A 57,390-nucleotide genomic window follows, 5' to 3' on the forward strand; every position below is an offset into this window, starting at 1 on the left:
CCGAACTCAGAAGTGAAACGCAACTGCGCCGATGATAGTGTGGGGTTTCCCCATGTGAAAGTAGGTCACCGCCAGGCTCTTATTAGATGACCCCATTGTCGCAAGACAGTGGGGTTTTTTATTGTCTGCGATTTATCACGTGAGGCAATTAGGCTGATTCGAACTGCCGACCTCACCCTTACCAAGGGTGCGCTCTACTAACTGAGCTATATCAGCGAAATAAAAATCCAGCCTATAGTTGGTTTTTGTCTTATTACTCAGTGTTTCTACAAGAGGTTTATTCTACCCTTTCCCGCTTATTACTCTCTTGAACATACAAGGTAGACCAATGGTTTTTTGGGCTTGCTTCTTAGCAAGGCTGGCACCCTCACTTGTACCCACTGAGCCTATTCGCTATTTTCTGATGATGGACTACACGGGTTGTGTGCTTCCTTTCTAGCGTAGCTAGCCGCTTACTTAGGGAGTTGTTTTGTGAGATATAGAAAGCGATTAGTAAAATAAGATAATTACTAGTAGAGAGTACGTTCTTATAGAAAGGAATGGGTATTCATGATTTAAGTTGTGGTATGGCTAAATGTTGGGGAGGGCTTTCAAAGCGCTAGTTAAGCGCTTTGAAGTGTTGAAGCTTAAAGCTTAAGTTCAGATAGGTATTTAGTGAATCTATCCTTTAGTTCAGGGTGGCGTAATCCGAACTCAACGATGGCTTTCATATAGCCAAACTTGCTACCACAGTCATGGCTTTTTCCTACCATGTAATAGGCTTGGGTAGCTTCTTTAGTCATTAGGCTGTCGATTGCATCGGTAAGTTGAATCTCATCGCCAGCGCCTGGAGCGGTTCTTTCTAGTTCATTCCAGATTTGTGCAGAAAGCACATAGCGACCAACAACCGCTAAGTTTGAAGGTGCGTCCTCAATAGCTGGTTTTTCCACAGAGCCTATCATGTCTGCTGATTCACCTGGCGTAAGCTTCTTGCCGTCAATATCGACAATACCAAACTTACTTACATCCTCTTTAGCAACAGCTTCAACCATTACTTGGCTAGAACCCGTTTGATTAAACTTAGCAACCATATCCGCCAAGTTTTCAGTACGAAGATCTGAAGTGGAGTCATCAAGTACAACGTCTGGTAGTAACACGGCAAATGGTTCATCGCCAATAAGGGGGTGAGCACAGAGAATGGCATGCCCCAGTCCTTTTGCGACACCTTGACGTATGTGCATGATGGTTACGTCTTTAGGGCAAATCGAACGCACTTCTTCAAGCAATTGGCGTTTGACGCGTTTTTCAAGTGTGGCTTCTAACTCAAAGCTGGTATCGAAATGGTTTTCGATTGAATTTTTACTAGAGTGGGTCACTAAGATGATTTCTTTGATGCCAGCGGCGATTGCCTCTTGAACCACATACTGAATCAACGGTTTGTCTACTATCGGCAACATTTCTTTGGGAATAGCTTTAGTTGCTGGCAACATCCTTGTGCCAAGTCCAGCCACTGGCAGTACAGCTTTTCGTACTCTTAGGGTCATTTTCAGTCTCTTGAAAAGTAATGGTAAATGCTGGGCTAATGTAACATGTGAAAGTGACATTTTAAATTGTGATAAATCAGATCTGTGGGGATATATAATTAAAGACTTACGAGAAGAAGAGCAGTCGCCCTAGTTTATGAAACTAGCTGCGGACGATGCTTGTTTAGGAGTTAGTCGACATACATTCGATCTTTATTATCTAGGTAAATTTTCTCTCCTATGCCTGGAACTAATACAATTTGCTCTACGTTTTTGAAGTTTCCATTTTGCTGACGATATTTAACAATTGCCGCTGATTTTGATATTCCTACTCCTTTTAGCTCATCAAGCTGCTCAGCGCTGGCGGTATTTAGGTTAAGTTGGGCAGTGGGTTCATTAGCGAAAGCATTGCCTAGGCCAATTGCACTGAATACTATAGCGATGAGTAGTTGTTTGAAATTCATGGTTATTCTCCTTTTTGATAAAACCATGAATAAATGTAGGGCAACAGCCAAATAGGTGAATCACTCATTTGAGTGAAATTGCTAGAAAATCGAAGTGAAAGTGAAGAAAAGGCGAGAGACTCGCCTTTTAATAGACTAGGGAAGTACTTTTTTGAAGGGTTTAACAGTTACTTTGGCATAAACCCCTGCATCAACATATGGGTCTGCATCTGCCCAGCTCTGTGCCTCTTCGAGACTGCCAAATTCGGCGATCACTGTTGAGCCAGTAAAGCCAGCTTCAGCTGGGTCTTCAGCGTCAATCGCTGGCATTGGTCCTGCGACTAACAAGCGCCCTTCATTAAGCAAACTATTCAGTCTTTCTAAGTGAGCCGGACGAGCTTGTTTGCGCATCTCTAAACTGTTATCAACGTCTTGGGCATAAATTACGTACCACATGCTAACTATCCTTTTTCTGAGATAAAGACTCTTGCTGATCTTTAGGTAAGTGTTTATACAAATAAACCACTGTTCCTACGGTAAATACTAGTGTTAACCCGAGTAAACCAAACACCTTGAAGTTTACCCAAAACTCTTCTGAATAAGTAAATGCAATATAGAGGTTCAAGGTACCGCAGGCGATAAAAAACAATGCCCAGGCAACGTTTACTTTCGACCAAACTTGATCGGGAAGGGTCATCTCTTTACCCAACATTTTTTTAATCAATGGGCTGCCGAAAGCAAATTGACTCACTAATAAAACCAGTCCAAAAATCCAGTTGATGACCGTTGGTTTCCACTTGATAAAGTCGTCATCGCGTAAAATTAGGGTTAAGCCACCAAAAACCAAAATCAGAATAAAAGAGATGAGATGCATTTTCTCAACTTTCTTATTTTTAATGTAAGAAATAGCCAGCAATATCGCAGTTGAAATTATTAGTGCCAGGGTAGCGGCATAAATGTCCTGCATTTTGTAGACAGCAAAAAAGATAATTAGGGGAATAAACTCGAAAAACTGTTTCATAATTCCTCAGTAGTCGCGGTTAATAAAAAAGCCGCTAAAAAGCGGCTTTTGATAGTATCAAGAAGCGTGCTTAAACGGTAGCCGCTTTCATTGAGCTAGCGAAACCACGCAGGGTTTCTAGCATTAGGGGTTTGTTATCTAGGTTATTCTCGATAATTTTTACCACTGCCGAACCAGAGATTGCTCCCGCAGCGCCTGCTTCTATCGTTTCAGCAACCTGCTCGGGTGTAGCGATACCAAACCCAAGTAAGGCTGGGGGGGCATTGAATTGCTTCAATTTACTAAGCAGTTTGCCAACAGGCACGCCAGCTTTGGTTTCTGCACCAGTGACACCAGCACGACTAACTAGATAAGTATAACCTTGGCCGTACTCAGCTACTTTCGCTAAGGTTTCATCATCAGCATTTGGCGGTGCAATAAAAATGCTTTGTAAACCGTGTTTGTTAGCTGCTTCTCTAAATGGCGCCGATTCACGTATTGGTACATCGGCGACTAACACAGAATCTACGCCAGCTGCGGCTAATTTTTGGTAAAAGGTTTCAATACCGGTTGAATAGACTAGGTTCGCGTAAAGCAGCAGGCCAATAGGTACTTCTGGGTATTTTGCACGAATTGCTGTGAGCATTTCTAGGCACTTTGGCGGGGTAACATTCGAGGCTAAAGCGCGTACGTTTGCACCTTGAATGGTTGGTCCATCAGCTACTGGGTCTGAAAAGGGAATACCGAGTTCGAGCGCGTCAGCACCGCCTTCCATCAGAGCATCAACAATCGCTAGGGATTGTTCCACATCAGGGTCGCCCAAAGTAACAAAAGGAACAAAGGCACCTTGTTTTTCAGCGCTTAAACGCTGGAATAGATTAGCGTAACGTTGAGTCATTATAGGCTTCCTCGTTCTTCGAAAATTTCAGCCACCGTGAAAATGTCTTTATCGCCACGACCCGATAAGTTCACCAGTAGAATCTGTTCTTTGTCTTTATCTTGCTCTGCCAATTTAAGGGCATAAGCTAACGCGTGGGCAGACTCTAGGGCTGGGATAATACCTTCGCTCTCTGCTAAGGCTTGAAAGGCTGCTAACGCTTCTTCGTCGGTGGCTGACTCATAACTTGCACGACCAATCGCATTAAGGTGAGCATGTTGAGGACCAACTGATGGGAAATCTAAACCTGCTGAAATTGAATATGACTCTTCAATTTGGCCGTTAGGATCTTGCATCAATAACGAGTGCATTCCAAAGAACATGCCTTTGCGACCATGTTTAAGTGGTGCTCCATGCTGGTCGGTATCAATACCTTTGCCGGCAGGCTCTACACCAATCAATTGAACGTCATCCTCTTTAATAAAGTCGGCAAACATACCAATAGCATTGGAACCACCCCCTACGCAGGCGATAACTGCATCGGGTAAACGACCTTCTGCTTTAATGATCTGCTGTTTGGCTTCTTCGCCAATCATCTTTTGAAATTCGCGTACAATGGTTGGGAAAGGGTGAGGCCCTGCCGCAGTGCCTAATAAATAGTGGGCAGTGTCGTAACTGCCTGCCCAGTCTCGCAGGGCTTCGTTACAGGCATCTTTAAGCGTAGAAGAGCCGCTATGAACGGGAATAACTTCTGCGCCCATGAGTTTCATGCGAAACACATTGGGTTTTTGGCGCTCACAGTCAATCGCACCCATGTAAACGCGGCATTTTAACCCCAGTAAAGCACAGGCTAACGCTGTAGCAACGCCATGCTGGCCAGCGCCAGTCTCAGCAATAATTTCTTTTTTACCCATGCGTTTTGCGAGTAGAGCTTGGCCCAATACTTGGTTGGTTTTATGGGCACCACCGTGAAGTAAGTCTTCACGTTTAAGGTAAATTTTGGTTTTTGTTCCGGCAGCTAAGTTGCGACATAGCGTTAACGGGGTAGGTCGGCCAGCATATTCACTGAGCAAACCATTAAACTCTTCCAAAAACTCTGGGTCTTGCTGGGCATCAATAAATGCTTGCTCTAATTGATCGAGAGCAGGCACTAAAATTTGTGGCACAAACTGGCCACCAAATTCGCCAAAATAGGGATCTAATTTATTCATTGTTGACTCTTACTCTTAATAATTGGCTAACGTGTCCTAATCTTTGGCAGATTAGTACTGTCTAATTTTCTCAAATGCCGCTTCAATTTTTGCAGGGTCTTTTATTCCCGGAGATTGCTCTACTCCTGAGTTTAAATCTAACCCGCCGGCAGCAAACGCTAATGCGTCTTGAATGTTTGCTGGGCTTATACCGCCAGCTAACATCGCACCTTGACTGTGCTCACCTAATAATTGCCAATCAAAGGTTTGGCCTGTGCCGCCACTTTGGCCAGCGACCTTACTGTCGAACAGTATTTTGTCGGCGTTACTTGGGGCACTTGGTAAGGCTTCACTCACGCCTAGGGCTTTCCAAACTAAGCTGTCATTAAGCTCGGCTTTTAACTGCTCTATATAGCTTTCATCTTCATCGCCGTGTAATTGCACCGCGTGAAGTTGTAACTGATTGGCTATCTTTGCTACGTTATCTACTGAGCTATTTACAAACACACCCACAAAATTAAGCGGAGCGGTTTTCACTAGCTGTTCGGCTTGCGCTAAATCTACACAGCGTGGAGATTTTTCGGCAAAAATTAAACCTCCGTATACCGCACCCGCTTGGTAAACCGCTTGTACATCTTGCTCTCGGGTTAAACCACATACTTTGTTTTCGCCTAAAATGAGCTTACGACAGGCCATATCAACATCATCTTTGCTCATTAGTGAACTACCCACTAAAAAGCCGTTAGCATATTTAGCCAACTCGCGAACTTGTTGATGTTGGTAGATACCTGATTCTGAAATAATGATTCTATCTTCAGGGATCTGCTTCGCTAGTTCAGGAGTACGGTCTAAAGTAATCGAAAGATCGCGCAAATTACGATTATTTATTCCAATCACTTTGGCATTTAACTCTATGGCACGCTCTAGCTCTTGTTGGTTACTCACTTCTGTGAGTACACCTAAGTTGAGTTTATGGGCCACGTTAGCCAATAGGCGATATTCGTTGTCATCCAATACCGACAACATCAGCAAAATGGCATCAGCTTTGTAGTAACGCGCAAGGTAAATTTGGTACTCGTCAATGAAGAAGTCTTTACACAATACCGGTTGCTCAACCTGCTCACGAACTTGCGTAACGTAGTCAAATTCTCCTTGAAAATACTTGGTATCGGTAAGCACTGAAATGGCCGTGGCGTAGTTTTTGTATACCCCAGCAATTAAATCCAAATCAAACTCAGGGCGAATCAAACCTTTCGAAGGAGAGGCTTTTTTACATTCCAAAATAAACTTAGCTGGGCTGCCGCTCAAGGCTTGATAAAAGTTGCGCTCGGTAGGCTCAACTTGGTCAATAAAGCTGGCTAAAGGTTGCTGTTGCATACGCTCGGCTAACCAAATTTCTTTATCTGCCACAATCTTATCGAGAATGGTGGCTTGTTTTTCTAGTTGTTGGCTCACTGGCTCATCTCCGCCAATTGGTTTGCTAGGGTCAATGGTCGGCCAGAGGCCATTTCATCTATGGCCATTTGAACGCCTTGGGCGACGCTATCAGCTTTACCCGCTAGTTTTAGAAGCATTGCCACGTTTACTGCTACAGCGGCTTGCTGAGCGGCGGTGGCTTTACCTTGCAATAGGTCTAGGGTAATCGCTTTGTTTTCTTCTGGGGTTCCGCCTTTAATCGCCGCTAAGTCTGCTTGCTCAACCCCAAAGTCAGCAGGGTTTAAGGTATATTGGCTAATCTCACTACCATTAATCTCTGCAATTTGAGTGGGGCCGTGTATTGCCACCTCATCTAGGCCAGCGCCATGAACCACCATGGCTTTTTTCATGCCCAGCTGTTGCAGGGTTAGAGCAATAGGTGAAACAAGCGCTGGATCATACACGCCCATGACTTCCATAGTAGGGTGAGCTGGATTAATTAGCGGGCCAAGCACGTTAAAAATGGTTCGCGTTTTTAGGGTTTGGCGAACCGGCATGGCATGGCGTACCCCTGCGTGGTATTGCGGCGCAAACAAGAAACACAAACCTAATTCGTCTAAACAGCGGCGTGCTGTTTCTGGTGTCATCTGAATATTGATACCCAGTGCGGCTAATAAATCAGACGAACCTGATTTACTGGATACACTGCGGTTACCATGTTTTGCCACTTTTACCCCAAGGCTGGCTGCCACAAATGCTGAGGTGGTGGATATGTTAATGGTGTTATGGCCATCACCGCCAGTGCCTACAATATCGGCAAAGTCGTAATCAGGGCTAGGAAACGGCGCTGCATTATCTAATAAGGCTTTTGCTGCACCGGCAATCTCTTGTGGTTGCTCGCCTTTAATTTTTAAAGCGGTAAGTAGCGATGACAATACAATAGGGTCTACTTCACCTTGAATCACTTGACTAAACACTTGCTGTGCTTGCTCGGTGCTAAGGTTTTGTCCTTGATATAGCTGCTCTAAAATAGCCTGCATTACGTTTGCTCCTGCTGTGTTGCCCAGTCTAGGCTGCGGGCTAACAACGTTGCCCCTTCGCTGGTTAAAATGGATTCTGGGTGGAACTGAAAGCCCACGACTTTATCGGCTTCATTAATAATTGCCATTGGCATCTTTTGGTGATGCGCGCTCACTGTTAAACCCTCTGGCATAGAGGTGGCGACGAGAGAGTGATAACGTGCCACCGGCAGTGGGTTGGTAAGCCCTTCAAACATGAGTTTGTTGTCGTGGTCAATGGCCGACGATTTACCGTGAACAATTTCATCGGCTTTACCTACCACGCCGCCGTAGCTTTCTACTAGCGCTTGATGACCCAAGCAAATGCCAATAATGGGCACTTGGCCTTTACACAAATCAATCAGCTCTAACATGCAGCCAGCTTGTTGCGGGTTACCGGGGCCTGGAGAAAGCACTAATACCGGTGGAGTCGGGCTGTCGTCTATATGCTGTTTGATTTCACTGGCGCTCAAATGATTACGGTAAATTCGCACATCTAAACCTTGGCTACGAAACTGATCCACTAAGTTGTAAGTGAATGAGTCAAAGTTATCGAGTAAAAATACACTATGAGTCATGGCTAACGTCCTTCAAAGTAGAGCCGTGGGCGCGGGCAATGGCATTTAATACAGCAGCGGCTTTACTGCGGGTTTCGTCTGCTTCTGCTTGTGGCAATGAATCATACACGACACCTGCGCCAGCTTGAACATGGGCGACCTGATCTTTTACAAAGGCTGAACGAATAACAATACAACTATCCATGTCACCATTACCTGCAAGGTAACCTACCGCGCCACCATAACTGCCTCGGCGTTGCTGTTCTACCGAGCGAATCAGCTCAGCTGCTCTAATTTTTGGCGCACCCACTAAGGTACCCATATTCATACATGCTTGATAAGCATGCAGTGCATCTAAATCGCTGCGTAAAGTACCAATGACTCGTGATACTAAGTGCATAACGTGGCTATAGCGGTCTACCTTTAGCAAATCGGCTACATGGCGAGTACCTGGCTCACTGATTCTGGCTACGTCGTTGCGTGCTAAATCAACCAGCATGATGTGTTCAGCGGTTTCTTTTTTGTCTAAGCGCAGCTCTAGCTCCAAGCGGCCATCTAAATCACGGTTAATTGAACCATCGTCGTTAAAACCGCGTTTGCGGGTGCCGGCAATGGGGTAAATTTCTACATCGCGGCTGTTTGCAGAATATTTAATGGCGCTTTCTGGGGAAGCGCCAAACAATACAAATTCGCTATCTTGCAAATAGAACATGTATGGGCTGGGATTAGTGATTTTAAGTTCTCTATAAGCCGCTAAGCTATCTGGGCAAGAGAGTTTGAAGCTGCGAGAGGGAACCACTTGAAAGATGTCGCCTTGGCGAATGTAGTCTTTCATGGTTTCAACATTTTGGCAGAAATCACGGTCACTAATATCTGCTTCTATTTTACCTTGGTAGCCACTAAAGTCGGGCTCAGCTTGTTGGTGATTCTCGTGTTCACAGAGCTCAACCAAATGCGCTAAGCGTTGGTTGATACGCGTTTGTTCATCGTCATGATAGAGCGAACCAATCAAATGGGTTACTTGTTCTTGATGATCAATGAGCAATAAGGTTTCAGCTAGATAAAATTGGTAATCTGGGCAGATGTTAGTGCTTTCGGCTACGTCTTGAAGTTGCTCGAAGCTGGCAATAAAGTCATAGGCAAATACCCCACCAATAAATACACCCTTGTCGTGCTCGGTAAGATCGCCATAAAGGGCAATTATTAATCGCAAAGCATCGACCGGAGAATTTGCCTTTAAGCGAGAATCTTCATCTAGGTTAGTGGCTGGGATAGGGTAGTGTAGAACCAGTTGAGTGGCAGATTGTTGGGTAATAAGAGAAGCGTCAGTTTGGTTCGCTATTGCGGCTATTACCGCTTCACCATTCAGCGAAATAGCAGAGAAGTTTACCTGCCGCCCGGTGCACGTTATTTTTAGCGCCGCATCGGCCAAAATCAAACTCTGTAAATTCTCTTTACTGTCAATTTCTGAAGACTCTAGCAATACGTTGTGCTGGCTTTCTTTACACAATTCTTGATAGAGGCTTAGCGGATCGTGCACATAGCTCGCATCTATCACTTGGTTGTTTAGCTGCACCCTAGGGTGATTACTCATGGTTCGTTACTCCTGGATAAGGCCGTAGCGTAAATATAAAAAAAGCCCGCGTTAAGCGGGCTTTTTGTTGTTCTGTAAAATGTATTGGAAATACAACAACTCACACCCGTTTATTTCGGAGTGCGCCACCACCAAGATTTGTTGGTAAGAAGAAAAGTTGTCATGTTTATCCTAAGTCATTCTGATAAACTAAGTTAACTGTAAATGACATAACCAAGTCAAGAAAAATATTAGGAAATTTAATGCGATTTGATTTGCATTGCCATACTACTGCCTCCGACGGCGGCTTAACGCCAACGGAAATAGTAATGCGTGCTGAAAACATGCAAGTCGACGTTTTGGCTATTACTGACCACGATACAACCGATGGCGTGGCCGAAGCAAAAGCGAGCGCAAAACACCTACAAATTATTGCCGGTACTGAAATCTCTACTGCTTGGCATGCCTTTGACATTCACGTAGTAGGTTTAAATCTTGATACCTCAAATTCACTACTTCAACAGCATTTGCTTGAGCAAAGAGATAAGCGTGAAATAAGGGCTCAAGAGATGAGTCGCCGTTTAGAAAAGGCCGGTATCGATGATGTTTATAGTGAGGCTAAAAGCTTGGCAGGTACTGCGCCTATCACTCGCTCACATTTTGCTAAAGTATTGATAGAGCGGGGCATAGCCAGCAGTTTCAATAAGGTATTCGATAAGTATTTAAGCCGCGGTAATACCGGCTATGTGCCGAATAATTGGATGAGCATTGCCGAGGCAGTAGCGGTTATTCATCAGGCGGGTGGAGTGGCTGTATTAGCTCATCCTACTCATTATGACTTATCGAATAAGTGGATCCGTAAACTGGTTGCCGAGTTTGCTGATGCAGGCGGAGACGGTATGGAAATAGCCATGCCGCAAATCTCCAAAGACCAGTTGAAGTGGCTTGCCGAATTAGCGGAACAACATGGCCTAAGTGCCTCGCAGGGTTCAGATTTTCATCATCCTTCTCCTTGGCGAGAACTGGGTAGAGGTTTACACTTACCCGAGAAGTGTCAGCCTATTTGGCTGCGCTGGCAAAATCAATAATCTGCAAATGCCAATGGGGCATTCGTAATAGCAGGGATCGTTATGAGTCAATTTTTCTATGTGCATCCAGACAACCCTCAGCAGCGTTTAATGAAACAAGCTGCTAGCCTTATTAAGCAGGGTGGTGTGGTGATTTATCCTACGGATTCAGGCTATGCCATTGGTTGCCATATTGGTGACAAGGCTGCGTTAGAGCGAATTTGTCGAATTCGTCAGTTAGATAAAAGCCACCATTTCACTTTAATGTGCCGCGATTTGTCAGAATTATCGGAATACGCGCGAGTGGGCAATCAGGCTTACCGCTTATTGCGTAATAATACTCCTGGGCCATACACCTTTATTTTTAAAGGAACCAAAGAAGTACCGCGCCGTTTACTAAACCCTAAACGTAAAACTATCGGTATTCGAGTGCCCGACAACAAAATTGCCTTAGCCATGCTAGAAGAGCTTGGCGAGCCGTTAATGTCTTCGAGCTTAATTCTTCCGGGTAATGACTTGACTGAGTCTGATCCGGAGCAAATCCGTGATGACTTAGAACACCAAGTTGATCTCATTATTAATGGCGGCTATCTAGGAGAGCAACCTACAACGGTGGTTGATTTATCGGAAGATGAACCTGAAGTGCTTCGCAGCGGCGCGGGCGACACCAGCCCCTTCGAATAAATGCAAGATAAGCTTTCGCCTACTCAACAGCTAACGCTTGCCAGTGTAAATGGCGAGCCTTGGCTGGATATTCCCGATGACTTGTTTATCCCACCCGATGCTATGGAAGTTATTCTTGAGCAGTTTGAAGGGCCTCTAGATTTATTGCTGTACCTTATTCGCAAGCAAAAACTCGATATAGAACGCTTGCCAGTATTGGCCATTACCCAACAATACATGGAATACATTGAAGCCATGCGTATGCTGAAACTAGAGCTGGCGGCAGAGTACTTGGTAATGGCAGCTTTACTGACAGAAATAAAATCGCGTACTTTGTTGCCGGTTCAAGAGCATGAACAAGAAGAGCTTGATCCGCGTGCTGAGTTAATTAGGCGCTTGCAAGAATACGAACTGTACAAAGACGCGACCGAAAAGCTAGACACACTGCCGCGGCAACAACGTGATACTTTTGATGCTTTGGTGGCTAAACCTGATGAGCTACCGGTGAATATTATCTACCCAGAAGTAACCATGGATGAATTGCTGCAAGCTATGCGAGGGATTGCTCAGCGAGTGGTTAATTTTGAGCACCACGAGATAAAGCGTGAGAAATTGTCTACACGACAACGTATGAGTGACATTCTTGCTAAATTACAAGCGCATCAATTTGTTGAATTTACTCAACTGTTCTTTTTAGATGAAGGGCGTAGCGGTTTAGTAGTGAGTTTCCTGGCGATTCTTGAGTTAATTAAGGAAGGCTATATTAAGTGCGTACAAAGCCAGCCATTGATGGCGATTCAAGTCATACTCGTTAGTGCGGAAGAAGTATAGATGACAGTAAAACCCAACTTAGTGAAACTAGTCGAAGCTGCTTTGTTTGTTGCTGGCCGACCACTTAGTGTTAAGGAGCTACAAGCAACAGTATTGGCCGAGGTGGGGTTAGCTCGTTCGCAGGTTAATATGATTTTGGACGAACTAGTGCAACGTTACCAAGATTCTGGCATTGAGTTAGTGGAAACGGCTTCCGGGTTTCAGTTTAAAGCTCGGCAACAGTATGCTCCGCATTTGGCTAATTTATGGGCCGAAAAAGCCCCCAAATTTAGCCGCGCCATGTTAGAAACACTGACCTTAATTGCTTATCGGCAACCTATTACTCGCGGTGAGATTGAAGCTATTCGTGGGGTTGCGGTTAGTAGCCATATCATTAGCGTGCTTAAAGAACGTCATTGGATCCGCAGTGTTGGCCATAAAGAAATACCCGGCAGACCTACCTTGTTTGCTACCACTAACAACTTCTTAGATTACTTTGGTTTGAAAGATCTGGCTGATTTGCCAGAATTAGATCAATCTTTACTTGAAAAACTGCCGCAAGACTTTCAGACTTAGCGCACTTTATCATTCGGATAAGAAAAATGAGTGAAAAACTTCAAAAAGTCCTGGCCCGTAGCGGTTTAGGCTCACGTCGTGAGATGGAAGCTGTAATAGACGCAGGGAGAGTTAGCGTAGATGGGGCTATCGCCAAGTTAGGCGACCGCATCGAAGAAGGGGCAGAAGTTAGAGTGGATGGTCGAGTTATCGACATTCAGAAAGTGGAAGATACTATTTGTCGAGTACTGGCTTACCACAAATCAGAAGGTGAGATCTGTTCTCGAAGCGACCCAGAAGGTCGTGAAACGGTATTTGACCGCTTGCCACGCTTACAACATGGTCGCTGGATTGCCGTAGGTCGTTTAGATATTAATACCTCTGGTCTGTTGTTGTTTACAACCGATGGTGAATTAGCTAACCGCTTAATGCACCCAAGCTTTGAAGTTGAGCGTGAATATGCCGTGCGTGTATTTGGTGATGTAAATGACGAAGTCATTCAAACGTTACGCAGTGGTGTGGAGCTAGAAGATGGTCGTGCTGCATTTACCACGGTAAGGCGTCAAGGCGGTGAAGGTATCAATCAGTGGTACTCAGTAACCTTAAGTGAAGGCCGAAACCGCGAAGTGCGTAGAATGTGGGAATCACAAGGCATGCAGGTTAGCCGTTTGATTCGCGTACGCTATGGTTTAATTCCATTACCTAAAGGTTTGCCTCGCAGCGGCTGGCAGGAAATGCCATTAGAGCAAGTTAACTACTTGCGTGGTTTGGTGCAGTTAAGCAAAGAAGAGAATACTGTTATTAAGATTGATGACAGAGTGCGTAGTAGCCAACGTATTAGAAAGTCAGTACGAAAGCATCGCTCACGTACCCAAAGCCAAGCGGCAAAAAGAAGACGATTAAAATAACAGCATATGTAAAAAAGCTCGCTAATTAGCGAGCTTTTTTATTGCAGAAGGAGTTAGTTAGCAAATATGGGCCCAGCCCCGCTAGACCACAGAATTACCGTTGAGATAAGTACTGTCACTAACATCACTAAGCCTACGGTAACTAAACTACTGGCGAAGATGAATCCACGCTCTTCAGGGATATGCATAATAATTGGTACTCCCGTGTAGAGTAAGTAGATAGCGTAAGTAACGCCTACTAAGCCTGCCACCATAACAAACCAAGGTTCAGGATAGAGCGCTGCAAAGCCCACCATATACACTGGTGTAGCAACGTAAGCTGATAGTTCTAGAGTTTGTTGGTAAGTGGTATCAGTATTAAAGGTTTTTGCCATCCATAACGCGGCGTAGGCTAAGCACAATACCACCGTAACCAATGCTGCATACATCGCAACAGACATAAACACCGCACTTTCACTGGTGAGAGAGAAGCTATTTGCTCCTACTTTCCAGCCAATATGTACCGTAGAAAAGTAACCACAAATGGCAGGAATTAATGCCATTAATAATAAGTGAGATAAGCTCGCTCCGATCCCTTCGTGGTGCTTATCAATGTCTTGCCATTCTTCTTTTGTATGTGAAGCTAGTCCCCAAACATGACTAAATAACATAGGCGCATCCTCGCAAAATTAACATTAGTGCAACATTAATAATTAAGTTATGCGTGATGACTGCTAAGTCGTCAAGTAGTTTATAAAATAAACAAATCGGCATTGGCGGTGCTTAATGATTGATTAGGCTAGGTTTTGCGCTATTTTTATAACAAATGGCAATAGCAAAGCGCGAATGCTTAATGTTGATTTTATTGACCAAGCTCAAGCTTCTGAGCCTGACCATTCGCCGTTAAAACTAAACCGTTGTTATCAACGCTTAATATGCTCATTTGTTGATACCAATCGCCTAATACTACACGGTATTTGGTACCGCTTAATGCTAGCTGGTGGATCTCTGGGCGGTGGGTATGCCCATGAATCATGTAGTCAATTGGCTGCTCGGCAAAACGTTGCTCAACGGCTTGTTGGTTAACATCCATAATACCCAATGATTTACTGGTATTCGCTTGCTTACTTTTACTGCGAATTTTATTGGCAATGCGTTGCCGAACAAACAAGGGTAGTAGTAAAAACAGTCTTCTTAACCAAAGCTTTTGAGTGACTTCGCGGTATTCTTGATAACCTACATCGTCTGTACACAGGGTATCACCGTGAAGAATGAGCACTTTTTTGCCGTATAAATCAACAAGCTTCTCTTCTTCGAGTAAGGTCATGCCACAGCGTTTAGCGTAGGCTTTGCCAACCATAAAGTCTCGATTACCATGAATAAAGTAGCTAGGTACGCCTGAATCGCATAGGGCTTTTAAGGCTAATTCTACTTGTTTAGCAACGGGCGTTTTATCATCGTCGCCAATCCAAAACTCAAACAAGTCGCCTAGTATGTATAGCGCGTCAGCTTTTGGGGCTTGTTGCTCAATAAAGTCTAGAAAGGCCCGAATAATATCGGGCCGATCGTCACTAAGATGTAAATCCGCAATAAAATAGGTTAGCACCTAGGCTTATTCCGCAACACTTACAGATTTAATAACCACTTCTTCTAGTGGTACATCAGAGTGAACGTAACCAAAGTTGCCAGTATCTACACCTTTAATTTTGTTTACTACGTCCATGCCTTCAACCACTTCTGCAAATACGCAGTAACCCCAACCTTCGGTAGTTTCTGCTTTAAAGTCCAAAAAGGTATTGTCATTCACGTTAATGAAAAACTGAGCAGAAGCCGAATGAGGATCCATGGTGCGTGCCATTGCTAAAGTACCGGTTTTGTTTGATAAACCATTGTTCGCTTCGTTTTTAATTGGCGCATTGGTTTCTTTTTCTTCCATGCCAGCAGCAAAACCACCGCCCTGAACCATGAAACCGTCAATAACGCGGTGGAAGATAGTGTCAGTGTAAAAACCGTCGTTTGCATAAGCTAAGAAGTTTTTAGATGTTTCAGGCGCTTCTGCAGTGTTTAATTTAACAACGATATCGCCAAAGTTTGTGTGTAAAGTAACCATTTTTTCAGCCTTTTTTGGTAAGTGAACCGATTCTAAACTTTCCCATGCGCAGTGACTAGTCACAGTGCTTAAATCGGCTGTTTTTCCTTATCGGCGATGGTAGAATAGCCAGCTTAAGAATTTACCCGTAGATGGAACAGGAAAACAATTAGATGTTACAGATATACAATACCTTAACCCGCAAGAAACAAGCTTTTAGACCTTTAGAAGAAGGGAAAGTGGGTATGTATGTTTGTGGAGTGACCATTTACGATTACTGCCATATTGGCCATGCTCGCACCTTCGCCGCTTTCGATACCGTAGCTCGTTACTTACGTTGGTCAGGCTATGAATTAAATTTTGTACGTAATATCACTGATGTTGACGACAAGATTATCAAGCGTGCGGCTGAAAATGGCGAAAGTTGTGAAGCGCTGACTGAGCGTTTTACCGATGCTATGCATGCCGACTTTGATGCTCTAAATATGCTACGCCCAGATATAGAGCCAAGGGTAACCACCCACATGCCTGAGATCATTGAGGTAATCGAGAAGCTGATAGCTAATGGTCACGCATATGTAGCGGATAGTGGTGACGTATTGTTCGAAGTGAATACTTTTGCTGACTATGGAAAGCTGAGCTTGCAGAACCTTGAAATGCTGCAAGCCGGCGCGCGGGTAGAAGTAGAAGAAGATAAACGTAACCCCTTAGACTTTGTGTTGTGGAAAAGCGCTAAGCCGGGCGAACCAATGTGGGAATCGCCTTGGGGAAACGGTCGTCCAGGTTGGCACATTGAATGTTCTGCAATGAACATGAAGCACCTTGGTGATGTTTTCGATATTCATGGCGGAGGCTCCGATCTGGCTTTTCCTCATCATGAAAATGAAATAGCCCAGTCTTGCTGTGCCCATAAAACCAATTATGTGAACTATTGGATGCACTCGGGTATGGTGCAAGTAGACAAAGAAAAAATGTCGAAATCTTTGGGGAACTTCTTCACCATTAAAGATGTGCTAGAAGTGTACGACCCTGAGACGGTGCGTTACTTCTTATTGTCTGGTCACTACCGCAGCCAGTTGAACTATTCAGAAGATAATCTTAAGCAATCTCGTTCAGCACTAGAGCGTTTATATACCGCTTTACGCGGAGTTGAACTACAAGATATTGCGGGAGAAAAGGCCGAAGTTTACCGAGCGCAATTTAAAGCGGCGATGGACGATGACTTTAATACGCCAGAAGCCTTACCGGTATTGTTTGAGTTAGCCAAAGAGATTAACCGTGTTAAAGAAAGCGATGTGAAGTTGGCTGGGCAATATGCCAGTTTGTTACTTGAGTTAAGCAGTGTACTAGGTGTTCTTAACCAAGACGTAGATAGCTTTTTACAAGGTGAACATGATAGCGAAGTAGCTGAGATTGAAGCACTGATTGTTGCTCGTAATGAAGCCCGAGCAAACAAAGATTGGGCCGCTGCAGACATTGCGCGTAATCGTTTAAGTGAAATGGGCATTGTGCTAGAAGATGGAGCGGGCGGAACTACTTGGCGTAAGGCTTAAATAAAGTACACAAACTAACAAAAGGGCAGCTTAGGCTGCCTTTTTTTACATCTGGTATTTGTCTAGCAGGCGTTGATACTGCTCGGTGGCTGTGACTTTTGACAGTGCTTGGCGAAATCGTTCTAAATACTCAGGGTCTGTGCCTTGGCTAAAGGCGTAACAACCTTCAAGTTTTCCAAGTGGATAAACTGATTCAAACAACTCTTCTTCAAAACCTAAAGCCGCAGCGGTTTGGTTAATTACTTCTGGTTCAGACGCTATCACGTCAACTCGCTCACGCTTTAACATTCGTAGAGCTTTCTCAAGATCATCAGTTAACGATATCTGTTCAAACTCTACACCTTTATAAAGCAACAACTGTTCACCAACACCGGCTTTCATTGCGCCATATAAAATCTTTGAGTCAGAGCCAACTTCGTCTATTTCTATGGCACGTGACTTTAAGGCAATTAACTCGATATCAGAAGTGGTGATTGGGCAGGCCCAATGAAACATGTGTTCTCTACGCGGGCTACGCATAGTCAAAAACAAGGCCATATTAGGCCGATGTTGCAGTAAGTAGTAGGCTTTTTCCCAGGTTTTTACTTTAATTGGTTGCGGGTCTTCGCCCATTTCTTGCCAAACTAAGCGCAGTAATTCAACCGAAATACCGGTTAGGTGAGCGTCCTCAACGTAGTTAAAAGGGCGGAGGTTTTCCGTTACAAAATTAATTGTGGTCGCCTTAGAGGCTAAGGGCAGTAACAAGCAAATTGCCAATAAGTAACGGCCGAACATAAGCTATCCTAGTCAAGTTCCTTGTTTAAAATTAGCTTACTTTTGACTAAGTTGCATTAGAAAAGGCGAATACTTTGAGTAAAGTACTCGCCAGTTTTAACTATTGGTCGTGGAACTCTTCGCAGGCTTCTAAGGTATTTTGAATCAAGGTGGCTACAGTCATTGGGCCAACGCCGCCCGGTACAGGCGTAATAAACGCTGCGTTTTGACGCGCTACTTCGTACTCAACATCGCCGGCTAGTTTTCCGCTATCTAAGCGATTAATACCCACATCTATCACCATTGCACCGGGCTTAATCCACTCACCAGGAATAAATTGAGGTTTGCCAACGGCAACTACCACTAAATCAGCGCGGCGAACGTGTGCTTCTAAGTCTTTAGTGAAGCGGTGACATGTAGTGGTGGTACAACCTGCGAGTAATAGCTCTAAGGTCATTGGGCGACCCACAATGTTCGATGCACCAACCACTACGGCTTCTAAGCCATAAGGGCTTACACCGGTAGATTCGATTAGCGTGATAATGCCTTTAGGGGTGCATGGGCGCAAAGCGGGAATGCGCTGGGCTAAGCGGCCAATATTGTAGGGGTGAAAGCCATCAACGTCCTTATCTGGGCGGATACGTTCAACCACTTTGGTTTCATCGATGCCTTTTGGTAGCGGTAGTTGAACTAATATACCGTCTATTAGTGGGTCATCGTTTAGTTTGTCAATCTCTGCTAATAGCGTTAGCTCATCAGTATTGTCATCTAAATCGATTGATTTAGAAATAAAGCCAACGGCTTCACATACTCGGCGCTTACTGCCTACATATACTTGAGAGGCGGGGTTATCACCCACCAAAATTACCGCGAGTCCAGGAGCACGTTTTCCTTCAGCGACTCTTTGCTTTACCCGTTCAGCAACCTTATCTTGAACTTGCTGGGCTATTTTTTTTCCATCAATTATTTGTGCAGACATTGATTCTTCTTTAACGAATGATTGGCGATGTTAGAGGGCGCTATTTTGGCATGATAGGCGAAAAAATGTCAGATTTTTTTGAAGAGAATTGTGGCTTTATTAGTCACGGAATGAAAAAGCCCGCATTAAGCGGGCCTTTAAGATTACGCTGCTACCCAAAGCAACACGGCAATAACCTGGGGAGATAAGATGCGTAAACACATCACCAAGGGGTAAACGGTGGCATAAGCAAGCGCAGAAGCGCCTGAAGTGCTGTGAATTGAGTTAGCAAAAGCTAAGGCTGGTGGATCGGTCATCGATCCTGCCATTAAGCCACATAAACTGAGATAGTTAACTTTAAGTATGTAACGACCAATAAACCCAATGATTAACAATGGGATTAAGGTGATAAACGCGCCGTAGAACATCCAACTTAAGCCGTCACCCTCTACTAAGGTTTCAATAAAGTTAGCGCCTGAGTTAATTCCTACCACCGCTAAGAACAACACAATACCTATTTCTCGTAAGGCCAAGTTGGCACTCGGTGGCATAAACCAATATAAGCGACCTATGCTACCGATTCGGGCTAATATAATGGCTACAATTAGCGGCCCACCGGCTAAACCGAGTTTAAGAGGGGCTGGCAAACTTGGAATAGCCAAAGGCATAGAGCCTAACAATACACCCAAACCAATACCGATAAAGATAGGTAGCATTTGCACGTGTTGTAGCTTACTGCGCACATTACCAAGGCTTTTTGCCACTTTTTCGATGTCTTCACTGGGGCCGACAATATTTAGAATGTCACCAAACTGTAAGATGGTGTCTTTGTTGGCAACTAGCTCCACACCGGCACGGTTTAGCCGAGAAATGATAACGTCAAAACTGTGTTTTAAATCGAGTTCACTAAGCTTTTTACCAAGAATACGTTCTTCAGTAACCACCACCCGTTCACTTCGAAGTAGTGTACCTTTGGTGGATAATGACTCGCTAATTTCCTGGCCAATAATCAATGTGGCCTGGTCTAATTTAATCCGGCTGGGCCCAACTAAATGCAGGTAGTCGCCTTTGTGCATTAGCATGTCGGGACTAGGGACTTTAAGCTCGCCATCAGATTTAACTCGCGAGCAAATAACATCTTCACCAATAAGCTTACTTAAATCAGCAAATGCTAAGCCATTCAAATTGGGGTTTTCAATGATGACATTGATGTCTAATAGGCTTTGCTTCTTTTTACCTTTAGCGTTGTCAAATTCTTCAGCTTCTTTATCTATATCTATTCTAAAGGCTAAGCGAATAATCCACATCGTTAGTAAGATGCCTAGAATGCCGAAGGGGTAAGCCATGGCGTAACCCAAACCAAGCACAGTGGTGTCCTCGGTTGCCATGCCTAGCTCTTGCAGTATTTGCTGTCCGGCCGCTAAAGAGGGGGTATTGGTTACTGCGCCACTATATATACCTAAAAAGACATTTAAAGGAAGATCGAAGATATAATGCAAGGCTACGGCGGTCACACCGCCAAGCAATACAATGCCAACGGCGAGCAAATTAAGCCTTAGTCCACTGGCTTTTAAGGAAGCAAAGAAACCAGGGCCTACTTGAATACCAATGGTGTAAACAAACAGAATAAGGCCAAATTCTTTAATAAAGTGCAGGGCATGGGGGTCGAGGTGCCAACCAAATTGCTTAATAAAGTGGCCAACAAATAAGCCGCCAAATAATACGCCGCCAATGCCTAAGCCAACACCGCGAATTTTTAAGCCACCAAACCAAAGGCCAATAACAGCCACGGCCGACAAGACCAAGATGGATAACGCTACATCACTCATGAGATTCCATTCCAACTGTAACAATTGAGTTGTATTTAATGTGTGTTTTATAAAACAGCCAAAGACTACTACTTTAGTCGTATTAGCCTTTTGATTTGGATTAACAAATAACAATGATCTTAATAATCACTTGTTGCGTTTAGAATGAGGAGAGTGCTGTAAGCTCATCTAACCTTTATAGAAGGTAAGTTGATGATAAATGGAGCGCGATACTGTCGAAAACTACTCAATTTGGCTATGCTGTAACCAATCGGTAAATAAGCGTTAAAAACTGTTTGACGCTGACCATCCAAGTGGGTAGTATTCGCCTCCGTTGAAGGGCACAAAGCAGTGCTTTAAACAAATCGGTGATTAGCGCAGCTTGGTAGCGCATCTGGTTTGGGACCAGAGGGTCGGGAGTTCGAATCTCTCATCACCGACCAAATTTTAAAGCCTAGTGTTTACACTGGGTTATTTGACGCTAAAGATGCGCCCTTAGCTCATCTGGATAGAGCAACGGCCTTCTAAGCCGTAGGTAGTAGGTTCGAGTCCTACAGGGTGCGCCAAATATGTGCTTTAATTAGCACGAAAAGTTTGTGGTGGGTATAGCTCAGTTGGTAGAGCCCCGGATTGTGATTCCGGTTGTCGTGGGTTCAAGCCCCATTACTCACCCCATTATTCGACTACATTGCCATAGCAATGTTGCCAAAATAGTTTTGCGGAAGTGGCGGAATTGGTAGACGCGCTAGATTTAGGTTCTAGTATCGCAAGGTGTGAGAGTTCAAGTCTCTCCTTCCGCACCATTATTGGTGTAAGCGTAGGTAACGCTTAAAACATACCAACAAGTTTTCGGTGATTAGCGCAGCTTGGTAGCGCATCTGGTTTGGGACCAGAGGGTCGGGAGTTCGAATCTCTCATCACCGACCACTACATGAAGCCTCGTCAGCAATGACGAGGCTTTTTTGTATCTATAAGCTGCGATGGCGAGGATTCAGGCATAAAGTCGGGCGTTCGCTTTTAAACTTTGCTCATCACAGATCACTAGATAAAGCCTTGTCAGTAATGACGGGGCTTTTTTGTATTTGTTACTCAGTATTTACCACTCATAACTCTCATCATGTGTTATCAGTTAACTCTCAGTAAATAAACTTGTTCCGGTAAAGCGTTCTTAATATTCGATCCGTCTATCTAGACGTATTTCATCTACTCCATTGAGGTTTATGTATTATTTGTGGGCTTAGTGTAAAAAGCTAAATCAGCCCTTAGGCTGATTTAGTGACAAATTGTGTTAAACAAATCGTTTACGATTAACACTGCTTAATAGTATTAAACCAATACCAAATATTGCCAGTGTAGCGGGCTCATCTACAGCGTATATTTGCATTTCGCCGGTGATGCTGACATCTCGAAACGCTGCCGTTGAATCACCTGTATAAAGGATCTCTTCCCCTCCGGCGATATTAAAATCCCAGCGCCAAGCTACGTCGCGACCTTGCTCCCACAAGTCATATATAGAAGTGATAGTATCGTTTGCTTTAATATTGAAAAAGCTTGTGGCTAAGTCGCTATCAACAGTGTCGTCATACCAGTCATAGTTGAATAAACCATCTATATGGCTATTACCTACTTCTAGGTGGCCACCGGTGACCAGAAGCTCAGCAATTTTGTGGGTTTCTCCGTTTAACTTATTGTGAAGGTGGAAACCAAAGGTTTTATAGTCGTCGTAATATGATACGCCGTTAGCATAGCCTCCTGAAACACCTTCGTATTCGAGGTCTAGCACCCAATCAGTGCCTAAGCCTTGTGTATCCAGACTAGCCGTATAGGGTAATAAGCCCATTAGACCGCCCGTGCCATCATTGCTAAATTGAGAGTTGTCATTGTGCTTACAAATCGTACCTACACAGCTACCCCCTGTTAAAGTGGATTTCGATTCGCTAACAACGCTAAGCGCTGATGCGCCATCAGTTAATCGCGAGTTATCAGCAAATGGGTCTAGGTAGATAGTTGCAGCAAAGCTAGTAAATGATGTGCTAGCAAACAATGCAGTAGCGATTATCTTTTTGTACGTTTCCATGGTCTATATCCTTTTAATTTTTCAGTTGTTTTATATCCTTACAAATACTGCGTGATTACAAGTGCATTAAGCGCGCCAAACCCACAAGTGATTGATTTGTCACTAGTGGCATGACCTTTTGATGATTGTTTTGTGATTAGTGTATAAGATGCTGACATTAAAAATGGTTTGATGTTTCTTGTGTGTTGCGGTGGTGTTAACTGATATGGTTTTTAGTTGAGCTGTTTGGCTGTTGAATTAGTGAGAATATTTAGGCCTTTAAGGAAGCCGTTTAAGGCAACTAACAGCCGTTAGTGATTAAATCGTATTGCGGAGGTGTAGTATCACTACTGGCTTGAGTATATTGAAAATAGCAATTGTCGTCGGTGACTTGGCCGTTATCGTTTCTATCGTAACCTAGGTAAGTAAAAGCAATCCCTTGTTCCTGTAGTACAAAGGTATCGTCAATATCAATACGCTTAGTAATGTCGGTATTGTCTAAATAGCGCCATTTTAAGCGCACGTCTGGGCTATCGGGGTTAAACACATCAAAGTTACCATCACCATCCATATCAACGTCGATTAAATCTTCACGGTTGGCGACTTGCTGGGCAACATAGCTGGGCATATAAGATTTTAGTGTGAGTAGGTCGTTAGCGGCCTTAACGCTTACCTTGATCTGTTCGATAGTTTTAATCCGCGCGTCGCTGGAAAGGTTTAAGTACTTGGGGGCAGCGGTAACCGCAAGAATGCCAAGAACAATAATCACCACAACTAACTCGATTAACGTAAAACCTTGGTTCTTCATCTATCCCTAATAATTGCACTTGGTTTATTGGGGGAGAGTATAAAAGCTAGTAATCGCCTTGCCTAGTCTTCTAGAGTCGTTGGTCTATTTTTGTGCGGCTGAGCTAACAATAAGCAAGCAATCTATCATTTAGCGCCAAAGGTTTATTTTACGCGTTTTGGGGTTTGTGCGTTTAAAATCGCCAAACGGGTATGCGTAGCAGCAAATATTTACGCGATATCTGTGATTATCGAGCAAACAGCCTCGACCTTGACTGAAACCATGGCTATAATGCGGCGTTTTGAAATTATGGGCCCTTATTCAAGGACAGCTAGTTCGCAGTAGTGAACAGCTAAACTCCCATTGTTTACGTAAGTAAATTGTCAGCAGGGTGCTGACTATAGCCGAGGTAATAAAATGCAGGTTTCAGTAGAAACAACTCAGGGCTTGGAGCGTCGTGTTACGATTTCGATTGACGCTGCGCAAATCGAACAGCAAATTGAGCAAGCGCTTAGTCAAGAATCACGTCGTGCTCGCATCGACGGTTTCCGCCCTGGTAAAGTGCCAGTAAGCGTAATTAAGAAGCGTTACGGTGCTGCGATTCGTCACGATGTGACTGGTCAAGCTATGCAACGTTCATTCTACGAAGCAATCATTCAAGAAAAACTAAACCCAGCAGGTGCACCAGCACTTCAGCCTGGCGACACCAAAGATGGTGAGTTTAGTTTTAGCGCTACGTTTGAAATCTTCCCAGAAGTTGAAGTTTCTGGACTAGATGCAATCGCAGTTGAGAAACAAGTTGCTACAGTAAACGAAAAAGATGTTGATGCAATGATCGACACTTTACGTAAGCAACAAGCTACTTGGAAAGAAACCAAGGGCATGATTAAAAACGAATTCCGCGTAAACCTAGACTTCTTAGGTAAAATTGACGGTGAAGAATTCGAAGGCGGTAAAGCAGAAGGTTTTGACCTAGCTATGGGCGCTGGTCGTATGATTCCAGGTTTTGAAGATGGAATCATGGGTAAGAAAACTGGCGAAGAATTCACTATCGAAGTGAACTTCCCTGAAGATTACCACGCTGAAAACCTAAAAGGTAAAGCGGCTACTTTCGATATTAAATTAAACAAAGTAGAGAAGCCTGAACTTGCAGAAGTTAACGAAGAATTCGTTAAACTATTCGGTATTGAGTCTGGTGAACTAGACGCACTTAAAGCTGAAATCCGCAAGAACATGGAGCGCGAGCTAGAGCAAACGCTGAAAGCGGGTGTTAAAGAGCAAGTGTTAGCTGGCCTTATCGAGCAAAACGAAATTGACGTGCCTGCGGCACTAGTATCTCAAGAAATTGAGCAGCTACGTAAGCAAGCTATGCAACGTTTTGGTGAAAATGCACAAAATGCTCCTGAGCTTCCTGATGAGTTATTCACAGAGCAAGCGCAACGTCGCGTACGCACTGGTTTGCTACTAGGTGAGTTAATTAAAGTTAACGAACTGAAAGCTGACGATGAAAAAGTTAAGCAACATATTGCTTCTTTCGCATCTGCTTACGAAGATCCAACAGAAGTTTTAGAGCACTATGCTAAAAACGAAGAGTTGATGAACAACGTTCGTAACGTAGTGTTAGAAGAACAAGCGATTGAATTTGTACTTGATAAAGCAAAAGTAACTGAAAAAGAAGTCGCTTTTGACGAAATTATGAACAAGCAAGGTGCAAACTAAGGTCTAATTTGACTTAGCCACCTTTATCTCGCATATAATGGCTCGTATGTACTACATACGAGCCATTTTTTTAAGGAAGAGCGCATCAATGTCTAAAGAAGTTAATCAGTCTGCATTCGACCCCATGGCGGCTTTGGTGCCAATGGTTATTGAGCAAACCTCTAAAGGGGAGCGCTCTTTTGATATTTATTCTCGACTACTAAAAGATCGAGTTATCTTTTTAACTGGCCAAGTGGAAGACCACATGGCTAACCTCGTGGTTGCTCAGTTGCTATTTTTGGAATCAGAGAGCCCAGAGAAAGATATCTTTATCTATATTAATTCGCCGGGCGGCTCTATTAGCGCTGGCATGGCAATTTACGACACTATGCAGTTTATCAAACCAAATATTAGTACGGTTTGTATGGGAATGGCGGCCAGCATGGGCGCATTCTTACTGGCTGGTGGCGCAAAAGGTAAACGTTACTGTTTGCCAAATGCTAAAGTAATGATTCACCAACCTTTGGGTGGTTATCAAGGTCAGGCATCTGATATTGAAATTCACGCAAATGAGATCATTAAAACAAAACGTCGTATGAACGAGTTGTTAGCCGAGCATACCGGACAAAGTTTTGATACTATCGCTGCAGACACCGATCGCGATAACTATATGACGGCTGAACAAGCCAAGGAATATGGTATCGTCGACGATATTTTTGCACGTCGTGAATAATTAGTATTGTTTCACGGTCTGTACAGATAGAGCATAGTGAAAATAGCATTCTTAGCGGATTGATTTACACTGTAGATAAGAGCTAAGAGTGCTACATAGTTTGAGGTTAACGAATGACAGATAAGCGCAAGGGTGATGGAGATAGCAGCAAGCTGTTGTATTGCTCCTTCTGCGGTAAAAGCCAGCATGAAGTGAGAAAGCTGATTGCCGGTCCCTCCGTCTATATTTGTGACGAATGTGTTGAGTTATGTAACGACATTATTCGAGAAGAAATAAAAGAAATATCGCCGAAAAAAGAAGGCAATGCCTTACCTGTTCCTAAAGAAATTAGGGAACACCTTGATGACTACGTTATTGGCCAAGACCATGCTAAAAAAGTATTAGCGGTAGCGGTGTATAACCACTACAAGCGCTTGCGTAATGGTGATGTAGCCGACGGTATCGAGTTAGGTAAGAGTAATATCTTACTGATTGGTCCAACAGGTAGTGGTAAAACACTGCTAGCTGAAACGCTGGCTCGCCTGTTAGATGTGCCATTTACAATGGCCGACGCCACCACATTGACCGAAGCAGGTTACGTGGGCGAAGACGTAGAAAACATTATTCAGAAATTACTGCAAAAATGTGATTACGATGTTGAGAAAGCCCAACGCGGTATTGTTTACATCGATGAAATTGACAAAATTTCTCGCAAGTCAGATAACCCATCGATTACTCGTGATGTATCTGGTGAAGGTGTACAGCAGGCCTTGCTCAAGTTAATCGAAGGTACGGTTGCATCAGTGCCTCCTCAAGGCGGGCGCAAGCATCCTCAGCAAGAGTTTTTGCAGGTAGATACCTCTAAAATCTTGTTTATCTGTGGCGGCGCATTTGCCGGTTTAGATAAAGTGATTGAGCAACGTGCTTCAACCGGTACTGGTATTGGCTTTGGCGCAGAAGTAAAAGGCGAAGCGGATAAGAACTCGTTAAGCGAGACCTTCTCTAAAGTTGAACCAGAAGACTTAGTAAAATACGGTCTTATTCCTGAGTTCATCGGCCGTTTACCAGTGGTTGCTACGCTAACAGAGTTAGATGAAGACGCCTTGATTCAAATCTTAAGTGAACCTAAAAACGCGCTAACTAAGCAATATGGTGCCTTGTTCAAACTTGAAGATGTTGAATTAGAGTTCCGTGAAGACGCATTACGGGCGATTGCTCATAAAGCTATGGAACGTAAAACCGGTGCTCGTGGTCTACGTTCAATTGTTGAGGCTGTACTGCTTAATACCATGTACGACTTGCCATCGATTGATAACATTTCTAAAGTGGTTATCGATCAAACGGTTATTCAAGGTGAGAGCGATCCTATCTTGATTTATAGCAATGAAGATAAAGCCGCTAGTGCTGATTAATCAGTATTCACGCTAAATAAAAAGCCAGTCTAAAGACTGGCTTTTTTGTACCCGGTGTTTAACGTTTTTGCCATACCAGCAAGAGGTTGTTTGCTGGCATGTCAATTTGCTCGCATAACTCTAGCCTACCAAGCGCTCCCCAGCTTATCAGCTCCTCAATGTCTCGTAGGCCGCCGTAACCTCGTTGTTGCAGCATCTGGTCAAATGCTTGATTACTTTGGCTGCTGTAAGCGCCTGCTTGCTTAAATGGCCCGTAATGAAAGAAGTAGCCGTTAACGGGCAAGCCTTTTCCAATGGCTGAATACATCTGTTGCACAATGGTTGGGCTCATTATGTGCGCGGTATTTGCGGTATACACTGCATCACATTCGCAAGGCCAGCAGTCTTGGCCAATTTGGTAATTAAGCGGTTGAGTTTGGCGGTTTAACTCAAAGTAGCTGTGCCAATATTCAATGGCTGCTAAGTTGGCTTGTTGATCTGAGCACTGCCAGTGGAGATGCGGACAGGCTTTAGCAAAATATGCCGCATGTTGGCCTGTGCCTGTGCCAATCTCTAATACTCGTTGTGACCTTACTAAACGAGGTGCTAACTGGCTGAGTATAGCCTGTTTGTTATTCTCGGCCGCTTGGTTAAAAAACTCAGCGGGGTGTCGATTAGTCTTCATCAGGCGCTTTATGTAAATAGGCTTTTGCCGAGAGCTCTTTATTATAAGTGTCTTCTTTTAGCTTCACTTTATACTGCAGGCCAGCTTTGGCTAACATGTGTGCAGCAATCGGCGCAGTAATAAATAAAAACATCGTGATGAGAAATTCTTTTAAGTTCAACCGGCCTAAGTCGAAACTAAAATACACCATAGAGGCTATTAGGATACAGCCTACTCCCAAAGTGCTAGCCTTGGTTGGGGCATGCAAACGGGTGAAATAATCAGGAAGTTTAGCTAGCCCAATAGAGCCAATCAACATGATAATAGCGCCAAGCACTAGCAGAATACTAACCACAATTTCTAATATATTGGTCATCGCTTAGTCCTATTCTATGATGTCGCCGCGAAGCAAGTATTTACAAAAGGCGGCGGTACTTACAAAGCCTAATAACGCAATTAACAAAGCGCTTTCGTAGTAACTGGTCGTGCCTTGATAAAGCCCAAGTAAAATAATTAGCGCGATGCTATTTATGTACATGGTATCTACTGCGATGATTCTATCGGGAGTTGTTGGCCCAACAATTAAACGCCAAGCATTTAGCGCCAGAGCGATACAGATTAAGCCGCTAGCAAACAAAGTGGCATAACTTAACATTGGAATATCTCCTTAATCGGCGCTTCATAGCGTTGCTTGATCTGAGCAATTAGCTTTTGTTCATCTTCTAAGTGCAATACATGCACATAAAGCCATTGCTTATCATCAGATAGTTCAACACTACAAGTACCAGGTGTAAGTGACACACTACTGGTGAAAATGGTCAGTGGCAGTGGTTCGCTAATGGTAATTGGTACGGCAATAAACGCTGGTTTTAGGTGGCGATTACTTTGTAGCACGCGTTTGGCGACTTCGAAGTTGGAGACAATGATGTCTTGTACCAAGCGCAGCAAATAGAGCAGTACCTTTAGCGGGTTTTTAGCCACTGGTTCTTTTTCGCTAAGGGGGGCAACAATCCAAGGAATAACGATGGCAAACACCGCTCCAAGTACCATGTGGCCGCGACTAAACTCATGCAGTATTTGCCAGACTAACCAAAGCAACAAACTGTGGTAGGGAGTAGGGAACCAAACAAACTTACTTTTCTTACTCATTATTTGGCTACCTCATTAAGTTGTTGCAAACTCAAACCTGCGTTGAGCTGCTCGGCAGCTAATTGTGCGTAATCGCTGATAGGCCCTCCAAAAATCACCATCAGTGGCAACAATGCAACCAAAATACCAATGGCTAAGTACTGGATAGGACTTCCTTGCAGTGCGGTGGTGTTTTCACCACTGGTTCGCCAGAACAATGAAGTACCCGCGCGCGACAAAGCAATTAGCGAGATCAGTCCGGCGCCTAAAATGAGTGACCAAATCCAGGCCATTTGCTTAGTGTCAGTTACCGATTGCAGTATTAAGGCTTTACCCACAAAGCCAGACAGCGGTGGCATGCCAATCAAGGCAATAGCCAGCAACGCAAATACAAAACCTAACTTAGCAGATTGCGGCATCGCTCTAGCGGTAACAAAGCGGTCTTCAGCTTTGCCTCGTTGTTGTTGAATCAAGCCCGCGAGTAAAAACATCGCTGCACAAGCTATCGTACTGTGTACTAAGTAGTAAATGCCGGCTGTGCTAGCTTGTACGCTGTTTAAAGTAATTGTTACTAACAAGGTGCCAACCGAAACTATCACTAAGTTGCTACATAAAACCCTTAAGCTTTGGCTCGCTAATACCGAAATCGCACCAATAGCTATAGTAGCCAGTGCTATCGGCCATAGCCATGGCAACGCGATGTTAGCCAGTTCGCCAGCTTGGTTGCCGAACATTACCCCATGAACGCGCCAAATGCTGTATATGCCTACTTTGGTCATAATCGCAAATAGAGCTGCTACCGGCGCGCTGGTATTTGCATAAGCCTTAGGTAGCCAAAAGTGCAGTGGCAGCATCGCAGCCTTTAAGCCAAATACTGCAAGCAATAGCAATGCGCCAGATTTGGTAATCATCAGCTCATTATTAGAAAGATGAGGGATCTTGTCGGCCATATCGGCAAAGTTCAGGGTGCCTAAGGTGCCGTAAAGGGTGCCTAAAGCAAACAAAAATAATGATGAGCCAATAAGGTTTAGGAATACATAATGTATGTTTGCCTGAACCCGTTGTTTGCCCCCACCGTGGATCATCAGTGAGTATGAAGCAATTAATAGCACTTCAAAAAACACAAACAAGTTAAAGGCATCGCCAGTTAAAAATGCTCCGTTAATCCCCATTAGTTGGAACATAATTAAGGGGTGAAAGAAGGCCCCGTTTTTATCTTCACCAGCACTTGCGTAAAGGATGACGGTAAGCCCTAAAATAGCGCTTAAGGCGATCATTAACGCTGAGAAAGCATCAGCAACTAACACAATGCCAAATGGAGCAGACCAGTTACCCAATGCGTAAACTTGAATACCAGTACTTTGCACTTTTATTAGCAGCATCGCGGCTGCTATTACCATTAATACACTGGTAGCAATAGTGAATACGCGTTGTTTATTCAGCGCACTACTAATGCTAGGGAAGAGCAAAATAACCCCGGCAAAAAATGGCAGCAGGATAGGAAAAATAACTAAATGATCTAATAAACTCATTAGGCTTTATCCTCCCGCGCCAGTGGGTCTACAGGGTCATCACCATCAACGTGGTCATTGCCTAAGTCTGCGCGTCCACGCATTGCTAAAATCACCGCAAATGCGGTCATGGCAAAACCAATCACAATGGCGGTAAGCACTAAAGCTTGGGGGAGTGGATCAGCATAGTTTTCTGAGCCATTAAGTACCGCTGGCGAACCAATGGTTAAACCACCACTGGCAAATAAAAATAAGTTAACGGAATAAGACAGCAAGGTAAGCCCAATAACCAAGGTAAAAGTATGTCCACGTAGCATCAAAAATATGCCACAGGCACTCATAAATCCTACACACACCGAGTAAACGAGTTCCATTATCTTACTCCTACGGTGAGGCGTTCTTTGGTGGTGAGCTTGCCTAAGTTGGCTAAAATCAACAATGTTGCTCCAATAACGGTGAGGTAAACGCCTAGGTCAAATACCAAGGCACTGGTTAATTCAAACTTACCTATCCAAGGGAGCGAGAAGTAATCGAACCACGAGGTTAAGAAAGGTCGTCCAAAGGCCCAACTGCCTAAGCCGGTAATTGCAGCGGTTACCAAACCAATGGCGATAAAGTAGTGGTAACTTACGCTTACTCGTTTGGTCATCCAATCTACGCCATGCGCCAAGTATTGCTGAATGAGAGCGATGGAGGTGATCAGTCCAGCGATAAAGCCACCGCCAGGTAAGTTATGACCACGCATGAATATGTAGGCCGAAATCAACAAGAATAGCGGTAACAAACTCTGTGAAATAACCGATAGAAGTACCGGGTATTTATCGGTGGCCCACAAGCGACCATCGTGATCCTTGGTGCGCATTGACAAACGCATGCGCGCAATCAGTTTGTAAATACCTAAGGCGGCAATACCCAATACGGTAATTTCACCAAAGGTATCAAAGCCCCTAAAGTCCACCAAGATTACGTTAACCACGTTAGTCCCACCGCCGCCGGTTTTAGCGTTAGCGATAAAGAACTCTGAAATGCTATCGAGCGGGCTAGTCATCAGCGCAAAACAAATACTCCCAATGATACAGCCGATTAAAGAGGCTACCGCCAAGTCTCGAACAAAGTGGCTGGGTCGGCTTTTACTGGTAGGGGTGTGTTGGGGGAAAAAGTACAAGGCCAGTAGTAATAAAATCACCGTTACAATTTCTACCGACAGCTGAGTTAAGGCTAAATCTGGGGCTGAGAAGTAAGCAAAAGTAATTGATACCACTAAACCCACTAGCGACAACATGAGCAAAGCAATTAAACGATAGTGGCTCCAAATTACCGTCGCTAGCGAGCCCGCTACAAGCAATACAGCGGCAATGGCTACAGCACCGTTTAGCGGGTATTCCGCTTGAGAGCCTCGAGTTGTATCCAAATCTAATAGTGGTGGGGCAATTAAGGCTAAGGCAAAAAAGCATAACCAAAAGGCGTAACGCTGCAGCGAGCCAGATTCTAAGGTTTGATTCACTTTTTGTGCCCAGCGCACGCAGGCTTGAATTGCACCTTCAAATTTTATTTTGGCATCAATGGCAGGGAACAAACCTTCAAACCTAAACAAGGGCTTACGGTTTAAGTAAATCGCCAATCCACCGGCAATCGCTAAGCCACTCATCAGTAAAGGAACGTTGAAACCGTGCCATATCGCCAAGCTAAATTCAGGCAATGGATGGTTTAACACCGCTAACGAAGCACTATCTAGCAATGGCCCCACGGTGTAGGCAGGGAAGATACCGACGACTAAACACAGGGCAACTAATATTTCTACCGGCACGCGCATGTAACGAGGTGGCTCGTGCGGCGTTTTGGTTAAACCTTTAGGTTCACCGTTAAAGAATACATCGTGAATAAAGCGCAGAGAGTAGGCAACCGCAAATGCACCGCCAATGGTGGCTAATACCGGAATTAACCAAGACAAAGATCCTAAAATGCTTTGGTCGAGAGTCTCGGTAAAAAACATTTCCTTGGATAGGAAACCATTGAGTAGCGGCACCCCAGCCATAGAGGCAGAAGCAACCATGGCTAAAGTGGCAGTAATCGGCATGTACTTCCATAAGCCATTGAGTTTACGCATATCACGCGAACCTGACTCGTGGTCAATAATACCGGCAGCCATAAACAACGAGGCCTTGAAGATAGCGTGGTTAATAATGTGGAATACCGCGGCAATTGCAGCCAACTCCGTATTCAAACCCAGCAGCAATACAATTAAGCCCAAATGGCTAATGGTTGAATACGCCAGTAAGCCTTTTAAGTCGTGCTTGAATAAGGCTGTATAGGCGCCTAGTAGTAAGGTAAATAAACCGGTTAACGATACCACCACAAACCATACTTCGGTGCCTGCTAGCACAGGGTAGAAGCGCGCAAGTAAGAAAATACCGGCTTTTACCATGGTAGCCGAGTGCAAGTAAGCACTTACCGGAGTGGGCGCTGCCATGGCGTGTGGCAACCAAAAATGAAAGGGGAATTGCGCCGATTTAGTAAATGCACCAAGTAAAAACAAACTTAGAATAGCTATGTAATAAGGGTGTTGTTGCACAAGTTCTGCGCTGTTAAGCACCACATCTAGTTGGTAACTACCGACAACTTCGCCTAATAAAACAATACCCGCTAACAAGGCTAAACCACCGGCCCCAGTAATGGTTAAGGCCATACGAGCGCCTTTACGCGCGTCACTACTGTGCGACCAAAAACTGATCAGCAAAAACGAGCTAATGCTAGTGAGCTCCCAATAAAACCAGAGCTGCAGCATGTTGTTCGACATAACAATGCCTAGCATTGCCGTCATAAACATAATTAGGTAGCAATAAAAGCGGCCCATATGGTCTTTTTCAGACAAATAATAACGGGCGTACAAGATAACCAGTAAACCAATGCCTAAAATGAGCAGGCTAAATAACACCGACAAACCGTCTAGGCGAAAGGAGAGGCTAAGCCCCAGCAAGGGGATCCAGTCAATGCTTTGAGTAAAAGCCTGCCCATCAAGCACCGCTGGTAAATCAAATAGAATTAAGCCTAGAGCTAATGCAGGAAGTAAAGCGGTAGCTAAAGCACAGGTGCTGCGATTAAATTTATTGGTTAGCAAGGGAATGATAATCCCTAGCATGGGTAAGAAGGGTACCCAAAAATAGTGCATTTTGGCTTAGCTCCGGTCGCTAATTGTTTGGTAATTATGAAAAATAATAGTCATTAATTGAATGAATATCCACGCTTTGTTGAGACTAGTCTACTTAAGTTACCGCTGTAATTATACGCTTGTTTTTGGGCTTGAGCTTAGGGGGGGAGAGACATAGACTATTGAGTAATCAACAATAAAATTATGGCTTTACTCGATGTTGAACAAGATTTTATATAGTTTTGCTATTTTGTGGCTGAGCCTACATGCTCAAATTGGCGCAAGCGCTGACTTAGAAAAATCAAGCTGGCCTCTGCAGCAAGCAAGAATAGAGGCCTTGTTACACAGCATTGAACAAACTGATTTGGTGTTTATTCGCAACGGATCTGAGCACAATGCGGAACAAGCGGGTGCCCATTTACGCATGAAGTTAAAACGCGGACAAAGCAGTTGGTTTGCCCCCAGCAAAGAAAAATGGACTGCTGAAATGTTTATCGACAAACTGGCCACTAAATCCTTTTTGAGTGGAAAAGCCTATATGATTCGCTTGGCCAACGGCGATCAAGTTCCCTCTGCTACTTGGCTATATCAGCAATTAGCGGTATATGATCAGCAGGCTACACGATGAGTAAAACCAACTACCACCAAAAGTTTGTGCCGGTTATTCGCTATTTAGAGAAAAACTATGATCAAAATCTCAATCTAGATGAAGTGGCCAAGCTGGCTCATTTATCTCCTTATTATTTTCATCGCATTTTTAAAGCGGTCACCGACGAAACTCCGGCAGATTTTCTACGCCGTTTAAAACTAGAAAAAGCAGCGAGTCAGCTCTTCTACCATAAAGAACCCGTTACTAAAGTAGCTTTAGATTTTGGTTTCTCTAGCTCTCAAGCTTTGGCTAAAGCCTTTCGAAGTTATTTTGCCATTAGCCCTAGCGCAGTCAGAAGCTGCAAAGATATGGATACCTACACGCAATTGCTACGAGACAGCAAGATTGGACACCTACTGCGCAACAATGGACACGCTTTAGAACACGCCTCGCAATATGCTAGCTCTGCAAATCAATCAAGGAGTGTAGCAATGAAAACTGAACATTTTGACCAAAAAACTTTAGCTTACGTTCGAGTCACCGGCCCCTATGGCGAAGGCTACGATGTTGCCACTGAAAAGCTATATGGCTGGGCAGGACCATTGGGATTAGCCAAGGGTGAATCAATATTCATTTATCACGATAACCCTGAACTGACCCCTGCGGATAAATGCAGAACTGATGTTTGTTTAGCTGTGCCAAGTGATGTAAATCCTCCCGCGGGCATAGAGTTACAAACTTTACCGAGTGGCCAATACGCCAGTATTCGCAAAACGGTGACCGAGAACAGCCAATACGCTTTGTTCTGGCAGCAACTCATGACCCAAGTGGTTAAGGCGGAGCTTACCGTAGATAATCGCCCCTGTTTCGAGCTATATCATCACTATGATATGGATAGTCACCATGCCGACGTGAGTTTTTGTACTTCAGTAAAATTGTAAGCCAAGCATGTGCTTTTGAGTTCATTTTTGCAGTCCTTCGGGGCTGCTTTTTGTTATTACGTATCTGTCGTTAAATATCCATGCTGGTGGTGAATCTGTATTTGAGTGTGTTTTGTCACATGGCCTCACGTAAGTACTGAAACAAACTAGCGTGTAAATTCATCTTCAGAATGAATTTGTGAGTGCCTACAAGTTATCCTCAAACAGTTGGTTTTTTTACTATTTATATACATTTATTCTGGTTAGCCTAAGTCTGGAAAATAAGTGAGCGAAGGAAAGCAAGACCATGGGAAACCTAAAGAAATTAGTTTTAGTTGGAATGTTTAGTAGTGCAACTGTCATGCTCAGTGCTTGTGGTGGAGAAGGAAGCTCTATTGGTGCACCTAGCGATGCTGAAGTAGAGCTAGACGCCAGCTACTACACCGATACCTATGGTTGGAATGCCAGTGGCGGTATGGCGCAAACTCAACTTGGCCGTGGGTTAAATTTAGGTAACTATTTGGAAGCACCAAATGAAGGTGAATGGACCGGTGGCCGCTTGCTGGTAGAGCAAGATCTACAAATCATCGCCGATGCAGGTTTTAAAACCGTGCGAATACCGGTGCGCTGGTCGAATCATGCAGGCGAAAACACCCCTTATCAAATTGATACCAGCTTTATGGCTCGAGTTAAACAAGTGGTGGGTTGGAGTTTAGCGGCTAACTTAAAAGTGGTGCTAAACGTACATCACTACGAAGAAATGATGAACGATGGCCAAAACCAGCAAGAAAACCACATACTGCGTTTAGTGGGCATGTGGGCGCAAATTGCCGAGGCTTTTCCACTTAGTGAGTATGATGAAGACAGCCTTGTCTTCGAATTACTGAACGAGCCAAACGGCACCATTGGCTACGATGACTGGAATGACATTATCGGGCGACTCACACAGCTAATTTGGACCACCATGGCCGATGAGCAACATAATGGTACAGAGCAGCGCACCATTATGATCGGCACTGCTAACTGGGGCCATCCAGACGGGTTAACTCAACTCGATTTACCCAGCAGCGTAAGCGCTGATAACACCATTATTACGGTGCATTACTACGAACCTTTCCATTTTACCCACCAAGGAGCTGATTGGGTTCAAGGGGCTGACGAATGGATTGGCACTCCATGGTTGGGTACCGCATCCGATCAACAACCGCTTATTGATTTGTTCGACCGAGTAACCGCTTGGAACGCAGGAGCGGGTAGAGGTTTCGAAATCTTCATGGGTGAATATGGTGTGTTCTCACAATATTCAGATCCTGATCATCAACGCGCCTGGACAGCATTTATTGCTCGTGAAGCAGAGAAACGCAATATTAGTTGGGCTTACTGGGAATATGCCTCTGGTTTTGGAGCCTATGATCCAGAAGCTGGAGAATGGCGCAGCGCCTTAATTGAAGGACTCATTCCCGCTCAACCGTAGTGTTACCCGCTATTGCCTAGCCGCCCTCCGGCTAGGCAAACGTAGTTTACCCCGCTAATTGTCTTTTTTCGTTTGTTCACATTATCTTATTGCTAATCAAGCACTATAGTTTCTGTATCTGTTAAGAATATAACTTTCAAATTCAAGCCATTAGCCGCTCATACCAAATGGTTTATATGTCCTGTTATTAGTGAAATTAGTGATGAAAATGACGCGTTGGTTAAAGCGAAGCCTTATTAGCTTTGCGGTTTTGTTAGGCATTTTGCTACTTCCCATTGTTTTGTTAGTGGTGGGCATAAAAGTAGAAATTGGCGATAGTCGCCAGTTCGTCACCAACTTACTGTCTGAGCAATTGCAGCGTGATGTGCAAATAAGCGGCGAGATTAATTTGGAGCTGTCTTTTAGACCAGCAATAAACGTAGAACAAATTGAAATAGCCAACCCCAGCGGCTTTAGCGAACCCTACTTTGCTCAAGTTCGCCAAGCCAGTGTGCAAATAGAAGTATTACCGTTGCTTCGACGCCATCTGCAAATCGACCAAATTCTATTAGATGGTTTTTATCTCGAGCTAATACGAGCAGAAAGCGGGGAAAACAATTGGCAGTTTGCGGCCTCTAATACCTCTTCTCAAGCCACATCAGCAAAAAAAACTAGCAGTGAGCAAACTCAAGAGGGGCGTTTTTCGTGGCAAGGGATTAACTACAGCTTCGACATTAAAGAACAAATTCTGATTAGTGATGTCAGCATTAACTACCGTGACCAAGCTGCCGAAGCAGTACTTAACTGGCACCTAGAAGAATTAAAACTCACCTCTATTGATAGCGAAACGCTGGCCATGACTGCTTACGGCAGCATGTTAGATGAATCGTATTCTGTGGATTCAACATGGCAGTTAGAGCCCTTATTGCAAGGCCGCGCTGGCGATATTGCGTTAAACATGCAAGTGGCCGACGCCAAGTTAGGCCTTAGTGGCAAACTTGCCCCACAGAGCGACCAAAACAGCTATATGGAGCTGAACGTAGATTGGCAAAATGCACAATCTATTGGTCGTTTGTTGGGGGATGATCTAGCGCATCTTGCACCAATAAAGCTGGCCACTCGCTTTGATGGAAAGCCTGGTCAATATAGCTTATCCCCCATTAGTGCTCAGCTTGCCTCAAGCATTTTTAAAGGAGAGCTTGCGTTAAGTGGCCAAGAGCCCCTAGAGATTAACGGTAAGTTGAACATTGATAAGATTGATTTAGCGCCTTGGTTGGCAGAGTTACCAGATGAGACGGCTAGCAAACCGTTAGCAGACAATGAACTACCGCAAGTTAATTCGGCCGAACCGCAAGCGCAATTGGCTGGCGCTCAAAACGCCGAGCCTGAAGAAGAAACCTTGCCGTTATTGCAGATTATTCGTTATTGGTTTAATCAAGCTAACGCTGATTTATCCTTAACTATTGGCAGCATAGAAGGGCTTCCACAAGAAATAGCAAATGTTAGCGTTGGCCTTAAGGTTGAGGGCGAAAGTTTAAAAGCACCCCTGCGGGCAGTGGTAGACGATATACGTTTCCGCGGCAATCTGAAAGCTAGCATTATAGACGATAGTTTAAATACCTCTATGCGCTTAGTCGCGCAAAAATCCCCATTAGATAAACTCGCCAGTCGTATTCCCATGCTTGCGGGTAGCACCGGTAGTATTGGGCGCTCGGTACTAAGAATAAGTGCCAAAGGCACTACCGTGGCAGAGCTTTTTGCTAATAGTCACTTCAATTACAACATTGAAGATAGCCAAATGCTATTGCCTGCTGGCACTGCCTTCAACATTAAACAAGCCAGTTTAACGGCGAGTGTCGATAGTGAAGTCAGCATTAATATCGACGGCATATTATTAGATATTCCGGTTAAGGCCGAGCTTAAAACCAGCCCGCTGCGGGCGATGCTAAATGAGCAAGCTTGGAATGTGAATATGCAACTCGATTCCCCTGCAATTGAAATGCATTTAGCCGGCGAATTGCCCAACGGGAAATGGCAAGATGGTGCGAGTTTAAGTGTGAATGCTAATGGCCCTCGCATAGGTTTGTTAGCACCGTGGCTAGGCGTAGATAAAGATGCACAAGGTGCAATAAAGCTTGCCCTAGATATGCAATTGGCGCGCGGAGAGTCTTCATTGCGTATTCGCCAACTACAACTTGCCGATAGCCAAGGCGCTATACAGGCATCATGGAATAAAGCCAAAACTGAACAAGGCTTAATTAGCATTACCTCTGATTGGCGAAAGATAGATGTGGAGCAGTTGAGCGCTTTGATGCCAAGTGCCGAGGCTTCTGAACTCACCGTCGAACAAACACCAATAAACCAAGCTGACTCGACCAGTGATGCTAAGGCCGCCGGAATAGATCTTCGTTTGCCAATATTGCCTCAGGGCTTTGCCATTCACGATGCTGATTTGGCGATAAGCATTAACAAATTGTTACTGGGTGATCATCAACTAGAAAACGTGAGCTTTTCGGGTTTAGCGCGTGATGGTTGGCTGCAAAAAGCGCCGTTTAGTGCCGAATTTGCTCAAAGTAAGTTTTCTGGTAATGCAGTATTAGACTTACGTTCATCACCATTAACGCTAGATTTTGCTGTTGCATCTAAGCAGCCAAATATCGGCCAATTACTTAAACAGTTTAATATTGCCGAACAAGCTGAGATTCGTTTAGACAAAGCAGAATTCAATTTAGCCTTAAGTGGCGATAACATTGCCCAACTGCTGGCGAGTACCGAGCTAAGTGCTAAGTTAAGCGGTGGATATTGGACATTGGTAGATCCAAATACCCAAGCCAGTGCGCGAGTAGAACTGAGCGAGGGCAGTGTGAGTGCAAGCCCCAACAAACCGTTGCAGCTAGCGCTAAACGGCCAGTTAAAGCAGTTGCCACTAGCACTGTCTATCCGCACCTTAAGTTTGGCAGAATTTACTCAAAAACCAGATGCTTTACCTATTGAATTAGACCTAGATTTGGCTGAAGTAGCCTTACACGCTGAGGCCAAATTACCTCGGCCCATTTCTTTGCAAAATCTTAGTTTAGCGGTAGACATAAGCAGCCCAAAACTGAGTTTATTAGATAGCCTTCATGGCATTCAACTGCCACCCTTTGGCCCAATTAAATTAGCCGGTGAGCTGGTGGTTAGCTCTCAAGGTTATGCAATAAACAATATGCTTTTGTCAGTGGCAGAGAGTGAGCTAAGTGGAGCTGCTAGCTTAGTCACCACTGGTGCCAAACCCATGTTAGACATTGCGATCAGTGCCAATAATATTCAGCTAGACGATTTTAAAACAGGCGGTTGGCAAGGCTGGGCAAATGATACAAGTTCTGAGTCACCGGCAAGGCCTGAGTCCGCCTTAAAGACATCGGACCAACAAGCCGCCACAAATCCAGAAACCGAGGAAAGTGCACAGGCTATGTTGAGTCAGCAGGTGTTTGAACAGCTAAATGCCAAGTTTCGTTTAGACGTAGAGAAGGTACAGTCGGGAGATGATTGGTTAGGACAAGGTAAATTGTATTGGACCTTACAAGATGCGCGTTTTCAATTAGCACCCCTGTGGCTGGCCTTACCTGGAGGGGAGATCCACTTAAGTGGCGAACTTAGTACCCAAGGCGCGGGTTTTTACAGTGAGTTAACAGCCAAAGTTGAAAACTTTGATTACGGTTTGCTGGCGAGGCGAATTAAACCCGATACCGAGATGAACGGTGAGGTAAGTGTCCATTTAGATGTAAATAGCCGTTTTGAAACGCCACAGCAATGGCTAGAAAACATGAACGGGCAGGTGGGTTTTGGTGTGTGGCCGCAACAGTTTGAAGCAGGCATTATGGATTTATGGGCGGTGAGCTTAGCTAGCGCAGTAGTGCCAGAATTAGACGATTCAGAAAAATCAGTCCTCAATTGCGTGGTGGCAGTATTTGATAGTAAAGATGGCCAGTTAGCCCAAAACGTATTGCTTGCGGATACTTCTCGTATGCGAGTACTGGGCGAAACCCAAGTAGACTTCGACCAGCAACAGGTCAATATGATCCTGCGGCCACAAGCCAAACGGGCGCAAATATTTGGCTTGTCTACGCCTGTTCAAGTGAGCGGTAGCTTTGAAGACTTTAAGATTGGCGTAGCTAGTGGCGGACTTATTGGCACTACTCTGCGCTTTGTTACCAGCCCAGTGGTATCGCCATTACGCTGGATTGTAGAAGCGCCGTTAGACGCCGATGGCAGCGAGCTGTGTAGGCAAGCTTGGCAGCAGGCTAAGCAGGAAAACGCTGCAGAGTAGCCATTGACGAGGGTGGATATCTTAATTTGTGCGTTGCTTCATAAGCCCAGTGCTATTGAGTTGCGAACTTAATGTTAGTGGCTAGGCTTATTACAGCGCTCTCATAAAAAGGATCTCTATGCGATTGTTTGAAGGATTGAAACGCCCCGCATTAAGTATTGCTATTGCCGCTTGTTTATCTTTTCCAGCCCTTGCCGAACTCTCTATCTGTAACCGGCTTACGGTAACTGGCAATGCCGAATACCCACCTATATTGTGGCGCGACCAAAACAACCCTGGTCAGCTAACAGGCCTAGCCATAGAGCTGTTAGAACTAGCATTAATGGACACTGGTATTAAAGTTGACGCTAAAGACCGCGGAGTATGGGCTCGCGCCTTACAAGAAGCAAAACATGGCGAAGTAGACATGTTAGCCGGCGCGTTTTTAACCGAAGAGCGGCAAACTTACATGGATTACATAGTGCCGCAGTTTAGTGATGTACCCAGTGTGGTTTGGACAAAAAAAGGTAAAGAGTTTGATTACCAAAAATGGGAAGACCTATTAGAGCTGCGAGGCGGTACGCTAATAAATAATAGCTTTGGCCAAGACTTTGACAGCTATTCGAAAAAGAATTTAGCCATTCTTACCAGCGCCACAGCTGAACGTTCGTTCGCTATGTTATTGGCAGAGCGTTTTGATTATGTGCTGTACGAGCTTTATCAAGGCTTAGCCATTTTGGAATCGGCGGGGCTAAAAGGCCAAGTGACTCCCTTAGAAAGCCCTATTTCAGTAGAAGGGCTCTATTTTACTTTTTCAAAAAAATCAGGCTGTAATAGCGAGGCATTGCGCCGGCATTTAAGTGAGCGGGTAGCCCAGCTATCGGAGTTTGGTACCTTTGAACGTTTGTTTGATAAACACATGCAAGAGTGGCTTAAGCAGCAGCAACACCAAGGGGTTACTCCAGAAAACTAAGAATGGTTGTTTGTGAAAAATGGCACAGCACAGTACTACTCGTTATTCACGACGAAACTGCTTAGGTGTTTTGCCATAGGCCTGCTTAAAGCGTTTAGCAAAATAAGCGGGGCAATTAAAGCCTACATTATGCGCGACTTCAGTAATCGGGCGGCTAGATTCAATTAACTGGTTAGCTGCTTGTTGTAAGCGGTAGTGCAGCAAGTATTGATTAGGGGTGCTTTTTAACGCGCTGCTAAATAAACGATAACACTCACTTTCACTAATATTGGCGGCCTTACTCATGGCGGCTGTAGATAGACTGTCGCGATAATGCTGGTGGATAAACCCTAATAAAGCTTGAACTCTACCTTGTTGAACCGACGATACCTGCGAGCTCGCCAAAATGCTTGGCTGATTTTCGCAAAATAGCTGCCAAAACCTCATTAGGTGTAAGTTTACCGCCAGCTCATAAGTAGCGTTTTTCTGTTGGCTGGCAGCAAAGGCCCGCTCTAACTCTTTAATGGCGCGGCTTTGCCAAGGACTATTGGCAGAGAATTTATAATAGGGTAATTCACTATTGGTTATCACCGGGTACACATAGTGCTTATATACGCGGCTATTTTTAGCACCGCCAATTAACTGTGGGGCTAATACAAAGTTTAAAATTCGGCAATCTTGCTCGCCAATTTGAGTCATTTTGTGCAAGGTGCCAGCATTCACAAACACCGCATCACCAACCGTTAATGGGGTACTTCCACCAACACATTCCAGCAGTGTGCTGCCGGCAACAACTTGTACTAGTTCTATTTCATCGTGCCAGTGCCAAGGTACTTCACCACCAATAAACGCAGAAAATTTTTCGTCATAAAATGCGCAGGGGAAATCATCGAAACCATGATGGGTTAACTCGCGGCCTTCGGCATCAGTTTGAATGTTGTAAATTTGCATTTCATAACAATTTGGGAGCTTTGTTATAGTTTAAGAGAGTATTTAGCTACTAAGCAATAGTTATTGGGAGTATCGTTTTTATAAAACCACTCCAGAGCCCTGTTTGATGTTGTTACTACTTGCCATAATCTATTTAGCCTTTATCAGTTTAGGCTTACCCGACTCATTATTGGGCTCGTCTTGGCCGATTATGAGTGGCGATCTTAACTCAAATCTCGAGTTTGCTGGGGTCATCGCCATCGTAGTGAGCGCAGGTACGGTGGTATCAAGTCTGTTATCTAGCCGAGTTACCCACCACTTTGGTACAGGAAAAGTGGTGGCGGTAAGTGTATTGATGACCGCCATAGCGCTTTATGGCTTTAGTTATGCTGATAATGTTTGGCTCTTGGTATTACTAGCAGTGCCGTTGGGCTTAGGTGCTGGCGCGGTAGATGCCGCTTTAAACAACTTTGTCGCGCTTAACTACAAAGCCAAACATATGAATTACCTACACTCTTTTTGGGGAGTAGGGGCCACCGCTGGGCCACTAATTATGGCCATGTACTTAAGCCAACAACAGGGCTGGCGAGAGGGTTACACCACCATTTCTTACATTCAGTTTGCTTTGGTGGCCGTGCTTTTACTGGCACTCCCTTTATGGAAAAAAGCCGCCAGTGAAGCATTAAGAGCTGGTGGCGAGCCGCAAGCTTTAATCAGCAATAGCAGTGCCTTAAAGATTAAAGGTGTGAAACTACAGCTACTCACTTTTTTCTGTTATTGCTCTTTAGAGGCGGGTACCGGTTTGTGGGCGGCCAGTTACCTAATTACCGAAAAGGGCGTGAGTGCATCGGTTGCCGCATTTTGGACAGCTATGTACTTTTTAGGTATTACTCTTGGGCGTTTTTTCTGTGGTTTTATTGCCGAGCGCGTAGCAGAAGACAAACTGATTAGAGTGGGCGTAATCACTATTTTTGTAGGCGTAGTATTGTTACTTGCGCCTATTTCACCGCTAGTCTCTAAATTGGGGCTGATTCTTATTGGTTTAGGCTGCGCGCCTATTTACCCCAATACTATTCACCTCACGCCTGTGCGTTTTGGCAAACAAGCCTCACAGGCCATTATTGGTTTGTCTATGGCCTGTGCTTATGTGGGTACTACTTTAATGCCACCATTGATTGGTGTGATTGCCGGTTCAACATCGTTTATCGCGCTGCCAATAGCCTTGTCTATCTTTAGTGGTGTTATGTTGTTTAGCACCGAACGGCTAAAATTGTGGCCGAAAACTAATGCACTTCAGCATGCCGAAGTGCCAGTAAAGTAGTCTCAAAAAATTGAACAGTAACGGTAAATAAAAGTGAAAAGGTAGTGATATGAGCAATAAACACATTGGTGAGTTAGTGCTAAGCCAGCGCCAAATCCAGCAGGGCGTAAGCAAAGTAGCAGAGCAACTTAATCAAAAATACCAAGGCGAGAGTGCTATTATTATTAGCGTTGTACCGGGTGGCATATTGTTTACTGCAGATCTCGTGCGAGAATTAAGCTTTGATATTGGCATGGATACCATCTCTTGCCCGCATACGCCGGGCGACAGCAATAACAACTCCACCATTGTATTCCATCAAAATATCACGATTGAGAACCAGCATGTGATTGTGGTTGATGACGCCATCGAGTCGGGCGGCACCATGAAGCGCTTGGTGAGTTACTTAAGCGAGTCTTACTCGCTCAAATCCATCAGCATTGCCACCTTGTTTGTAAAGCCTGGGCGAGTAGATATTCCGGTAACCCAGCACTATGCCTATGAAATGCCAAACAACGACATGTTAATAGGCTACGGACTACCGTGGAATAACCTCCACCGTAATATTCCCTACCTTTCGAAGCTGGTTAAATAGGTCGTATTTTAGCCACTTTATAAGGCATTCGACCAAGGGGGCATAATTGGTGCGTGACGAGATCAATACCTCGCACTTTGGCACTTGAGTTGAATATTTTTTGACTTTAAAGTCAGTAGAATACGATTACTTGTTTTTTAGCGAATCGTTATCAATAGGAGTGATTTAGTGACAAGGATGGTCAAGAGTTTTTATTTTCGGGTAATGATCCTTATCGTACTGTGTACCGTTAATGCGTTGTTCGGTGATAAAGGCTCATTTCAAAGTAGTCTAGGAACAGTATCTATCACATATGGGGCCGCCATTGGCTATCTAGCTTACTTTGGACTGTATGTGTTAACTCTTAGGTGCAATGATTGTGGAGAGCCTGTCATTTACAAATCAGTGAATCCCTCTGGTTGGAAGTTGCCCACTAACTGTTGTAGTGAATGTGGCAAAGGTTTTGATTGAAAATAAAATAGGTCTGAATTTGTCTAATCAAACCACTCTGGCTTAAGGCTGTGTACTAAGCCTTCTATAGCAACGCTTGGCTTGACCGATCTAAAGTATCCTCACTATTTAAGCTCGTTTTACTCTGTTAGTTTCTTCTACAATTATTTACTATTTCCCTAAACCTTAAAAAGAAAGAGAATCTTATGACAAGCCGTGTATATGTATTAGCTCAATTCAAGCCAAAAGCAGGAAAGGAAGCTGAGTTATTTGAGGTGCTTAAAGCCCTTGAGCCAGATTCTTATCGCGAGAAAGGGTGTATTCAGTACATGCTGACGCGACAAATTGACCATCCAAGCGCTACCAGAAACGAATACCCAATTGTATTTAACGAAGTTTGGGATAACCCTGAATCTTGGTCTGCACATGGTCGTAGAAAACAAGTACAACACTTTTTCGAAACACAGGTTCAGGCAGAGACAGGCTTAGTGGAGGATGCAATGGTTACCGCCTATTCCGATGAAGGCTATAACTATGATGCGCCTATTTACGAGTAATAACGAGTATAAGTAATAGTAGATGACCACAGTCATGCCCAGTTTAACCTAGGGCTTGGTGTTGCTATATCATGCTCTATTGGGCAATTGAGTTATCTTCATCATATTGAACGAGGAAAGGGATTGAAATTCGGACATATAGGGATGTTTTTAGGGGCCATTTCTTTGCTCGCAGCATTAGCGAGATTTTTTGGGCTGGCCCTTTTTCGCCTCAACCAACCATTGAAACACTTGTTGCCGAAAAAGCGGTGTCGATTAGAACTGCGGCTTTAAATGCTTTATCTGGAAAACAAGTGGTAAGTGAAACACATAAAGCTGATTGGAGTACAGATAAAGTCATAGACGTCACAATTTCATTATTAGGTGGCCTAGCAACCATACTTGCAGTTGTTTCTTTTACTCAAAAAGAGCCTCCACGTATTGCAGCAGGTGCTGCAGTTATGGGGGTAAGCGCTATCACTTTCCAATTTGTTGTTATGTATGTAATTGCTCTATTGGTGGTTCTTTTAATTTTAGGTGCGCTAAACAGTATCGTAACGGTTTAGATCCGTTCAAAGTATGCTTGTCGTGGCTAGCTTATTACTAGGTTTAGTTCACGGCTTATATTCCACCTAATATCTTTTGCGCCTGCTGCCTACACGAAGTGAGGATTTCATTCACTACGTTTGGGTCATCTATAGTTCTTGAAATAGCCACTGCACCAATGATCATTGATGTTAATGACAAAATATCAGCCTTGTTACTAGGTGAATTGAATCCAGCATAATCCATAATAATTGCATTGAAATTTTGGTAGGTGTTGGCATATGTTTCTTTGGTTGAACTATCTCTAGAAACTATATCTGTAGCTAAGAATGCAAGAGGGCAAGGTTTTTTCCCCCGCACATGCTCAATACTTAAGTAGCCGTCTAATAAGTAGCTTAGCCACTCTTTGGTAGATGTGTTTTTCGGCTTATTTTGTGTTAGTTGACTACTGGCCGCAGAAAACGTTAACGCTTCTTTATATAGCTCTGATTTACTTTTGAAATGTGCGTAAAAAGCGCCTCTGGTGAGTGAGCAGTGTTCCATTACTTCGTTTACCGTTACTGCATCAAACCCTTTATTGGAAAACAGCGCCTTAGCACCAATGAGTATCCGAACTCTCGTTTTTTCTTTATGTGCTTTTGAAAAAGGCATGTTATCGCTCAAATCATTTTTATATGATCTTTATCATATAAAGGTACCCAGTAGAATCAAGCCTTGTTTAACTACTTAAGGAGTTACACATGGTTTACGCCATTTTTGTTCTTTTTCTGCTGACTGGACTAGTGGGATTGATTAGCGTCAAAACACGGGCATTATGTGTTAAAAATGGATTAGTATCAGCCGACTATTTTAAGCTGATGCAAGCACAAGATGTACCAGTAGAGATGATAAAAACGACGCGTTGCTTCAATAACTTGTTTGAAGTTCCTGTTCTTTTTTATGCGGTATGTTCAATTTACATTGGGCTAGGTATTGACAGTATTATAGGGCTTTTAGCGGCTTGGACATTTGTTATTGCTAGGTGTGCTCAAGCTTACATACACATCACGTATAATAAGGTAAAACATAGGCGGTTAGCCTTTGCGACATCTGTACTATGTGTAGCGACTCTTTGGTGTGATTTACTTATATTTGAAATGTAATAACGAATGCTCAAATAAGCGATACGTATGCAGTATAAGACTATAGATTTGTTTAAAAGCCGCTAATGCGGCTTTTTTGGTGTTTATACTTTTTTACTTAAGGCTGGCTGAGAGAATGAAATCCCGTCCCACCCATTTTTTATAAACTGACGAATGTTTTGATGATCTTCACCTTGAGGGGTATCCAGTACATCTTGGTAGTACTGGCCAAATAAGGCGAGAGTTTGCTGCTTACTTAAGGCTTGTAGCTGGGCAAAAGCAAACACTTTACATGAACCGGAGTTTTCTCCAGCGGCATTATTTTGTTCACCGTTGCTAAACGCGCACGGGGTAAAACTGTAGTTAGCTTCAATAATAGCCATGCTATCTTCAAAGCGAATTTGGTCTGGATCTTGGGTGAGGATTTCTATGAAACTTGTGGTATCAGCTTGTGCCATAGTGTACTTCCTGTAGCGTTTGCAAAAACTACGCACACCTTATTGGAGAAGCACAGCCTTGGTCAACAAAAATAGCGCTTATCTAGGCTCGTTTTGGATTAATAACATTGCTATCAAAATGAACCCTGCACCTGGTAAGGTTTGCCAATCTAGTTGTTCTATACCCATTAAAACGGTGAGTAAAATAACAAATAGTGGGGTTAAATAGCTGTACGCTGCCACCTTAATTGGCCCCAGTTTTAAGGTGCCAATTTGTAATAAGAAGAAGGTAATAAGAGTGGTAAACAAGGCCAGGTAACTAATGCCCGCATATACCTTAAATGGAACATTGCTCCAATCTATTTGGCTAAAACTGGGTAACGCTAATACCAATAACCAAACGGCACCAAACAAGATAACCCAAAAGGTCATTAGCTCTTGGCGCTCACCACGATAGCGTTTTTTCATTAAGGGGTTATACACACTTAAGCTTAAGCAACCCACCAAAAACAACAGGTCGCCACTGTTCAGCTGCAAGTTAACCAGAGCGCTAATTTGGCCGCGAAATACAATCCATAAAGCGCCTACGGTGCCTATTAATAAGCCCAGTTGGCGGCGCTTACTTATGGTTTGTTGATTGATTATGTAACTGGCGAGCGCTGTCATTGCTGGCAAGGTGGTATAAAGTGCACCAGTGTTAATGGCGCTGGTATGACGCAAGGCTTCGAACATACACCAAAAAAATATTACCAAGGGAATGCTAAGTAAGGCATAGCCGAACAAGGCGCGCAGTGGTGGTAGTGCCCAGCCGTTTTTCGCTATTACATAAGGGGCGAACAATAGGGCGGCCAGAAAAAAACGCAGAAACATCATCACCACTGGTGGAAGGGCATAAGTAATAGCTGCGCCCACGGGAAACGAGCTAGCCACCAATGCCACCATGATGAGCATTAAGCCGTGGGTGCCTTTGTTGGTGTTTATTAATGAGTTTGCTGGCGCTAAGTGCTGGCTGTTGATCATTGTGAATATCTCATTTAAGGAAGCAGCGCCAGTTTAATCGTAATCGTATTGACTGATAATTCCCTAAATTTGATAATAACTGTTGAGTTTAAGTTGACATTGGTGAAGCTATGGATGGGTTTTCGGCAATTCCTGTGTTTGTTGCAGTGGTGGAAAGCGGAGGTTTTTCGCCTGCAGCGCGCAGTTTGGGTATTTCTAAATCGGCGGTGAGCAAGCGGGTAAACCAGTTAGAACAACACCTTGGCGTAAAGTTGCTACATCGAACGACCCGTAAACTCAGTTTAACCGAGGCGGGAAAACACTATTTTGAGCATGCTGCCAAAGCGCATAATGCCGCTAAAGATGCCGAAGACGCAGTGGCGCAATTACAAGGGGAGCCGCAAGGCTTGCTGCGAATAAATACGCCGATGTCTTTTGGTCGTTTGCATATTGCCCCGCTAATCGCCGAGTTTTTAACGCGTTATCCCAAAATCAGCATTGATATGATGATGGACGACAAGGTCAATGATTTAGTTGCCGAGGGTTTTGATCTTGCTATTCGCGCTGGCGACTTGCCCGATTCATCGCTTATTGTACGCAAATTAGCACCGCTAAATAGCGTATTGTGCGCCTCGCCAGCCTACCTAAAATTACATGGCACTCCCACGCAAATAGAGCAGTTAAGCCAGCATAACTGCTTACAGTTTAGTTATTCGCAAGATGTAAAAGAGTGGACGTTTATGCGTGACGGACAATCACAATCAATAGAGGTAAAAGGCAATTATCGAGTCAATAACAGTGAAGCCTTGCGTGATGCCATGCTGCAGGGATTAGGCATCGGCCGTTTGCCTACCTTTGTTGCTGGGCCAGATATTAAAGCCGGCCGTTTAGTGACATTGTTAGATGAGTTTAAAATGCCCAACAAAACCATTCACGCGGTATTTGCCGAACGCCAATATTTACCAGCAAAGGTGAGGGCGTTTATAGATTTTGCTGTGGAGTACTTAGCGGCAGATCAGCCTTATTGGGAGCTTGGTAGTTAGTTGTATAAATATTGGAGAAGGAATTACCACCCTGTGATTATATTTGCTTTATTATCAATTATTCATTGATTTACAAAATATCTTTGCCTAATATCGTCACTCAATTATTTACTACATTATCTGTAAAGGAGAAACAATATGACTACATTAATCCCAACCTTTGCAGGTCTTGCTCGGTAAAAAAATCTTAGTTTGGTGCTTATATAATTGGGTGACCAATACACTTAGATTCAATAATCCCTCGCTTTATTTCCTTCTTGAAAAAGACCTGCCAATTCGTTTTTCGTTTTAAATCCTGATTAAAGGGAATTGGTATTATGGGCAAATCCGTCCAAAAAATAACAAATAAAGTTAGCCTTATAGCGTCCAAAGAAACTTGGATAGAAGGGCTGGCAATACAGCAACTCAAAAAAACTTCAGATCTACCGAGTATGAACCTTGTAGCTGGTATGCCTGATCTACACCCTGGAAGGGGTTACCCAATTGGTGCAGCTTTTCACACCAAAGAGCGGGTATATCCTGCGCTAGTAGGTAATGACATTGGCTGCGGTATGGCACTTTGGCAAACATCAATAAAACAAGCAAAGTTAAACTTAAATAAGTTAGAGAAAAAGCTTAAAGATATTGAAGAGCCTTTAGATGAAACTTGGTTATCGCTCATTGATAAGCGCAAACATGATAAAAATATTGTTAATGCTGATTTTGACTACGCGCTTGGAACCATTGGTGGTGGTAACCACTTTGCTGAATTTCAGGCCATTGATGAAGTTTATTCTCAGCTGGGGCTTGATGAGCTTGGAATAGATAACAAACAACTCTTGTTGTTGGTTCATTCTGGATCGCGAGGCTTAGGCCAATCTATTTTACTTGAGCATGTAACGCAGTTTAATCACAACGGGCTGTTGAATGGTAGCGCAGCATTTTTAAAGTACATTGATAAACACGATGAAGCTGTTCGTTGGGCAGAACTTAATCGAGAGCTTATTGCATTACGTTTCTTAGATGCTGTTGGTTGCTCAGGAACACCGTCGCTTGATGTAAACCACAATCTAGTAATGTCGAAGGCAATTGGTAATCAACAAGGCTGGTTACATAGAAAAGGGGCCACTCCAAGTGACCAAGGTTATGTTGTCATCCCTGGTTCTCGCGGAGATTACACTTACCTAGTAAAGCCAAGAGTAGACAACACTCAAACAACCAATTTATTTTCTCTTGCGCATGGTGCCGGAAGAAAGTGGAAACGAGGAGAATGCCAAGGACGCTTAAGTCATAAATATAAGCGCGAAGACATGATTAAAACTGCGTTAGGCAGCAGAGTGATTTGTGGAAATAAAGAGCTTTTATATGATGAGGCACCACAAGCTTACAAAAGCTGTGAAAGTGTCATTAGCGATATGCTAGACGCCGGTTTAATCGAGTTAGTTGCAAAGCTTCGCCCTATGTTGACGTTTAAAACTAATGGGAGTTGTTCTGGATGATTTTATTACAACTCTCTGCGGGGCAGGGACCACTAGAATGTTGTAAGGCGCTTGGTTTAGCTTTAAAGGTAATTGAAAAGCAATGCAAAAAGAAATCTATACACCTAGAGCTGGTCGAAGTAGCTGAAACGAGTGAAATAGATTGCTTTAAATCGATACTGTTAAAGTTAGAAGCTGAAAACCCGAAAGATGCTTTGCAATATGCAGAATCATGGCAAGGGCCTTTGTTATGGGTTTGCCGTAGTACATTTAGGCTAAAGCATAAACGAAGAAATTGGTATTTTAGCGGACGTTGTTACGAAATAAATGATGCTAAATATAGTGCTGAATTAAGCTTTCAAACATGCCGAGCTTCAGGGGCCGGAGGTCAACATGTTAATACCACAGACTCAGCGGTGCGAGCCATTCATATCGCTTCAGGCTTGTCTGTAAGGGTTGAAAGTGAACGTAGCCAGCATGCAAATAAACGGATGGCTCGAACCTTACTGATACAAAAACTGGAAATGAATGAACAGGAGAGCGTTAGTAAGCAAGAAAAATTGCGTTGGCAGCATCACTGGCAGGTTGAGCGCGGTAATCCTATTAGAACATTTACGGGGGAAAAATTTAGGTTATTGACGTAGATAGATGAAAGTCGATCTTGTTGCTGTGTTCGCGCGCAGCAACAAGACTTTGCATGTTTTTAACCAAGCTTTAAGTCGCTCGCCACTTAGGGTTAAGAATGGCCCAGCGTTCGTGGTCTTTCCAGCCTTTACCGCCAATGTTTAAGTAGCTTTTAGATAAGCCTTCTTTCACAAACCCTGCTTTAGCCACCAACGATATAGAGGCTTTGTTACCGGGCTGAATATTGGCTTCTAAGCGGTGTAAATTTAACTCTTCAAAGGCGTAGTTTAGTAATAGGCGAATACCTGCTTTCATATAGCCATTGGCCTGGTGAGGGTGGAACACTTCGTAGCTAAGATAAGCTGACTGAAAATGACCTCGAATGATCGCCGAGATATTAAAAGTACCAACGATCTCGCCAGTTTCAGCTAAACACACTAATTGGCGGTGTTCCTCTTCCAAATAAGCGCGCACGTTTTTAGGCGGGTAGCTCCAAGGGCGATGAAAAATCTCGCTGTTTTGGTAACACTCGCTGAGTTCCTCTAAATCAGCGCGCTCTGGCTGTCTTAAATATACGTTCAATGTTCTTGCCTTTTTTACACCTAGCTTGTTGAAAAAACGATGAAAGCCTCATTATCTTAGCTGATGTTTTGGGCTTAAACATTACTGATACATCTCTTTTTGAAGAAATAAGCGTGCGGTCTATTTATTGATAAGTGCATAGTAAAGACAGGTAAACTGTAAACTTAAGCTCAACAGTATCTTTACTATTTTCCGTATTATCACCAAATATGAAACAAATTAAGCTAAACAGGAATCGATTAACCTTCTTTAGCTTATGGAGCCACCATGGAACTGTTTACTGCTATACAACAACGCCGCGCCGTTAAACACTTTGATACAAATGCAGCAATGGAGCCGCAACATTTCACCCAAATGATGGAGGCGGTGCTATTGTCTCCTACCTCTTACAACATTCAGCATTGGCGCTTTGTTCGAATTACCGATGTCGGTATGCGAGAGCAAGTTAAGCAAGCTGCTTGGGGGCAAGCGCAGGTGAGTGAGGCGGCTGAGCTGATTATACTGTGTGCCGATACTCAAGCTTGGGCCGATAGCCCTGAGCGTTATTGGTCTGCTGTTGATGCTAAAACCCAAAGCTTGCTGGTGGGAATGTTAGGTAACTTTTACCAAGGTAAAGCAGAGTTGCAACGTGATGAAGCGATGCGCTCTTGCGGCATGGCCGCACAAACGTTAATGCTAGCGGCGAAGGGTTTGGGTTACGACAGTTGCCCAATGATTGGCTTTGATGCTGAGCAACTGGCCGAGCTGATAAAGCTTCCATCAGACCATGTTATTGGCATGATTATCGCGGTAGGAAAAGCGGCTAAACCTGCCGGTATTCGTGGAGGTCAATTAGCTATGAGTGAAGTACTCATGGTAAATAGCTTTAGATAATGGTGAGTTTTTAACTAAGCCAATGCTAGCGGTTGGCGTAATGCTTACGTTTACTAGGTCGTACGTTTTAAATGACAGTTTTGTCGCGACTACTTCCTGCTTCATTGGCGATCAAATGTGTTTGCTTCACTTCCCCACACAGAGTTAGCGAATAGATCAGGCTTAAGCATATGGTAAAGGTTTTTTCTTAAAGCTTGCGAGGGTTAGAGTGCCTATTTTTAGAGCATGTTCAGTTTAATTTATTCACTCCACCACGACAAATTCAAATTCGCACTAAAAGGCTGTTATTCTCCTTATTTTATCTTTAACTCTCTTTCACTTTGGATATTCGTCAGTAGAATAATTTGTACTATACAGGCAGACGCACTGTTACTAATTTTGCTTAAGGTGGCGATCTCGTTATCGGTTATTTCAGCATAAATATACAAATTGAAAAGGATATAGATGATGCTACTTCGTGAATTTGGTACTACTGGCCTGCAAACGTCTGCTATTGGTTATGGGGCCGGAGCTATTGGTGCTACAGAGGTAAGTGAAGGTCAGGCCGAAGCCCTACTTAATGGTGCTTTAGATTTAGGGATAAACCTTATAGATACAGCCAGAGGTTATGGCTTATCTGAAGAGCGAATAGGTAAGTACATTAGTCATCGTCGAGACGATTATGTTCTCTCTACTAAAGTGGGTTATGGTGTAGAAGGTCATCAAGACTGGACTTACAGTTGCATTATTGCTGGGGTAGAACGAGCATTAACACTAATGAAAACCGATGTGCTTGATATCGTTCATTTGCACAGTTGTCCTGCAGCAGTATTAAAAGATGGCAGCGTTATTGATGCCTTGGATGAACTTAAACATCAACAGAAAATAAGAGTAAAAGCTTACTCCGGTGAGAATGATGACTTGTCGCTTGCTGTTCATTCAAATCGTTTCGACAGTATCATGGCATCCCTTAACTTTTGTGACCAACACATCATTGATAATCAACTACCCCGCGCGAAAGAAAGAGGGATGGGAATGATAGCGAAAAGACCTATTGCCAATGCACCTTGGCGTTTTAGTGAGCGTCCTACAGGTCACTATGCTGAAGCGTATTGGGCAAGAATGCACGCTATGGCGATTGATTTTGGCATGTCTGAGTTAGAGATGGCTATTCGCTTTAGCGTATTTACCTATGGGGTTGATACCGCCATCATTGGTAGTATTAACTTAGAGCACATTGCGGCTAACATAGGGCAAGTTAACGCAGGCCCACTTGAGCAAGAGTTATTGACCACCATTCGCGGGCGTTTTCAAGCTTGTGACCAAAACTGGCAAGGGCAGCTGTAGTGCTGAGCCACCTAACGCTTTTAACTTTAGCTTGATGCTAAATCAAGCCACATCCTCTATTTTTAGTAAATAGAGGCAGTGGTATTTTAGTATGTCTCACGGCTTTCATATTAACCCTTTATTGCTAGTTAGGCTTTGAATAAAAAGACATGTTTTTAGTTAGCGTAGAGCTAGCAATACTATCTCTTTGTTGGCTTTTAACATCGTACTCAAGCTGATGATTACATCTTTAAGTATTCGAAACACTTAGTCATTTATGGCATTTCTCTCTTGTTTTATTGCGTTAACAATATCCGCGTTCACTGTTGCTCCACGGGTTGAGTCATTCCAAATCTATATCAATGTTTTTTGACTGACTTTGGTCACTTGAAACCTGTTTCTTACACTGTGTATTATTACATTGTTGGTTTTTTGTGCTTTATCGTGGTGGGTAGTTAGCCTCTATATGATAATTTTATATTTATTTTGGATTTTTATCCTTTTTCGGATGTGGGGGTCATGTATCCTATTAATAATCATCTTTTCAAGGAATAAAAGAATTATGCGTAGATATGTTTTCACGCTAGTTGCCTCTGTTATCACCGCCTCACTGACTGGTTGCGGTGGCTCGGATAGCAGCCCATCAGGTAATACATCCATACTATCAGGGAAGGTTATTGATGGTTACATTTCTGGAGCCACAGTTTTTCTAGATGTAAATTTTAATGGAGAGCTAGACGAGAATGAGCCAAGTGCTGTAACAGATGAAAATGGTGAGTTTGACCTGCTACTAAATGAAACCTTAACTGAGTGTTCTTTATACGTTCCTACCGTAACCCATGTACCTGTAGGAGCCATCGATTCAGATAGTCCAGATACCCCCATAACCGAAGCCTATACGATGATATCGCCCCCGCCATTTGCCATGGGAACAGATGAAGAGCTGCTAAACCTTACGCCTCTCTCTAGCATTGTTTGGGAGTCTGTTGAGAAAGAACTAGCAAGAGATGGGGAGCAACTAAGTTGTCAAAGTGTCATTGCAGATCTGGCCTTACGTGAGAAAATCACCGATCGATTAGAGCAACAAGAGTTCCGAACGGCCCAGCGTTACAACATCACCATTGACGAGCTATATGGTGACTATATTGAGTCTGGTAATACTGAGCTACACGAACTAGCTCAAGCTTTAGTTCCCGGTTTACAGGCATCATATGCTGAAACTTTAGTGTTGGAGGAAAACAACCCTGAAGCTGACTATGTCTTTGTTGAGTATTTCATTGGCTTGAGTGACAATTTTCAGCGTTATGATGACAGTTGGTATCGCCGAGAGTTTGTACAAGCGTCAACGGGTAATTGGGCAAGTAGAACTAACCAAGTGTCAGATGATTTGTCAGAAATACTTGCTGTTGTTGAGCAATACTCTCAGCGTACGAAATTAAGTGATAGCGTAGAGTATGCTGAAGATTTTTATTTAACGCGTAGTAATGAATGGACGCTAGAGGTTCCAAGTTATTATTGCGGAGTATCAGAAACTTATACTCAGATAGCAGACTTGGCATATGGGGTTGCTAACTCTGCAAACTCTCCGGTTTATGAATCATCTTGGGAAAGCTGTTTGGCATTTGAACGCTTGGGCAATACCACTCAAAGCCTAATTACAAAAGTATTTAGTGATAACGGAAATACTTTGCTGACCGAGTCTTATCATTCGTTTGATTCCGAAAATCCATCTGGCATGGAGCATTTAATCGGTCTTGGAGACGATATTGATGATTTAGATGGTTCAGAGCTTAATCAATTAAATTATATCGATACTGCTTTTGAAAATACTGATGCGTATGGAGCAGCGGGTTGGCGCCGTGTGAAGAACGTATATACCTCGTCAGATCTAGAGCAAACACAGCAGACACAAACAGTGCATGTGCACACCAATACGGATGATTATACCGTTTATGTATACAATCCAGACGGAACTAGCACTATGCAATGCGGGCTGTGGTCTACCCAAGAATTGGAAGATTGTACGCCTGATAAATAAGGTTATGTACTGGTATTGTTTTGCCTTTATGGTTTTACTTTAGCTATCAAGCAAATAGCCTTTCATTAATCGATGAAAGGCTATTTTTAAGCCGCCACTTTTCCTCCAGTAGTGGCCCAGCCTAACGACGAATCTAGCATAAACCGTCCCTTGGTTTAACGAGCGAACTTATTGGTAACCTGAGTTTTTAGGGGGCACCTAACACTTGTTTAAGCATTTGTCGTTCGCCCTCAGTGATTTGGGTTTTGTTTAAAAATGGCATGTCTTTAGTTTCTGTTGCGCGGGCCACAATTCGTTGTTTCCACCTTTCAACATCTTGCCATGAATCCAACATTACCCCACCTTGTGCTGCGGTAAACATGTCATCGGTGGTAGCGCGGCTGTGACAACTGGCACAGCGTTGATTGATTATGGTCATTATTTGCTGTTGCTCTGTATTTAGTCCGGTTTGCATATCTTCGGCCAACGACACCAATTTAGCTTGGCTGCCACTCCAGCTCAAAAACACCGCCAGTATCA

At 43.8% G+C, this 57,390-nt stretch carries 56 protein-coding genes and 5 tRNA genes (1 of these 61 only partly in view); 30 read left to right on the plus strand and 31 right to left on the minus strand.

All coding sequences use genetic code 11. The features are described from left to right. Positions 1–626: 626 nt before the first annotated feature. The 10 genes from galU to Q4549_RS00050 all read right to left on the minus strand — a co-directional run bounded on the left by galU (position 627) and on the right by Q4549_RS00050 (position 9,637). The gene (gene galU / locus Q4549_RS00005; RefSeq protein WP_303553608.1) at positions 627–1,523 is read right to left on the minus strand and encodes a UTP--glucose-1-phosphate uridylyltransferase GalU; all 897 of its coding nucleotides are present in this window, start codon (positions 1,521–1,523) and stop codon (positions 627–629) included. A gap of 170 nt (positions 1,524–1,693) precedes the next feature. Then, positions 1,694–1,966, minus strand: coding sequence for a ComEA family DNA-binding protein (locus Q4549_RS00010; RefSeq protein WP_303553607.1), 273 nt, complete (start codon positions 1,964–1,966; stop codon positions 1,694–1,696). Positions 1,967–2,101: 135 nt separating this feature from the next. Further along, positions 2,102–2,401: a YciI family protein gene (locus Q4549_RS00015; protein ID WP_303553606.1), complete on the minus strand. Its 300-nt coding sequence runs from the start codon at positions 2,399–2,401 to the stop codon at positions 2,102–2,104. A gap of 1 nt (position 2,402) precedes the next feature. Next, on the minus strand, positions 2,403–2,966 hold the full coding sequence (locus Q4549_RS00020) for a septation protein A (protein WP_303515393.1): 564 nt from the start codon (positions 2,964–2,966) through the stop codon (positions 2,403–2,405). A 70-nt stretch (positions 2,967–3,036) separates the two neighbouring features. Then, a complete protein-coding gene (gene trpA, locus Q4549_RS00025; RefSeq protein WP_303515391.1) occupies positions 3,037–3,843 on the minus strand; it encodes a tryptophan synthase subunit alpha in 807 nt (268 codons plus the stop codon). Next, the gene (gene trpB / locus Q4549_RS00030) at positions 3,843–5,033 is read right to left on the minus strand and encodes a tryptophan synthase subunit beta (protein WP_303553605.1); all 1,191 of its coding nucleotides are present in this window, start codon (positions 5,031–5,033) and stop codon (positions 3,843–3,845) included. Before trpB ends, trpA begins: the two co-directional genes overlap by 1 nt. 51 nt (positions 5,034–5,084) lie before the next feature. Then, positions 5,085–6,467 (minus strand): bifunctional indole-3-glycerol-phosphate synthase TrpC/phosphoribosylanthranilate isomerase TrpF, encoded by a 1,383-nt coding sequence (gene trpCF / locus Q4549_RS00035; protein ID WP_303553604.1) that lies wholly within the window; start codon positions 6,465–6,467, stop codon positions 5,085–5,087. Continuing rightward, positions 6,464–7,468: an anthranilate phosphoribosyltransferase gene (trpD, locus tag Q4549_RS00040; RefSeq protein ID WP_303515382.1), complete on the minus strand. Its 1,005-nt coding sequence runs from the start codon at positions 7,466–7,468 to the stop codon at positions 6,464–6,466. The genes trpCF and trpD overlap by 4 nt, the downstream gene beginning before the upstream one ends. Beyond that, the gene (locus Q4549_RS00045; RefSeq protein ID WP_303553603.1) at positions 7,468–8,064 is read right to left on the minus strand and encodes an aminodeoxychorismate/anthranilate synthase component II; all 597 of its coding nucleotides are present in this window, start codon (positions 8,062–8,064) and stop codon (positions 7,468–7,470) included. The genes trpD and Q4549_RS00045 overlap by 1 nt, the downstream gene beginning before the upstream one ends. Beyond that, positions 8,054–9,637 (minus strand): anthranilate synthase component 1, encoded by a 1,584-nt coding sequence (locus Q4549_RS00050; protein WP_303553602.1) that lies wholly within the window; start codon positions 9,635–9,637, stop codon positions 8,054–8,056. Before Q4549_RS00050 ends, Q4549_RS00045 begins: the two co-directional genes overlap by 11 nt. 242 nt (positions 9,638–9,879) lie before the next feature. Here Q4549_RS00050 and Q4549_RS00055 point away from each other — a divergent pair, with 242 nt between their 5' ends. The 5 genes from Q4549_RS00055 to rluB are packed head-to-tail and all read left to right on the plus strand — an operon-like array spanning position 9,880 to position 13,619. Further along, positions 9,880–10,704 carry a PHP domain-containing protein gene (locus Q4549_RS00055; RefSeq protein WP_303553601.1) on the plus strand — a complete coding sequence of 275 codons (825 nt, stop codon included), beginning with the start codon at positions 9,880–9,882 and terminating at the stop codon, positions 10,702–10,704. Between the two features lie 42 nt (positions 10,705–10,746). Further along, complete coding sequence (locus Q4549_RS00060) at positions 10,747–11,367, plus strand: L-threonylcarbamoyladenylate synthase (RefSeq protein ID WP_137675353.1); 621 nt, start codon at positions 10,747–10,749, stop codon at positions 11,365–11,367. Further along, entirely contained in the window at positions 11,368–12,177 is an 810-nt protein-coding gene (locus tag Q4549_RS00065; protein ID WP_303553600.1) for a ScpA family protein, read from the plus strand. It begins immediately after the preceding gene. Next, on the plus strand, positions 12,178–12,732 hold the full coding sequence (gene scpB / locus Q4549_RS00070; protein ID WP_303553599.1) for an SMC-Scp complex subunit ScpB: 555 nt from the start codon (positions 12,178–12,180) through the stop codon (positions 12,730–12,732). 26 nt (positions 12,733–12,758) lie between these two features. Next, positions 12,759–13,619, plus strand: a complete 861-nt coding sequence (rluB, locus tag Q4549_RS00075; RefSeq protein WP_137675356.1) for a 23S rRNA pseudouridine(2605) synthase RluB — start codon at positions 12,759–12,761, stop codon at positions 13,617–13,619. A 53-nt stretch (positions 13,620–13,672) separates the two neighbouring features. Here rluB and Q4549_RS00080 read toward each other — a convergent pair whose 3' ends face one another. The 3 genes from Q4549_RS00080 to Q4549_RS00090 all read right to left on the minus strand — a co-directional run bounded on the left by Q4549_RS00080 (position 13,673) and on the right by Q4549_RS00090 (position 15,708). Beyond that, positions 13,673–14,269 (minus strand): Yip1 family protein, encoded by a 597-nt coding sequence (locus Q4549_RS00080; RefSeq protein ID WP_137675357.1) that lies wholly within the window; start codon positions 14,267–14,269, stop codon positions 13,673–13,675. 191 nt (positions 14,270–14,460) lie between these two features. Then, positions 14,461–15,204 (minus strand): UDP-2,3-diacylglucosamine diphosphatase, encoded by a 744-nt coding sequence (lpxH, locus tag Q4549_RS00085; protein WP_303553598.1) that lies wholly within the window; start codon positions 15,202–15,204, stop codon positions 14,461–14,463. Between the two features lie 6 nt (positions 15,205–15,210). After that, positions 15,211–15,708, minus strand: a complete 498-nt coding sequence (locus tag Q4549_RS00090; RefSeq protein ID WP_303515371.1) for a peptidylprolyl isomerase — start codon at positions 15,706–15,708, stop codon at positions 15,211–15,213. Between the two features lie 152 nt (positions 15,709–15,860). Between Q4549_RS00090 and cysS the strand changes: the two genes are divergently transcribed. Next, entirely contained in the window at positions 15,861–17,240 is a 1,380-nt protein-coding gene (gene cysS / locus Q4549_RS00095) for a cysteine--tRNA ligase (RefSeq protein ID WP_303553597.1), read from the plus strand. A gap of 45 nt (positions 17,241–17,285) precedes the next feature. Here the strand turns inward: cysS and Q4549_RS00100 are convergent, their stop codons facing one another. From Q4549_RS00100 to Q4549_RS00110, 3 genes are all read right to left on the minus strand, one after another. Further along, a complete protein-coding gene (locus tag Q4549_RS00100) occupies positions 17,286–18,014 on the minus strand; it encodes an ABC transporter substrate-binding protein (RefSeq protein WP_303553596.1) in 729 nt (242 codons plus the stop codon). Between the two features lie 100 nt (positions 18,015–18,114). Continuing rightward, positions 18,115–18,972: a bifunctional methylenetetrahydrofolate dehydrogenase/methenyltetrahydrofolate cyclohydrolase FolD gene (folD, locus tag Q4549_RS00105; RefSeq protein WP_137675362.1), complete on the minus strand. Its 858-nt coding sequence runs from the start codon at positions 18,970–18,972 to the stop codon at positions 18,115–18,117. A gap of 143 nt (positions 18,973–19,115) precedes the next feature. Further along, positions 19,116–20,780 (minus strand): putative transporter, encoded by a 1,665-nt coding sequence (locus Q4549_RS00110; RefSeq protein ID WP_303553595.1) that lies wholly within the window; start codon positions 20,778–20,780, stop codon positions 19,116–19,118. Positions 20,781–21,125: 345 nt separating this feature from the next. Between Q4549_RS00110 and Q4549_RS00115 the strand changes: the two genes are divergently transcribed. From Q4549_RS00115 to Q4549_RS00135, 5 genes are all read left to right on the plus strand, one after another. Then, a tRNA-Pro gene (locus tag Q4549_RS00115) sits at positions 21,126–21,202 on the plus strand. A gap of 46 nt (positions 21,203–21,248) precedes the next feature. After that, a tRNA-Arg gene (locus Q4549_RS00120) sits at positions 21,249–21,325 on the plus strand. A gap of 33 nt (positions 21,326–21,358) precedes the next feature. Next, a tRNA-His gene (locus Q4549_RS00125) sits at positions 21,359–21,434 on the plus strand. A gap of 43 nt (positions 21,435–21,477) precedes the next feature. Continuing rightward, positions 21,478–21,562 (plus strand) — tRNA-Leu (locus Q4549_RS00130). A gap of 47 nt (positions 21,563–21,609) precedes the next feature. Next, a tRNA-Pro gene (locus Q4549_RS00135) sits at positions 21,610–21,686 on the plus strand. 361 nt (positions 21,687–22,047) lie between these two features. Here Q4549_RS00135 and Q4549_RS00140 read toward each other — a convergent pair. Beyond that, positions 22,048–22,836: a hypothetical protein gene (locus tag Q4549_RS00140; protein WP_303553594.1), complete on the minus strand. Its 789-nt coding sequence runs from the start codon at positions 22,834–22,836 to the stop codon at positions 22,048–22,050. A gap of 280 nt (positions 22,837–23,116) precedes the next feature. Continuing rightward, positions 23,117–23,623, minus strand: a complete 507-nt coding sequence (locus Q4549_RS00145; RefSeq protein ID WP_303553593.1) for a prepilin-type N-terminal cleavage/methylation domain-containing protein — start codon at positions 23,621–23,623, stop codon at positions 23,117–23,119. 396 nt (positions 23,624–24,019) lie between these two features. On the opposite strand from Q4549_RS00145, the gene tig reads away from it, so the two are divergent. The 3 genes from tig to clpX all read left to right on the plus strand — a co-directional run bounded on the left by tig (position 24,020) and on the right by clpX (position 27,424). Beyond that, positions 24,020–25,321, plus strand: coding sequence for a trigger factor (gene tig / locus Q4549_RS00150; RefSeq protein ID WP_137675366.1), 1,302 nt, complete (start codon positions 24,020–24,022; stop codon positions 25,319–25,321). 88 nt (positions 25,322–25,409) lie between these two features. Then, positions 25,410–26,033, plus strand: a complete 624-nt coding sequence (gene clpP / locus Q4549_RS00155) for an ATP-dependent Clp endopeptidase proteolytic subunit ClpP (protein ID WP_137675367.1) — start codon at positions 25,410–25,412, stop codon at positions 26,031–26,033. A 113-nt stretch (positions 26,034–26,146) separates the two neighbouring features. After that, a complete protein-coding gene (clpX, locus tag Q4549_RS00160; protein ID WP_137675368.1) occupies positions 26,147–27,424 on the plus strand; it encodes an ATP-dependent protease ATP-binding subunit ClpX in 1,278 nt (425 codons plus the stop codon). 58 nt (positions 27,425–27,482) lie between these two features. On the opposite strand, the gene Q4549_RS00165 is transcribed toward clpX, so the two are convergent. From Q4549_RS00165 to Q4549_RS00195, 7 genes are read right to left on the minus strand one after another with little or no spacing between them, the layout of a single operon-like run. Then, on the minus strand, positions 27,483–28,088 hold the full coding sequence (locus Q4549_RS00165) for a DUF938 domain-containing protein (RefSeq protein ID WP_303553592.1): 606 nt from the start codon (positions 28,086–28,088) through the stop codon (positions 27,483–27,485). Beyond that, positions 28,078–28,443 (minus strand): Na+/H+ antiporter subunit G, encoded by a 366-nt coding sequence (locus tag Q4549_RS00170; RefSeq protein ID WP_303515359.1) that lies wholly within the window; start codon positions 28,441–28,443, stop codon positions 28,078–28,080. The genes Q4549_RS00165 and Q4549_RS00170 overlap by 11 nt, the downstream gene beginning before the upstream one ends. A gap of 9 nt (positions 28,444–28,452) precedes the next feature. Continuing rightward, positions 28,453–28,722 carry a K+/H+ antiporter subunit F gene (locus Q4549_RS00175; protein ID WP_137675140.1) on the minus strand — a complete coding sequence of 90 codons (270 nt, stop codon included), beginning with the start codon at positions 28,720–28,722 and terminating at the stop codon, positions 28,453–28,455. Then, a complete protein-coding gene (locus Q4549_RS00180; protein WP_137675141.1) occupies positions 28,716–29,216 on the minus strand; it encodes a Na+/H+ antiporter subunit E in 501 nt (166 codons plus the stop codon). Before Q4549_RS00180 ends, Q4549_RS00175 begins: the two co-directional genes overlap by 7 nt. Continuing rightward, positions 29,216–30,727, minus strand: coding sequence for a monovalent cation/H+ antiporter subunit D (locus Q4549_RS00185; protein ID WP_303553590.1), 1,512 nt, complete (start codon positions 30,725–30,727; stop codon positions 29,216–29,218). Before Q4549_RS00185 ends, Q4549_RS00180 begins: the two co-directional genes overlap by 1 nt. Next, positions 30,727–31,080 (minus strand): Na+/H+ antiporter subunit C, encoded by a 354-nt coding sequence (locus Q4549_RS00190; protein ID WP_137675143.1) that lies wholly within the window; start codon positions 31,078–31,080, stop codon positions 30,727–30,729. Before Q4549_RS00190 ends, Q4549_RS00185 begins: the two co-directional genes overlap by 1 nt. Then, complete coding sequence (locus Q4549_RS00195; protein ID WP_303515351.1) at positions 31,080–33,875, minus strand: monovalent cation/H+ antiporter subunit A; 2,796 nt, start codon at positions 33,873–33,875, stop codon at positions 31,080–31,082. The genes Q4549_RS00190 and Q4549_RS00195 overlap by 1 nt, the downstream gene beginning before the upstream one ends. Positions 33,876–34,071: 196 nt before the next feature. On the opposite strand from Q4549_RS00195, the gene Q4549_RS00200 reads away from it, so the two are divergent. The 5 genes from Q4549_RS00200 to Q4549_RS00220 all read left to right on the plus strand — a co-directional run bounded on the left by Q4549_RS00200 (position 34,072) and on the right by Q4549_RS00220 (position 42,077). Beyond that, complete coding sequence (locus Q4549_RS00200) at positions 34,072–34,482, plus strand: DUF5329 family protein (RefSeq protein WP_303553589.1); 411 nt, start codon at positions 34,072–34,074, stop codon at positions 34,480–34,482. Further along, entirely contained in the window at positions 34,479–35,384 is a 906-nt protein-coding gene (locus tag Q4549_RS00205) for a GyrI-like domain-containing protein (RefSeq protein WP_303553588.1), read from the plus strand. The genes Q4549_RS00200 and Q4549_RS00205 overlap by 4 nt, the downstream gene beginning before the upstream one ends. A gap of 286 nt (positions 35,385–35,670) precedes the next feature. After that, a complete protein-coding gene (locus Q4549_RS00210) occupies positions 35,671–36,837 on the plus strand; it encodes a glycoside hydrolase family 5 protein (protein ID WP_303553587.1) in 1,167 nt (388 codons plus the stop codon). 202 nt (positions 36,838–37,039) lie between these two features. Further along, on the plus strand, positions 37,040–41,125 hold the full coding sequence (locus tag Q4549_RS00215; RefSeq protein WP_303557059.1) for an AsmA family protein: 4,086 nt from the start codon (positions 37,040–37,042) through the stop codon (positions 41,123–41,125). A gap of 118 nt (positions 41,126–41,243) precedes the next feature. Continuing rightward, positions 41,244–42,077, plus strand: a complete 834-nt coding sequence (locus tag Q4549_RS00220; RefSeq protein WP_303553584.1) for an ABC transporter substrate-binding protein — start codon at positions 41,244–41,246, stop codon at positions 42,075–42,077. A gap of 42 nt (positions 42,078–42,119) precedes the next feature. Here Q4549_RS00220 and Q4549_RS00225 read toward each other — a convergent pair whose 3' ends face one another. Further along, positions 42,120–43,007, minus strand: a complete 888-nt coding sequence (locus Q4549_RS00225; RefSeq protein WP_303553583.1) for an AraC family transcriptional regulator — start codon at positions 43,005–43,007, stop codon at positions 42,120–42,122. A gap of 106 nt (positions 43,008–43,113) precedes the next feature. On the opposite strand from Q4549_RS00225, the gene Q4549_RS00230 reads away from it, so the two are divergent. The 4 genes from Q4549_RS00230 to Q4549_RS00245 all read left to right on the plus strand — a co-directional run bounded on the left by Q4549_RS00230 (position 43,114) and on the right by Q4549_RS00245 (position 46,412). Continuing rightward, complete coding sequence (locus tag Q4549_RS00230) at positions 43,114–44,307, plus strand: sugar MFS transporter (RefSeq protein WP_303553582.1); 1,194 nt, start codon at positions 43,114–43,116, stop codon at positions 44,305–44,307. Between the two features lie 49 nt (positions 44,308–44,356). Further along, positions 44,357–44,881 carry a phosphoribosyltransferase gene (locus Q4549_RS00235; protein ID WP_303553581.1) on the plus strand — a complete coding sequence of 175 codons (525 nt, stop codon included), beginning with the start codon at positions 44,357–44,359 and terminating at the stop codon, positions 44,879–44,881. A 635-nt stretch (positions 44,882–45,516) separates the two neighbouring features. Continuing rightward, positions 45,517–45,867, plus strand: a complete 351-nt coding sequence (locus Q4549_RS00240; RefSeq protein WP_303553580.1) for a putative quinol monooxygenase — start codon at positions 45,517–45,519, stop codon at positions 45,865–45,867. A 248-nt stretch (positions 45,868–46,115) separates the two neighbouring features. Beyond that, positions 46,116–46,412 carry a hypothetical protein gene (locus Q4549_RS00245; RefSeq protein WP_303553579.1) on the plus strand — a complete coding sequence of 99 codons (297 nt, stop codon included), beginning with the start codon at positions 46,116–46,118 and terminating at the stop codon, positions 46,410–46,412. Positions 46,413–46,467: 55 nt separating this feature from the next. Here Q4549_RS00245 and Q4549_RS00250 read toward each other — a convergent pair whose 3' ends face one another. Then, positions 46,468–47,043, minus strand: a complete 576-nt coding sequence (locus Q4549_RS00250) for a TetR/AcrR family transcriptional regulator (RefSeq protein ID WP_303553578.1) — start codon at positions 47,041–47,043, stop codon at positions 46,468–46,470. 89 nt (positions 47,044–47,132) lie between these two features. On the opposite strand from Q4549_RS00250, the gene Q4549_RS00255 reads away from it, so the two are divergent. Continuing rightward, positions 47,133–47,534: an MAPEG family protein gene (locus Q4549_RS00255; RefSeq protein WP_303515325.1), complete on the plus strand. Its 402-nt coding sequence runs from the start codon at positions 47,133–47,135 to the stop codon at positions 47,532–47,534. Between the two features lie 83 nt (positions 47,535–47,617). On the opposite strand, the gene Q4549_RS00260 is transcribed toward Q4549_RS00255, so the two are convergent. Both Q4549_RS00260 and Q4549_RS00265 read right to left on the minus strand, forming a co-directional pair. Next, positions 47,618–47,971 (minus strand): HopJ type III effector protein, encoded by a 354-nt coding sequence (locus Q4549_RS00260; protein WP_303553577.1) that lies wholly within the window; start codon positions 47,969–47,971, stop codon positions 47,618–47,620. Positions 47,972–48,049: 78 nt separating this feature from the next. Next, positions 48,050–48,970, minus strand: coding sequence for a DMT family transporter (locus Q4549_RS00265; protein WP_303553576.1), 921 nt, complete (start codon positions 48,968–48,970; stop codon positions 48,050–48,052). 110 nt (positions 48,971–49,080) lie between these two features. Between Q4549_RS00265 and Q4549_RS00270 the strand changes: the two genes are divergently transcribed. The 3 genes from Q4549_RS00270 to prfH all read left to right on the plus strand — a co-directional run bounded on the left by Q4549_RS00270 (position 49,081) and on the right by prfH (position 52,093). Next, positions 49,081–49,992 carry a LysR family transcriptional regulator gene (locus tag Q4549_RS00270; protein ID WP_303553575.1) on the plus strand — a complete coding sequence of 304 codons (912 nt, stop codon included), beginning with the start codon at positions 49,081–49,083 and terminating at the stop codon, positions 49,990–49,992. 317 nt (positions 49,993–50,309) lie between these two features. Continuing rightward, positions 50,310–51,470, plus strand: a complete 1,161-nt coding sequence (locus tag Q4549_RS00275; RefSeq protein WP_303553574.1) for an RNA ligase RtcB family protein — start codon at positions 50,310–50,312, stop codon at positions 51,468–51,470. After that, complete coding sequence (prfH, locus tag Q4549_RS00280) at positions 51,467–52,093, plus strand: peptide chain release factor H (RefSeq protein ID WP_303553572.1); 627 nt, start codon at positions 51,467–51,469, stop codon at positions 52,091–52,093. Before Q4549_RS00275 ends, prfH begins: the two co-directional genes overlap by 4 nt. Before the next feature lie 70 nt (positions 52,094–52,163). On the opposite strand, the gene Q4549_RS00285 is transcribed toward prfH, so the two are convergent. Then, positions 52,164–52,655, minus strand: a complete 492-nt coding sequence (locus Q4549_RS00285; protein WP_303553571.1) for a GNAT family N-acetyltransferase — start codon at positions 52,653–52,655, stop codon at positions 52,164–52,166. A 267-nt stretch (positions 52,656–52,922) separates the two neighbouring features. Between Q4549_RS00285 and Q4549_RS00290 the strand changes: the two genes are divergently transcribed. From Q4549_RS00290 to Q4549_RS00300, 3 genes are all read left to right on the plus strand, one after another. Further along, positions 52,923–53,528 (plus strand): nitroreductase family protein, encoded by a 606-nt coding sequence (locus tag Q4549_RS00290; RefSeq protein ID WP_303553570.1) that lies wholly within the window; start codon positions 52,923–52,925, stop codon positions 53,526–53,528. A gap of 444 nt (positions 53,529–53,972) precedes the next feature. Then, positions 53,973–54,854 (plus strand): aldo/keto reductase, encoded by an 882-nt coding sequence (locus Q4549_RS00295; RefSeq protein ID WP_303553569.1) that lies wholly within the window; start codon positions 53,973–53,975, stop codon positions 54,852–54,854. Between the two features lie 541 nt (positions 54,855–55,395). Then, positions 55,396–56,871: a hypothetical protein gene (locus Q4549_RS00300; RefSeq protein WP_303553568.1), complete on the plus strand. Its 1,476-nt coding sequence runs from the start codon at positions 55,396–55,398 to the stop codon at positions 56,869–56,871. A 187-nt stretch (positions 56,872–57,058) separates the two neighbouring features. On the opposite strand, the gene Q4549_RS00305 is transcribed toward Q4549_RS00300, so the two are convergent. After that, positions 57,059–57,390, minus strand: partial view of a urate hydroxylase PuuD gene (locus tag Q4549_RS00305; protein WP_303553567.1) — the end only. It continues 874 nt past the right edge of the window; the window shows 332 of its 1,206 coding nt (coding positions 875–1,206); the start codon falls outside the window, past its right edge; it ends in the stop codon at positions 57,059–57,061.

It is taken from the genome of Agarivorans sp. 2_MG-2023, from assembly GCF_030548085.1.
Taxonomy (GTDB): domain Bacteria; phylum Pseudomonadota; class Gammaproteobacteria; order Enterobacterales; family Celerinatantimonadaceae; genus Agarivorans.

Coding starts and splice junctions, on each gene's coding strand:
- galU (WP_303553608.1), bottom strand. CDS start 1,523: ATGACCCTAAGAGTACGAAAAGCTGTACTGCCAGTGGCTGGACTTGGC.
- Q4549_RS00010 (WP_303553607.1), bottom strand. CDS start 1,966: ATGAATTTCAAACAACTACTCATCGCTATAGTATTCAGTGCAATTGGC.
- Q4549_RS00015 (WP_303553606.1), bottom strand. CDS start 2,401: ATGTGGTACGTAATTTATGCCCAAGACGTTGATAACAGTTTAGAGATG.
- Q4549_RS00020 (WP_303515393.1), bottom strand. CDS start 2,966: ATGAAACAGTTTTTCGAGTTTATTCCCCTAATTATCTTTTTTGCTGTC.
- trpA (WP_303515391.1), bottom strand. CDS start 3,843: ATGACTCAACGTTACGCTAATCTATTCCAGCGTTTAAGCGCTGAAAAA.
- trpB (WP_303553605.1), bottom strand. CDS start 5,033: ATGAATAAATTAGATCCCTATTTTGGCGAATTTGGTGGCCAGTTTGTG.
- trpD (WP_303515382.1), bottom strand. CDS start 7,468: ATGCAGGCTATTTTAGAGCAGCTATATCAAGGACAAAACCTTAGCACC.
- Q4549_RS00045 (WP_303553603.1), bottom strand. CDS start 8,064: ATGACTCATAGTGTATTTTTACTCGATAACTTTGACTCATTCACTTAC.
- Q4549_RS00050 (WP_303553602.1), bottom strand. CDS start 9,637: ATGAGTAATCACCCTAGGGTGCAGCTAAACAACCAAGTGATAGATGCG.
- Q4549_RS00055 (WP_303553601.1), top strand. CDS start 9,880: ATGCGATTTGATTTGCATTGCCATACTACTGCCTCCGACGGCGGCTTA.
- Q4549_RS00060 (WP_137675353.1), top strand. CDS start 10,747: ATGAGTCAATTTTTCTATGTGCATCCAGACAACCCTCAGCAGCGTTTA.
- Q4549_RS00065 (WP_303553600.1), top strand. CDS start 11,368: ATGCAAGATAAGCTTTCGCCTACTCAACAGCTAACGCTTGCCAGTGTA.
- scpB (WP_303553599.1), top strand. CDS start 12,178: ATGACAGTAAAACCCAACTTAGTGAAACTAGTCGAAGCTGCTTTGTTT.
- rluB (WP_137675356.1), top strand. CDS start 12,759: ATGAGTGAAAAACTTCAAAAAGTCCTGGCCCGTAGCGGTTTAGGCTCA.
- Q4549_RS00080 (WP_137675357.1), bottom strand. CDS start 14,269: ATGTTATTTAGTCATGTTTGGGGACTAGCTTCACATACAAAAGAAGAA.
- Q4549_RS00090 (WP_303515371.1), bottom strand. CDS start 15,708: ATGGTTACTTTACACACAAACTTTGGCGATATCGTTGTTAAATTAAAC.
- cysS (WP_303553597.1), top strand. CDS start 15,861: ATGTTACAGATATACAATACCTTAACCCGCAAGAAACAAGCTTTTAGA.
- Q4549_RS00100 (WP_303553596.1), bottom strand. CDS start 18,014: ATGTTCGGCCGTTACTTATTGGCAATTTGCTTGTTACTGCCCTTAGCC.
- folD (WP_137675362.1), bottom strand. CDS start 18,972: ATGTCTGCACAAATAATTGATGGAAAAAAAATAGCCCAGCAAGTTCAA.
- Q4549_RS00110 (WP_303553595.1), bottom strand. CDS start 20,780: ATGAGTGATGTAGCGTTATCCATCTTGGTCTTGTCGGCCGTGGCTGTT.
- Q4549_RS00140 (WP_303553594.1), bottom strand. CDS start 22,836: ATGGAAACGTACAAAAAGATAATCGCTACTGCATTGTTTGCTAGCACA.
- Q4549_RS00145 (WP_303553593.1), bottom strand. CDS start 23,623: ATGAAGAACCAAGGTTTTACGTTAATCGAGTTAGTTGTGGTGATTATT.
- tig (WP_137675366.1), top strand. CDS start 24,020: ATGCAGGTTTCAGTAGAAACAACTCAGGGCTTGGAGCGTCGTGTTACG.
- clpP (WP_137675367.1), top strand. CDS start 25,410: ATGTCTAAAGAAGTTAATCAGTCTGCATTCGACCCCATGGCGGCTTTG.
- clpX (WP_137675368.1), top strand. CDS start 26,147: ATGACAGATAAGCGCAAGGGTGATGGAGATAGCAGCAAGCTGTTGTAT.
- Q4549_RS00165 (WP_303553592.1), bottom strand. CDS start 28,088: ATGAAGACTAATCGACACCCCGCTGAGTTTTTTAACCAAGCGGCCGAG.
- Q4549_RS00170 (WP_303515359.1), bottom strand. CDS start 28,443: ATGACCAATATATTAGAAATTGTGGTTAGTATTCTGCTAGTGCTTGGC.
- Q4549_RS00175 (WP_137675140.1), bottom strand. CDS start 28,722: ATGTTAAGTTATGCCACTTTGTTTGCTAGCGGCTTAATCTGTATCGCT.
- Q4549_RS00180 (WP_137675141.1), bottom strand. CDS start 29,216: ATGAGTAAGAAAAGTAAGTTTGTTTGGTTCCCTACTCCCTACCACAGT.
- Q4549_RS00185 (WP_303553590.1), bottom strand. CDS start 30,727: ATGAGTTTATTAGATCATTTAGTTATTTTTCCTATCCTGCTGCCATTT.
- Q4549_RS00190 (WP_137675143.1), bottom strand. CDS start 31,080: ATGGAACTCGTTTACTCGGTGTGTGTAGGATTTATGAGTGCCTGTGGC.
- Q4549_RS00195 (WP_303515351.1), bottom strand. CDS start 33,875: ATGCACTATTTTTGGGTACCCTTCTTACCCATGCTAGGGATTATCATT.
- Q4549_RS00200 (WP_303553589.1), top strand. CDS start 34,072: ATGTTGAACAAGATTTTATATAGTTTTGCTATTTTGTGGCTGAGCCTA.
- Q4549_RS00205 (WP_303553588.1), top strand. CDS start 34,479: ATGAGTAAAACCAACTACCACCAAAAGTTTGTGCCGGTTATTCGCTAT.
- Q4549_RS00210 (WP_303553587.1), top strand. CDS start 35,671: ATGGGAAACCTAAAGAAATTAGTTTTAGTTGGAATGTTTAGTAGTGCA.
- Q4549_RS00215 (WP_303557059.1), top strand. CDS start 37,040: ATGAAAATGACGCGTTGGTTAAAGCGAAGCCTTATTAGCTTTGCGGTT.
- Q4549_RS00220 (WP_303553584.1), top strand. CDS start 41,244: ATGCGATTGTTTGAAGGATTGAAACGCCCCGCATTAAGTATTGCTATT.
- Q4549_RS00225 (WP_303553583.1), bottom strand. CDS start 43,007: ATGCAAATTTACAACATTCAAACTGATGCCGAAGGCCGCGAGTTAACC.
- Q4549_RS00230 (WP_303553582.1), top strand. CDS start 43,114: ATGTTGTTACTACTTGCCATAATCTATTTAGCCTTTATCAGTTTAGGC.
- Q4549_RS00235 (WP_303553581.1), top strand. CDS start 44,357: ATGAGCAATAAACACATTGGTGAGTTAGTGCTAAGCCAGCGCCAAATC.
- Q4549_RS00240 (WP_303553580.1), top strand. CDS start 45,517: ATGACAAGCCGTGTATATGTATTAGCTCAATTCAAGCCAAAAGCAGGA.
- Q4549_RS00250 (WP_303553578.1), bottom strand. CDS start 47,043: ATGCCTTTTTCAAAAGCACATAAAGAAAAAACGAGAGTTCGGATACTC.
- Q4549_RS00255 (WP_303515325.1), top strand. CDS start 47,133: ATGGTTTACGCCATTTTTGTTCTTTTTCTGCTGACTGGACTAGTGGGA.
- Q4549_RS00260 (WP_303553577.1), bottom strand. CDS start 47,971: ATGGCACAAGCTGATACCACAAGTTTCATAGAAATCCTCACCCAAGAT.
- Q4549_RS00265 (WP_303553576.1), bottom strand. CDS start 48,970: ATGATCAACAGCCAGCACTTAGCGCCAGCAAACTCATTAATAAACACC.
- Q4549_RS00270 (WP_303553575.1), top strand. CDS start 49,081: ATGGATGGGTTTTCGGCAATTCCTGTGTTTGTTGCAGTGGTGGAAAGC.
- Q4549_RS00275 (WP_303553574.1), top strand. CDS start 50,310: ATGGGCAAATCCGTCCAAAAAATAACAAATAAAGTTAGCCTTATAGCG.
- prfH (WP_303553572.1), top strand. CDS start 51,467: ATGATTTTATTACAACTCTCTGCGGGGCAGGGACCACTAGAATGTTGT.
- Q4549_RS00290 (WP_303553570.1), top strand. CDS start 52,923: ATGGAACTGTTTACTGCTATACAACAACGCCGCGCCGTTAAACACTTT.
- Q4549_RS00295 (WP_303553569.1), top strand. CDS start 53,973: ATGATGCTACTTCGTGAATTTGGTACTACTGGCCTGCAAACGTCTGCT.
- Q4549_RS00300 (WP_303553568.1), top strand. CDS start 55,396: ATGCGTAGATATGTTTTCACGCTAGTTGCCTCTGTTATCACCGCCTCA.